At 61.4% G+C, this 55,112-nt stretch carries 56 protein-coding genes; 29 read left to right on the forward strand and 27 right to left on the reverse strand.

Features of this window, described 5'->3' with window-relative positions; genetic code table 11:
• Window positions 1-98 precede the first annotated feature (98 nt).
• From RA19_RS07790 to miaA, 4 genes are all read right to left on the reverse strand, one after another.
• On the reverse strand, window positions 99-1,151 hold the full coding sequence (locus RA19_RS07790) for an ABC transporter permease (protein ID WP_039161255.1): 1,053 nt from the start codon (window positions 1,149-1,151) through the stop codon (window positions 99-101).
• A gap of 124 nt (window positions 1,152-1,275) precedes the next feature.
• Entirely contained in the window at window positions 1,276-2,940 is a 1,665-nt protein-coding gene (locus RA19_RS07795) for an ABC transporter substrate-binding protein (RefSeq protein WP_039161258.1), read from the reverse strand.
• 298 nt (window positions 2,941-3,238) lie between these two features.
• Complete coding sequence (locus tag RA19_RS07800; RefSeq protein WP_039161260.1) at window positions 3,239-4,051, reverse strand: helix-turn-helix transcriptional regulator; 813 nt, start codon at window positions 4,049-4,051, stop codon at window positions 3,239-3,241.
• Between the two features lie 123 nt (window positions 4,052-4,174).
• A complete protein-coding gene (gene miaA, locus RA19_RS07805) occupies window positions 4,175-5,035 on the reverse strand; it encodes a tRNA (adenosine(37)-N6)-dimethylallyltransferase MiaA (RefSeq protein WP_039161263.1) in 861 nt (286 codons plus the stop codon).
• A 128-nt stretch (window positions 5,036-5,163) separates the two neighbouring features.
• On the opposite strand from miaA, the gene pyrH reads away from it, so the two are divergent.
• Window positions 5,164-5,913 (forward strand): UMP kinase, encoded by a 750-nt coding sequence (pyrH, locus tag RA19_RS07810; RefSeq protein ID WP_039132999.1) that lies wholly within the window; start codon window positions 5,164-5,166, stop codon window positions 5,911-5,913.
• A 58-nt stretch (window positions 5,914-5,971) separates the two neighbouring features.
• On the opposite strand, the gene RA19_RS07815 is transcribed toward pyrH, so the two are convergent.
• Window positions 5,972-6,451, reverse strand: a complete 480-nt coding sequence (locus tag RA19_RS07815; RefSeq protein WP_039161264.1) for a GNAT family N-acetyltransferase — start codon at window positions 6,449-6,451, stop codon at window positions 5,972-5,974.
• Between the two features lie 402 nt (window positions 6,452-6,853).
• On the opposite strand from RA19_RS07815, the gene frr reads away from it, so the two are divergent.
• From frr to lpxB, 12 genes are all read left to right on the forward strand, one after another.
• Window positions 6,854-7,417 (forward strand): ribosome recycling factor, encoded by a 564-nt coding sequence (gene frr, locus RA19_RS07820; RefSeq protein ID WP_039161267.1) that lies wholly within the window; start codon window positions 6,854-6,856, stop codon window positions 7,415-7,417.
• Between the two features lie 9 nt (window positions 7,418-7,426).
• Complete coding sequence (locus tag RA19_RS07825; RefSeq protein ID WP_039161268.1) at window positions 7,427-8,185, forward strand: isoprenyl transferase; 759 nt, start codon at window positions 7,427-7,429, stop codon at window positions 8,183-8,185.
• Window positions 8,182-8,958 carry a phosphatidate cytidylyltransferase gene (locus RA19_RS07830; protein ID WP_039161270.1) on the forward strand — a complete coding sequence of 259 codons (777 nt, stop codon included), beginning with the start codon at window positions 8,182-8,184 and terminating at the stop codon, window positions 8,956-8,958. Before RA19_RS07825 ends, RA19_RS07830 begins: the two co-directional genes overlap by 4 nt.
• Window positions 8,959-8,974: 16 nt before the next feature.
• Entirely contained in the window at window positions 8,975-10,147 is a 1,173-nt protein-coding gene (gene dxr, locus RA19_RS07835; protein WP_039161271.1) for a 1-deoxy-D-xylulose-5-phosphate reductoisomerase, read from the forward strand.
• Between the two features lie 4 nt (window positions 10,148-10,151).
• Window positions 10,152-11,501: an RIP metalloprotease RseP gene (gene rseP / locus RA19_RS07840; protein ID WP_039161275.1), complete on the forward strand. Its 1,350-nt coding sequence runs from the start codon at window positions 10,152-10,154 to the stop codon at window positions 11,499-11,501.
• Between the two features lie 141 nt (window positions 11,502-11,642).
• Window positions 11,643-11,768: a hypothetical protein gene (locus RA19_RS27640; protein ID WP_275041717.1), complete on the forward strand. Its 126-nt coding sequence runs from the start codon at window positions 11,643-11,645 to the stop codon at window positions 11,766-11,768.
• 126 nt (window positions 11,769-11,894) lie between these two features.
• A complete protein-coding gene (bamA, locus tag RA19_RS07845; protein ID WP_039161277.1) occupies window positions 11,895-14,333 on the forward strand; it encodes an outer membrane protein assembly factor BamA in 2,439 nt (812 codons plus the stop codon).
• A 79-nt stretch (window positions 14,334-14,412) separates the two neighbouring features.
• Window positions 14,413-14,952: an OmpH family outer membrane protein gene (locus RA19_RS07850; RefSeq protein WP_039161670.1), complete on the forward strand. Its 540-nt coding sequence runs from the start codon at window positions 14,413-14,415 to the stop codon at window positions 14,950-14,952.
• 76 nt (window positions 14,953-15,028) lie between these two features.
• Window positions 15,029-15,499, forward strand: a complete 471-nt coding sequence (gene fabZ, locus RA19_RS07855; RefSeq protein ID WP_039161279.1) for a 3-hydroxyacyl-ACP dehydratase FabZ — start codon at window positions 15,029-15,031, stop codon at window positions 15,497-15,499.
• A gap of 1 nt (window position 15,500) precedes the next feature.
• Window positions 15,501-16,286 (forward strand): acyl-ACP--UDP-N-acetylglucosamine O-acyltransferase, encoded by a 786-nt coding sequence (lpxA, locus tag RA19_RS07860; RefSeq protein ID WP_039161281.1) that lies wholly within the window; start codon window positions 15,501-15,503, stop codon window positions 16,284-16,286.
• 4 nt (window positions 16,287-16,290) lie between these two features.
• Window positions 16,291-17,079, forward strand: a complete 789-nt coding sequence (locus tag RA19_RS07865) for an LpxI family protein (RefSeq protein ID WP_039161284.1) — start codon at window positions 16,291-16,293, stop codon at window positions 17,077-17,079.
• Window positions 17,076-18,242, forward strand: a complete 1,167-nt coding sequence (lpxB, locus tag RA19_RS07870) for a lipid-A-disaccharide synthase (protein WP_039161286.1) — start codon at window positions 17,076-17,078, stop codon at window positions 18,240-18,242. The genes RA19_RS07865 and lpxB overlap by 4 nt, the downstream gene beginning before the upstream one ends.
• Window positions 18,243-18,515: 273 nt before the next feature.
• Here lpxB and mnmA read toward each other — a convergent pair whose 3' ends face one another.
• Window positions 18,516-19,661 (reverse strand): tRNA 2-thiouridine(34) synthase MnmA, encoded by a 1,146-nt coding sequence (mnmA, locus tag RA19_RS07875; RefSeq protein WP_039161288.1) that lies wholly within the window; start codon window positions 19,659-19,661, stop codon window positions 18,516-18,518.
• A gap of 148 nt (window positions 19,662-19,809) precedes the next feature.
• Between mnmA and sciP the strand changes: the two genes are divergently transcribed.
• The 5 genes from sciP to RA19_RS27645 all read left to right on the forward strand — a co-directional run bounded on the left by sciP (window position 19,810) and on the right by RA19_RS27645 (window position 25,719).
• A complete protein-coding gene (gene sciP, locus RA19_RS07880; RefSeq protein ID WP_039161291.1) occupies window positions 19,810-20,097 on the forward strand; it encodes a CtrA inhibitor SciP in 288 nt (95 codons plus the stop codon).
• 117 nt (window positions 20,098-20,214) lie between these two features.
• On the forward strand, window positions 20,215-20,934 hold the full coding sequence (ctrA, locus tag RA19_RS07885) for a response regulator transcription factor CtrA (protein WP_039161294.1): 720 nt from the start codon (window positions 20,215-20,217) through the stop codon (window positions 20,932-20,934).
• Window positions 20,935-21,105: 171 nt separating this feature from the next.
• Window positions 21,106-23,361 carry an NAD-dependent DNA ligase LigA gene (ligA, locus tag RA19_RS07890; RefSeq protein ID WP_052261711.1) on the forward strand — a complete coding sequence of 752 codons (2,256 nt, stop codon included), beginning with the start codon at window positions 21,106-21,108 and terminating at the stop codon, window positions 23,359-23,361.
• Window positions 23,358-25,448 (forward strand): ATP-dependent DNA helicase RecG, encoded by a 2,091-nt coding sequence (gene recG, locus RA19_RS07895; protein ID WP_039161296.1) that lies wholly within the window; start codon window positions 23,358-23,360, stop codon window positions 25,446-25,448. The genes ligA and recG overlap by 4 nt, the downstream gene beginning before the upstream one ends.
• A 148-nt stretch (window positions 25,449-25,596) precedes the next feature.
• On the forward strand, window positions 25,597-25,719 hold the full coding sequence (locus RA19_RS27645) for a hypothetical protein (RefSeq protein WP_275041719.1): 123 nt from the start codon (window positions 25,597-25,599) through the stop codon (window positions 25,717-25,719).
• Window positions 25,720-26,008: 289 nt separating this feature from the next.
• Here RA19_RS27645 and RA19_RS07900 read toward each other — a convergent pair whose 3' ends face one another.
• Window positions 26,009-26,461: an iron-sulfur cluster assembly scaffold protein gene (locus RA19_RS07900; RefSeq protein ID WP_039161297.1), complete on the reverse strand. Its 453-nt coding sequence runs from the start codon at window positions 26,459-26,461 to the stop codon at window positions 26,009-26,011.
• Window positions 26,462-26,550: 89 nt separating this feature from the next.
• On the opposite strand from RA19_RS07900, the gene hisI reads away from it, so the two are divergent.
• A complete protein-coding gene (gene hisI / locus RA19_RS07905) occupies window positions 26,551-26,910 on the forward strand; it encodes a phosphoribosyl-AMP cyclohydrolase (protein ID WP_039161298.1) in 360 nt (119 codons plus the stop codon).
• A 37-nt stretch (window positions 26,911-26,947) separates the two neighbouring features.
• Here the strand turns inward: hisI and gluQRS are convergent, their stop codons facing one another.
• From gluQRS to RA19_RS07925, 4 genes are all read right to left on the reverse strand, one after another.
• Window positions 26,948-27,808 carry a tRNA glutamyl-Q(34) synthetase GluQRS gene (gene gluQRS, locus RA19_RS07910; RefSeq protein WP_039161299.1) on the reverse strand — a complete coding sequence of 287 codons (861 nt, stop codon included), beginning with the start codon at window positions 27,806-27,808 and terminating at the stop codon, window positions 26,948-26,950.
• Window positions 27,805-28,419: a class I SAM-dependent DNA methyltransferase gene (locus tag RA19_RS07915; protein ID WP_039161300.1), complete on the reverse strand. Its 615-nt coding sequence runs from the start codon at window positions 28,417-28,419 to the stop codon at window positions 27,805-27,807. Before RA19_RS07915 ends, gluQRS begins: the two co-directional genes overlap by 4 nt.
• A 34-nt stretch (window positions 28,420-28,453) precedes the next feature.
• The gene (gene trmFO, locus RA19_RS07920; RefSeq protein WP_039161674.1) at window positions 28,454-29,797 is read right to left on the reverse strand and encodes a methylenetetrahydrofolate--tRNA-(uracil(54)-C(5))-methyltransferase (FADH(2)-oxidizing) TrmFO; all 1,344 of its coding nucleotides are present in this window, start codon (window positions 29,795-29,797) and stop codon (window positions 28,454-28,456) included.
• Between the two features lie 374 nt (window positions 29,798-30,171).
• Entirely contained in the window at window positions 30,172-30,960 is a 789-nt protein-coding gene (locus RA19_RS07925) for an enoyl-CoA hydratase (RefSeq protein WP_039161301.1), read from the reverse strand.
• Between the two features lie 58 nt (window positions 30,961-31,018).
• Between RA19_RS07925 and RA19_RS07930 the strand changes: the two genes are divergently transcribed.
• Entirely contained in the window at window positions 31,019-31,441 is a 423-nt protein-coding gene (locus tag RA19_RS07930; RefSeq protein ID WP_039161303.1) for a PaaI family thioesterase, read from the forward strand.
• A gap of 10 nt (window positions 31,442-31,451) precedes the next feature.
• Here RA19_RS07930 and asd read toward each other — a convergent pair whose 3' ends face one another.
• From asd to RA19_RS07955, 5 genes are all read right to left on the reverse strand, one after another.
• On the reverse strand, window positions 31,452-32,342 hold the full coding sequence (gene asd / locus RA19_RS07935) for an archaetidylserine decarboxylase (RefSeq protein WP_039161306.1): 891 nt from the start codon (window positions 32,340-32,342) through the stop codon (window positions 31,452-31,454).
• A gap of 194 nt (window positions 32,343-32,536) precedes the next feature.
• On the reverse strand, window positions 32,537-32,773 hold the full coding sequence (locus RA19_RS07940; protein WP_039161308.1) for a hypothetical protein: 237 nt from the start codon (window positions 32,771-32,773) through the stop codon (window positions 32,537-32,539).
• 119 nt (window positions 32,774-32,892) lie between these two features.
• A complete protein-coding gene (speE, locus tag RA19_RS07945; RefSeq protein ID WP_039161310.1) occupies window positions 32,893-33,756 on the reverse strand; it encodes a polyamine aminopropyltransferase in 864 nt (287 codons plus the stop codon).
• Window positions 33,753-34,259 (reverse strand): adenosylmethionine decarboxylase, encoded by a 507-nt coding sequence (gene speD, locus RA19_RS07950; RefSeq protein WP_039161312.1) that lies wholly within the window; start codon window positions 34,257-34,259, stop codon window positions 33,753-33,755. Before speD ends, speE begins: the two co-directional genes overlap by 4 nt.
• A 246-nt stretch (window positions 34,260-34,505) precedes the next feature.
• Window positions 34,506-34,739 carry a DUF1127 domain-containing protein gene (locus RA19_RS07955; RefSeq protein ID WP_039161314.1) on the reverse strand — a complete coding sequence of 78 codons (234 nt, stop codon included), beginning with the start codon at window positions 34,737-34,739 and terminating at the stop codon, window positions 34,506-34,508.
• Window positions 34,740-34,833: 94 nt separating this feature from the next.
• Between RA19_RS07955 and RA19_RS07960 the strand changes: the two genes are divergently transcribed.
• The 7 genes from RA19_RS07960 to RA19_RS07990 all read left to right on the forward strand — a co-directional run bounded on the left by RA19_RS07960 (window position 34,834) and on the right by RA19_RS07990 (window position 40,622).
• The gene (locus RA19_RS07960; protein ID WP_039161316.1) at window positions 34,834-36,237 is read left to right on the forward strand and encodes an aminotransferase-like domain-containing protein; all 1,404 of its coding nucleotides are present in this window, start codon (window positions 34,834-34,836) and stop codon (window positions 36,235-36,237) included.
• 166 nt (window positions 36,238-36,403) lie between these two features.
• Window positions 36,404-36,862: a 50S ribosomal protein L13 gene (rplM, locus tag RA19_RS07965; RefSeq protein WP_039161319.1), complete on the forward strand. Its 459-nt coding sequence runs from the start codon at window positions 36,404-36,406 to the stop codon at window positions 36,860-36,862.
• Window positions 36,863-36,867: 5 nt separating this feature from the next.
• Window positions 36,868-37,353, forward strand: coding sequence for a 30S ribosomal protein S9 (gene rpsI / locus RA19_RS07970; protein ID WP_039161321.1), 486 nt, complete (start codon window positions 36,868-36,870; stop codon window positions 37,351-37,353).
• A 176-nt stretch (window positions 37,354-37,529) separates the two neighbouring features.
• Window positions 37,530-38,306, forward strand: coding sequence for a class I SAM-dependent methyltransferase (locus tag RA19_RS07975; RefSeq protein WP_206540265.1), 777 nt, complete (start codon window positions 37,530-37,532; stop codon window positions 38,304-38,306).
• Window positions 38,307-38,467: 161 nt separating this feature from the next.
• Window positions 38,468-39,079: a CatB-related O-acetyltransferase gene (locus tag RA19_RS07980; protein WP_052261697.1), complete on the forward strand. Its 612-nt coding sequence runs from the start codon at window positions 38,468-38,470 to the stop codon at window positions 39,077-39,079.
• A 119-nt stretch (window positions 39,080-39,198) separates the two neighbouring features.
• On the forward strand, window positions 39,199-39,567 hold the full coding sequence (locus RA19_RS07985; protein ID WP_039161324.1) for a group I truncated hemoglobin: 369 nt from the start codon (window positions 39,199-39,201) through the stop codon (window positions 39,565-39,567).
• Window positions 39,564-40,622, forward strand: a complete 1,059-nt coding sequence (locus RA19_RS07990) for an adenylate/guanylate cyclase domain-containing protein (protein ID WP_039161326.1) — start codon at window positions 39,564-39,566, stop codon at window positions 40,620-40,622. The genes RA19_RS07985 and RA19_RS07990 overlap by 4 nt, the downstream gene beginning before the upstream one ends.
• Here RA19_RS07990 and RA19_RS07995 read toward each other — a convergent pair.
• From RA19_RS07995 to guaA, 10 genes are all read right to left on the reverse strand, one after another.
• Complete coding sequence (locus RA19_RS07995) at window positions 40,619-41,236, reverse strand: TetR/AcrR family transcriptional regulator (protein ID WP_039161328.1); 618 nt, start codon at window positions 41,234-41,236, stop codon at window positions 40,619-40,621. The two genes, RA19_RS07990 and RA19_RS07995, sit on opposite strands and share 4 nt — an antisense overlap.
• Window positions 41,229-42,098: a polyphosphate kinase 2 gene (gene ppk2 / locus RA19_RS08000; protein WP_039161331.1), complete on the reverse strand. Its 870-nt coding sequence runs from the start codon at window positions 42,096-42,098 to the stop codon at window positions 41,229-41,231. The genes RA19_RS07995 and ppk2 overlap by 8 nt, the downstream gene beginning before the upstream one ends.
• Before the next feature lie 61 nt (window positions 42,099-42,159).
• Window positions 42,160-43,113 carry an alpha/beta fold hydrolase gene (locus tag RA19_RS08005; protein WP_152615717.1) on the reverse strand — a complete coding sequence of 318 codons (954 nt, stop codon included), beginning with the start codon at window positions 43,111-43,113 and terminating at the stop codon, window positions 42,160-42,162.
• Window positions 43,114-43,127: 14 nt separating this feature from the next.
• Window positions 43,128-44,066: a homoserine O-acetyltransferase MetA gene (gene metA, locus RA19_RS08010; RefSeq protein ID WP_039161336.1), complete on the reverse strand. Its 939-nt coding sequence runs from the start codon at window positions 44,064-44,066 to the stop codon at window positions 43,128-43,130.
• Window positions 44,067-44,125: 59 nt separating this feature from the next.
• The gene (locus RA19_RS08015; protein WP_039161338.1) at window positions 44,126-44,989 is read right to left on the reverse strand and encodes a hypothetical protein; all 864 of its coding nucleotides are present in this window, start codon (window positions 44,987-44,989) and stop codon (window positions 44,126-44,128) included.
• A 57-nt stretch (window positions 44,990-45,046) separates the two neighbouring features.
• Entirely contained in the window at window positions 45,047-45,961 is a 915-nt protein-coding gene (locus tag RA19_RS08020; RefSeq protein WP_039161340.1) for a DMT family transporter, read from the reverse strand.
• Window positions 45,962-46,067: 106 nt separating this feature from the next.
• Entirely contained in the window at window positions 46,068-47,192 is a 1,125-nt protein-coding gene (locus tag RA19_RS08025) for an OmpP1/FadL family transporter (RefSeq protein WP_039161343.1), read from the reverse strand.
• Window positions 47,193-47,297: 105 nt separating this feature from the next.
• A complete protein-coding gene (locus RA19_RS08030) occupies window positions 47,298-48,182 on the reverse strand; it encodes a DMT family transporter (RefSeq protein WP_039161345.1) in 885 nt (294 codons plus the stop codon).
• Window positions 48,183-48,300: 118 nt separating this feature from the next.
• A complete protein-coding gene (locus RA19_RS26505; RefSeq protein WP_039161347.1) occupies window positions 48,301-49,812 on the reverse strand; it encodes a hypothetical protein in 1,512 nt (503 codons plus the stop codon).
• Between the two features lie 153 nt (window positions 49,813-49,965).
• The gene (guaA, locus tag RA19_RS08040) at window positions 49,966-51,534 is read right to left on the reverse strand and encodes a glutamine-hydrolyzing GMP synthase (RefSeq protein ID WP_039161350.1); all 1,569 of its coding nucleotides are present in this window, start codon (window positions 51,532-51,534) and stop codon (window positions 49,966-49,968) included.
• A gap of 292 nt (window positions 51,535-51,826) precedes the next feature.
• On the opposite strand from guaA, the gene RA19_RS08045 reads away from it, so the two are divergent.
• Window positions 51,827-53,371 (forward strand): trimethylamine methyltransferase family protein, encoded by a 1,545-nt coding sequence (locus RA19_RS08045; protein ID WP_039161352.1) that lies wholly within the window; start codon window positions 51,827-51,829, stop codon window positions 53,369-53,371.
• A 30-nt stretch (window positions 53,372-53,401) separates the two neighbouring features.
• On the opposite strand, the gene RA19_RS08050 is transcribed toward RA19_RS08045, so the two are convergent.
• A complete protein-coding gene (locus RA19_RS08050; RefSeq protein ID WP_039161355.1) occupies window positions 53,402-53,746 on the reverse strand; it encodes a DUF6477 family protein in 345 nt (114 codons plus the stop codon).
• 233 nt (window positions 53,747-53,979) lie between these two features.
• On the opposite strand from RA19_RS08050, the gene RA19_RS08055 reads away from it, so the two are divergent.
• A complete protein-coding gene (locus RA19_RS08055; RefSeq protein WP_039161357.1) occupies window positions 53,980-55,044 on the forward strand; it encodes a DUF6456 domain-containing protein in 1,065 nt (354 codons plus the stop codon).
• The last annotated feature ends 68 nt before the right edge of the window (window positions 55,045-55,112 follow it).

Here is a 55,112-nt window from a genome sequence, read left to right on the forward strand (position 1 = left end):
TAGAGGATCACCAGCGAAATCCAGACCGGAGACAGCTGGTAAATGATACGCCCAGCAATTTCGAGTGTGCTAAGAGGTTCCATACTCTGCTGCCTTCCTTAAGAGATCCGGATACGCGGGTTCAGGTACACATAGCCGATATCGGAGATCAGCTGAGTGACCAGCACCACGACAACTGAGACCACGGAGACGGCCAGCAGCAGTTCGATGTCATTATTGCCGGCAGCTTCCACCAGCACCCAGCCGAAGCCCTTGTAGTTGAACAGGGTCTCGACGATCACCACGCCGTTCAGCAGCCAGGGGAACTGCAGCATGATGACGGTGAAGGGGGCGATCAGCGCGTTGCGCAGGGCATGCTTGATCACGATGTTGTGGAAGCTGACGCCTTTCAGACGCGCGGTACGGATGTATTGCGCGGTCATCACCTCGGTCATCGAGGCGCGGGTCATGCGGGCGATATAGCCCATGCCGTAGAGAGCAATTGTCAGCACCGGCAGGAAGAAGTTTTCAAAGGTCGGGTTGTCCATCGCCGAGGTGGCGGTGCCTTTGAACCATTTCAGGCCGACAGTGGAGGATGTGAAAACGGCGATGAAGATCACGCCGGACACGTATTCCGGGGTTGCTGTGGTCAGGATCGAGGCGGTCGACAGGCTGCGGTCGGTGGCAGAGCCTTCGCGCATGCCGGCCAGAACGCCGATGAGCAGCGCCGACGGCACCATGATCAGGAGCACGCAAAGCATCAGGAAGCCGGTGTTGCCCAGGCGTTCCGAAACGATCACGGAGACTTCGTCCTTGAAGCGGGTCGAATAGCCCCAGTCGCCTTGCAGGATGCCGCAGAAAGTCGACGCGTTTGCGGCTTCTTCCGCGGTCACGGTGCCGGTGATGCAGCGCCCTGTAAAGCCCTCCTCGGTCTCCCGGGTCCAGCCCGGCAGAACACCCAGCCACTGGCCGTATTTCGAGACCATGGGGCCGCCATAGCCGTTGGCATCCAGCCAACTGGCCACAGCCTCGTCCGACATACGGAAGTTGCCCTGGGTTTTGGCGAGTTTCTCAAGGTTCGGGTATAGGTTCGTCAGAAAGAACACGATGAACGTCAGGCACAAGGCCGTCAGCAGCATCACGCCCGATCGGCGGAGAATAAATAGTCCCATGGGGTCCCCTGTCAGTCTGGCGGATCGGACCCGCCTGTAATTGCGGGTCTCTTATCATCTATGCTGGAAGGCACCGCCCCGGGGATGGGGCGGTGCTGATGTCAGAAGCCTTGCTCAGGAACGCTTACGCGGCCCAGCCCCACTTGTAGTGGTGATGCTCGAAGGAGATGTGCATGCCGGCACCGGCCACACCTTCGCGCGAATGGCGGTACAGCGAACGCCAGTAGGGCTGGATGGTCACGCCTTCTTCCTGGATCAGGGCCTGGCCCTTGGCCGAGATTTCGCGGCGCTTGTCCGCGTCGGCGATCGACAGAGCTTCGGCCAGCAGGGCGTCGAACTCCGCGTTTTCCCAGCCGAACTCGTTCCAGGCTTCGCCCGACTTATAGGCGAGCGCCCAGATCTGCACGCCCAGCGGGCGGTGGTTCCAGTTGGTCGAGGAGAACGGGTACTTGGCCCAGTCGTTCCAGAAGGTCGAGCCGGGCAGAACGGTCCGTTTCACCTTGAGCCCGGCATCGCGCATCTGCGCGGCAACCGCGTCGGTGGTGTTCCGGCGCCAGTCGTCGTCGATCGACAGCAGCTCGTGCTCATAGTCCAGCATGCCGGCTTCTTCCATCAGCGCCTTGGCGGCTGCGGGGTCTGCCTGCTGGGCCGGCAGTTCGGCATATTCCGGATGGATCGGGCCGACATGGTGGTTTTCCGCCGGAGCGCCGCGGCCGCCATAGCCGAGTTCGAGGCAGACCGCATTGTCGACGCACATCTGAATCGCCTTGCGGACCCGCTTGTCGGCATAGACTTTCTTGCCGTCGATTTCCGCCAGCTGGTTCGGGCGGATAACCATGGTCGCCATGGTGACAACTTCGGACTTCTGGTAGCCGAGGCCGTCCAGAACGTCGATGAATTCACCCACGGATTCGTGCAGCATGTCGACTTCGTCGGATTCCAGCGCTGCCATCCAGGAGGACGGGTCGGTGCCGAAATCGATGTATTCGATGCGGTCCAGCGCCGGCTTGCCGAACACGGCCTCGCCCCACCAGGTGTGCTCGGTGTTGCGCTCCAGCGCTGCCTTCACGCCGACTTCCAGCTCGGTCAGCAGGTAGGGGCCGGTGCCCACGTTGCTGAGGAAGTCGTTGGTCTGGTAGCTGGAGTGCACGATGGCGGCCGGGTAGTCAGCCATGCCGGCGACCAGCGAGATGTCGGAAGACGGCAGGTTCAGCTTGACGGTGTGGCTGTCGACCACTTCGATGCCGCCGTCGATGGCCTGGCCGGAGTCCGCGTCCACCAGGGTGCCGAAACGGCCCGCCATGGAATTGCCTTCGAGCGACTTGTCGCACCAGCCGGCGATGTTGCGGGCCACGTCATCCGCGGTGAAGTCGTCGCCATTGCTCCACTTCACGCCCTTGCGGACGTTCAGGGTATAGACGGTGGCGTCTTCGTTGATTTCCCAGCTTTCCAGCAGCATCGGGCTGAAGGAGCCGTCATTGTTGTATTCAACGAGATATTCCAAGGTGCCGCGGGTCTGGTTGCCCATTTCCGACCAGTCATAGGTGCGCGGGTCTTTGAGCGGGCGCACGCTGGCCTGTACGCGCAGGGTGCCGCCTTCTTTCATGCCTTCAGCGGCCTTGGCCGGTGCGGCCATGCCGATCATGCCATAGGCTGCGGTTGCAGTTACACCAAGTGCGGTCGCACGGGTCAGGAACTCCCGGCGGTCGAGCTTGCCATCCAGCACTTCTTTGGCGTGCATCTTGGCTGCCCAATGGATCGGGGCTCCGTTGATGGTGTCTTTGGTCATTTAGGTCTCCCTGTTGTACCGTTTGGTTTTTGTCTTTCGAAACGGATATTGGCCCGGCGGCTGCCAGGCGTCAGTGTTAGGTGTTGTGGATTAAAGTTTCCCCATACCCGCATTCGGGCAGAGATATGTCGTTTCGTCAATGCACAGTTTCGGCGTTTCGAGGTAAAATTGCGACATTTGTGGCGTCGTTTTTCTGTTTTGATTTGGGATGCCGATGCATACTGTTCAAAACTGCCCAGTAATTAGGCGGATCTGGAGGGAATCCGGGTAAGCGGCCGGAATCTTCTGCCTGATCAAACTATTGCGATCTTGAGCGGGCTGTTTTGCGCAGCGTACTTGGGGTCTTCCCGGTGTGCTGCGAGATGAAGCGGGTGAAATAGGCCGCGCTGCCGAACCCCAGCTGGGCGGCAATATCGCGGATCGGCAGGTCGGAGGTGATCAGCAGGGTGCGGGCAGCATGCAGCTGGCGCTCTGTCAGCAAAGCGGCGGCAGTCTTGCCGGTTTCCGCTTTGCAGACCCGGGTCAAATGGGTCGGAGTCACCTGCAGCGCGGCCGCATGGGCCGCCATGCTGTCCTGGGTGCCTTGCAAATCGGCCACCCGGGCGCAGTAAGCCTGGCACAAACGCCGCGCCGCGCTGGGGCGGGCGGGCGCGGAGGCAGGGCCCGGATGCCGGCGCAGGGTAATGGCGGCAAGCTCGCAATAGGAGTGTACCGCACGCCGCCACAAAGGCTGCTGTGCGGCCTGCTCCCGGGAAACCGCTTCGAACAGCGTGGTCAGGCGGGTTTGCTCCTCGAGCACGGTAAAACGCTTGTGGACCGGGGTTTCCGGGAACGGCTGCATCAGCGGGCCGGTGATGGACAGGAACTGGCCCAGGCACTGGCGGGAGAATTCGGCCGACCACAGGGGGCCCGCCGGGATGAAGATTGCGCTGTGCGGCCCGAACCCGCGCTGTTCGCCGTTCAGGCAGACGCGCCCCTGGCCGCGGGTGATCCAGATCAGCAGATGTTCGCGGCGGGTATGGGCCAAGCTGGTTTGCCAGGCACCGTCGGGCGCCAGACGGGACAGCGGGGCGGCGATGATCTCCCCGGCGAGATTCGGATCAAAAGGCATCGGTTATCTTGGGTCACAGGAACAAAATTGATCGGCTGCAAAAGGCCATGAATCACTGATTCTGGCAAGTTGCTGCCGAACAAAATGAACCGGCCCTGAAACAGGGCGGCATCGTGCCTGGATTCAGCCCAGAGCCACTTGGTGCCAATCTTTCATCCGGGCGCGGAACCAGCTGCGCTGGCGCTTGGCGAAGCGCCGGGTGGCGATGGCCGCCCGCTCCTCAGCTTCGGCCAGAGAGATTTCGCCCGTGGCATAGTCCATCAGCTCCGGCACGCCGATTGCCCTGCAGGAAGGGAGGGCAGGATCGTAGCGGTCCTGCATCGCCTCGATCTCGGCCATTGCGCCCTGGTCCAGCATCAGGCCAAAGCGCTTGCGGATGCGGGCCTCCAGCCACGCCTTGTCCGAGTTCAGAACCAGCGGGGTGCAGTTTGACAGCGGCAGCTCCGGGGCCGGGGTGTCATCCTGCCAGCTGGCCAAGGGGCGGCCGGTGGCCTTCAAGACCTCCCAGGCGCGCTGCACGCGGGCGCGGTTCTGCAAATCAATCCGGCTGGCGGTTTCCGGATCCAATTCCGCCCGCAATGCTTCCAGGGACAAGGTGTCGCCTTCTGCCCGGACTGCGGGAGGAGTGGGCGGGATTTCAGCCATGCCCTCGGTCAATGCGGTGAAATAGAGCCCGGTGCCGCCAACGATGATCACCCGGTCAGGGCCGTTCAGCATTGGCAGCACCTCGCGCAGCCAATGACCGGCGGAGTATTCGGCGTCATAGGGCTGATGACCATAAAGCGCGTGCGGCGCTTGCGCCTCTTCCACGGTTGAGGGGCGCGCGGTGATCACCCGCCAGCAGTCATAAACCTGACTGGCATCAGCATTGACGATGACACCGCCCTGGCGTGCGGCGATCTCCAGCGCCAGTGCGGATTTGCCCGAGGCGGTGGGGCCTGCGATCAGAACGGGCAGGTCCGGGTCGATATCGGGCAGGTTCATCAGGGCAGGGTCCGTCCTTAAGTCCAGTTCCGCAAATCTGTGCGGAAACCGCGCCGCGCGGATTGAAACCGGCGGCGATTTACTCCATTTTGCGCGCAAAATAACCCTCACATCTTCTGGAGCGCAACATGCCTCAACCGCAAGACAAGCCGGAACTGGATCCGGCCGCCGCCTATAAACGCGTCATGCTGAAAATTTCGGGCGAGGCATTGATGGGCGATCAGGGGTTCGGCCTGCATCCGCCGACCGTGCAACGCATCGCAAAAGAAGTGAAATCGGTGCAGGAGATGGGCGTCGAGATCTGCATGGTGATCGGCGGCGGCAATATCTTCCGCGGCCTGTCGGGCTCGGCGCAAGGCATGGAGCGCACCACCGCCGATTACATGGGCATGATGGCCACCGTGATGAATGCGCTGGCGATGCAGTCGGCGCTGGAAGGGCTTGGCGTCTTCACCCGGGTGATCTCGGCGATCCGCATGGATGAGGTGGCAGAACCCTATATCCGCCGCCGCGCTGTGCGGCACCTGGAGAAGAAACGGGTCTGCATTTTTGCGGCCGGCACCGGCAACCCCTATTTCACCACTGACACCGCCGCGACCCTGCGCGCCAACGAGATGGCCTGCGAGGCGATCTTTATGGGCAAGAACGGTGTCGATGGCGTCTATGATAAGGACCCGGCGCTGCATGACGACGCGGTGCGCTATGACGAGATCAGCTATGACGAGGTTTTTGCAAAGCGCCTGAAGGTGATGGATGCCTCGGCAATCGCGCTGGCCCGTGACAACAATCTGCCGCTGATCGTGTTCCCGCTGGACGAGCCCGGCGGCTTCCGCGGCATCCTGGCGGGTGAGGGGACTTACACCAAGATTCAGGGGTAACCTTCCGGTTTATCTTCGAAAATTAAGAGCGCGGGTCTTGGAACGGGGCCCGTGTTTCCTATTCTGCGCCGGGAATCGGGCGAAACATTATCGGTTCATCCGCAATAAGGGCCGCGCCGAGCTTTTCATAGAAACTGATTGCGGGCGTGTTCCGGTCCCAGACATTCCACATCACCCGGCCGCAGCCGGCGTCGCGCCCGATCTGGTCGAGCCTGGCCATAAAGCGCTCGCCCCAGCCCAGGCCGCGGGCGCCGGGACGGATAAACAGGGAGGTCAGGTACACGCTGCCTTCCAGGGTGTCGGTCCAGAAGCTGAAATTATAAAGCGCATAGCCCGCAGGTGCGCCGTCCTGTTCCGCGATCAGCGCATGGATCAGCGGCTGCGGGCCGAAACAGAGGCGGTTCAGGCTGTGCTCCATCTTGGCGCGATCCAGCGGCGGGCTGTCCGGATCGATTTCCTGGAAGTAATGGCCGAACTCTTCGGCCATCAGGAGAATCGTAGGCAGGTCGCCGGGATTGGCAGTGCGGATTTTTTGCATATGCAGTTCTTGAGCCCCTGGCTGTGCGGTGGTTTCCGGTTCCGCCCTGTATCCGGATAATTGTACCGGATGTCACGTAGCTGTCATCCGGCGGGGGTATCGCATCAGCGGCGGCAGGGTGTTTATGTCTTGTGAGTGCGGGCAATTGTATGGCCTGCCTGCTGCCGGGCTTATTGCGGCCAAAGTTTGCGCGTGGCGCCCCATCGCCGCGCGCTTTCTTCTTTCTGAGGTATCGGGACATTCCCAGCCGACGGGCTATTTGTTTGCCTGATGGAGGAAGCTGTTTTCCGGTGCAAATTGCCGGGCGTGCCGCGGCAAATCCTCCGCAAGATCGCTATACATCGGCCCGCCAATGGCTTATGAGCCAATGGAAGACCGCCTCAGATAAGGGGAGAGAGCAGCATGTCTGATGATTTCGAACTGGATACCGACGACCTGAAACGCCGCATGGAAGGCGCGATGGCCAACCTGCGCACCGAGTTTGCCTCGCTGCGGACGGGCCGTGCCTCGGCCTCGATGCTGGAGCCGGTGATGGTCGATGCCTACGGCTCGATGACGCCGATCAACCAGGTCGGCACCGTGAACGTGCCGGAGCCGCGGATGGTCACCATCAACGTCTGGGACAAGTCGCTGGTCGGCAAGGTGGAAAAGGCGATCCGCGAGTCCGGCCTGGGTATCAATCCGCAGCTCAACGGCACCATCATCATGCTGCCGATCCCGGAGCTGAACGAAGAGCGCCGCCGCGAGCTGGGCAAGGTCGCCGGCCAGTATGCCGAGCACGCCCGCGTGTCGATCCGCAACGTGCGCCGCGACGGCATGGATCAGATCAAGAAGGCCAAGGCCGATGGCATGTCGGAAGACGACCAGAAATTCTGGGAATCCGAGGTGCAGGACCTTACCGACGCAATGATCAAGCATGTGGACGAGGCGCTTGAGACCAAGCAAGCCGAAATCATGCAGGTCTGACGGCGCAGCATGCCGGGAGATGTTCATCCGCTAGAAGGCGCTGCCGGTACCGAGCCGGCGGCCCGTTCCGGCCCGCGTCATGTGGCCATCATCATGGACGGCAACGGCCGCTGGGCGCAGGCCCGGGGACGGCCGCGGCTGTTCGGCCATCATGCCGGCGCGCGCCGGGTGCGGGAAATTGTCGAGTGCTGCCCTGGTCTGGGCGTGAAATATCTGACCATCTTTGCCTTTTCGACCGAGAACTGGAAGCGGACGCAGACCGAGGTTGCCGGTTTGATGAGCCTGTTCCGCCGCTATATTTCCAAGGAAATGAATGCCTTGGCCGAACGTAATGTTCGGGTGCGCTTTATCGGCGACCGGGTGCGGTTGGATGAGAAACTGAAGGCCTTGATGGACAAGCTGGAGCGCAAGACCGAAGGCAACGACGGCACCCAGCTGACCATTGCGCTGAATTACGGCGGCCGCGACGAGGTTGCCCGCGCCACCAAGCGGCTGGCCCGCGATGTGGCCGAAGGCCGCCTGAACCCCGAGGACGTCGATCAGGAAACGCTGCCGCGTTATCTGGACACCCATGTGCTGCCGGACCCGGACCTTGTGATCCGCACCAGCGGCGAGGCGCGGATTTCGAACTTCCTGCTGTGGCAGTCGGCTTACGCTGAGTACGAATTCATCGACACGCTGTGGCCGGACTTCACCAGTGAAGAGATGGCGCGGCTGTGCAACAGCTTCGGCCGCCGCGACCGCCGCTTCGGGGCTATTAAGACATGAGCGCTGCCAAAGGCCGCTGGGCCGATCTGATGCCGCGGGTCCTGTCCGCAATCGTAATGGTGGCCGCGGGCGGCTATGCCGTTTGGGCGGGTGGACTGATCTTTGACGTGCTGATTGCGCTGTGCTGCGGCGGCATGGTCTGGGAGCTGGTGCGGATGCTGCAGCCGTCGCGCAGCGGCACCGCGCTGCAGCTGGGGGCGGTCTCGGCTGCGGCGGTGCTGCTGGCCTCGCTGCTGCCGGTTCTGTGGGTGCTGCCCATGCTGGCGGCACCGGTTGCCGCAGGTTTCAATCAGATCCGCGAGCAGCGGCAGTATTTCACCAGCTTTGCCCTGTGGGTGATGCTGGCAGGTTTCGGCTTTATCTGGCTGCGCGGCCAGATGGGCGTGGATTGGATGCTGTGGCTGATCGGCATCGTCGTCGCCACGGATGTGGCCGGCTATTTTGCGGGCAAGGCGATCGGCGGGCCGAAGTTCTGGCCGCGGGTCAGCCCCAAGAAGACCTGGAGCGGCACTTTGGCGGGCTGGCTGGCGGCAGCCATCGTGGGGGCCGTCTTTGCGGCGCAGGCCGGTTTGGGCTATGGCATTGTGGTGCTGTCAGTGCTGCTGTCGATGGCCAGCCAGGCTGGCGATGTGGCCGAAAGCACCTTGAAGCGGAAGATGGGCGTCAAGGATTCCAGCGCGCTGATTCCCGGCCATGGCGGTCTGTTCGACCGCTTTGACGGGATGCTGGGCGCGGCGGCCATGTTCCTGGCCGTGACCTTCATCTGGGGCTAACCAGACAGGAAAGAACATGCGGAAAGTCTCGATTTTCGGCGCCACAGGGTCGATTGGCCAGAACACCATCGACCTGATCCGCCGCGCGCCTGAGGCCTATAAGGTGGTGGCACTGACCGGCGGTGCCAATATTGCGCGGCTGGCGGAGGATGCCATTGCGCTGCGGGCAGAGATCGCTGTCACCGCCTATGAAGACCGTTTGCCGGATCTGCGCGCGGCGCTGGAAGGCTCGGGCGTTGAGGCGGCTGCGGGACAGGCGGCGCTGATTGAGGCCGCAGCGCGGCCCGCGGATTGGATCATGTCGGCGATTGTCGGCGCCGCTGGGCTGGCCCCGGGGATGGAGGCGCTGAAGCACGGCACCACGCTGGCGCTGGCCAACAAGGAATCACTGGTTTGCGCTGGCAAGCTGCTTCTGGAAACCGCTGAGATACACGGCGCCAGGCTGCTGCCGGTCGACAGTGAGCATTCGGCGGTGTTCCAGGGGCTGGTTGGCGAAGATATCAGCGCGGTTGAGCGGATCATCATCACCGCCTCTGGGGGAGCCTTCCGGGACTGGCCGATCGAGGATCTGGCGAACGCCACATTGGCTCAGGCCTCGTCGCATCCCAATTGGGACATGGGGCAGCGGATCACCATCGACAGTGCCTCGATGTTCAACAAGGCGCTGGAAGTCATTGAGACAAGGGAGTATTTCGGCGTGCGCCCCGACCAGATCGAGGTGCTGGTGCACCCCGAGTCCCTGGTCCATGCGCTGGTCGGATTCAACGACGGGGCGATCATGGCGCATCTGGGTGCAGCGGACATGCGGCATGCCATCGGCTATGCGCTGCATTGGCCCGAACGGCAGCATCTGCCGGTCGAGCGGCTGGACCTGGCCCGCATTGGCCAGCTGAACTTCCGCGCCCCGGACCTGGCCCGTTACCCGGCGCTGCGCCTGGCCTATGAGGTCATGGAGCGCGGCGGTATGATGGGGGCGGTGTTCAACGCCGCCAAGGAACAGGCGCTGGATGACTTCATCGCCGGCCGCATCCGGTTCACCGAGATGGCGGCGGTCGTCGAACGGGTGCTTGAACGTTTTGCGGCGGAAAGCAGCCTCATAGATGACGCAATGACACTTGATAACGTGACCCGGGTTGACCATCTCGCCCGTAAACAGGCGGCTCAGGCCGCAGAAGAACGCGTAGGGTAGATTCTTGGACGCACTTTCCTTTGTGCCGCAGTTCGGCGGTTTTCTGTATACCATTGCCAGCTTCGTTATCGCCCTGTCGGTGATCGTGGCAGTGCATGAATACGGCCATTACATCGTCGGCCGCTGGTCGGGCATTCACGCAGAAGTGTTTTCGATCGGCTTCGGCCCGGTTTTGTGGAGCAGGGTCGACAAGCATGGCACTCGCTGGCAGATCGCAGCGCTGCCTTTTGGCGGCTACGTGAAGTTCCTGGGCGATGCCGACGCAGCTTCAGGCAAGGATGCGGCTGCAATAGAGGCTGTGGCTGCGGATCCGGCGGCGTTACGGCGGACCATGCATGGCGCACCGCTATGGGCCAGGGCTGCGACTGTGGCGGCCGGCCCGGTGTTCAACTTTGTTATGTCGGCGGCGATCTTTACAGCGGTTGCCTTTTCGCAAGGGGTGATGCGCGATCCTTTGACCATTGGCGGTCTGGCACCGCTACCCGGGATCCAAAACGGGTTGCAGGAGGGCGATGAGCTGATCATTGCGGGCGGTGCGGCGGTTCCCAGTTTCCTGGACAGGGATGCCTGGGAAGCGTTCCGCGAATCTGTGCCGCAGCAGCAGCCGCTTGAATATGTGGTGCGCCGGGACGGGACCGAGCAGAGCGTCTCCGGCCCTTACCTCTATCCGCCTCTGGTCCGCGGCGTTGCCCCCCGCAGCGCAGCCTCGGACGCTGGGCTGAAGCCAGATGATGTCATCGTTGCTGTGGACGGCGCGCCAATTGTGTCCTTTGACCAGCTCAAGGCGCATGTCGAAGCGGCGGATGGCAAGGTTCTGGTACTGGATGTCTGGCGCGATGGCCGGGAAGTGGAGATGGCGCTGGCGCCGCGGCGCACCGACGAGCCGCAGCCGGACGGCAGTTTTGCAACGCATTGGCGGATCGGCATCGTTGGCGGGCTGGCTTTTGAACCGGCCACTGAGGCAGCCGGGATCGGCGAATCCCTGGCAGCCGGCAGCTATCAGGTCTGGGCCGTGGTGGAAACGTCGCTGTCGGGGTTGAAGCACATGATCACCGGCGCCATCAGCACCTGCAACCTGTCCGGCCCCATCGGGATCGCGGAGACCTCGGGGGCAATGGCCAGCCAGGGAGCCGAGAGCTTTATCCGGTTTATTGCGGTACTGTCGACGGCCGTGGGCCTGTTGAACCTGTTCCCGGTGCCGGCATTGGATGGCGGCCATCTGATGTTTTATGCCTATGAGGCGGTCGCAGGCCGCCCGCCCAGCGACCGGGCGGTGCGCGTGCTGATGTCGCTGGGCATCGCCATTGTTCTGTCACTGATGGTGTTCGCGCTTGGCAACGACCTGTTCTGCTGAGGCGCACGCGCAGACGTGAGCAAAGCGGGGCGGCCACAGTGCCGCCCTACTGCTGCCACAATCCCTTGTTAACGTTTTATCAACGCCCGGGGCAGGCCATGCCTGCCGGCCTGGCAAAACGGTGGAAACTGGGGAAGGCACATGCAAACACTTTCGCAAACCTACAATGGTCTCGGCCTTTTGGTGCGTCTGAACTGGGACCGGGCGTTGACCGGATTCGCCATTCTGGGTGCTCTGACGGCCGGGACCTGGCTCGCCACATTGTGATTCCTTCAACCGGCGCGCAAGCCCGCCGCGCCGGTTGCTTCCAGAATGCGCTTTGTTGGTTTTGACAAGCGCTTTCAAACCCGATACGCACGTCCCAAAGCTGCTATAAAAATCGGGTTCTGAAAAATGGTTTGGGGGAAAGTCGCAGGCAAGTCCTGTGGTGAGCGTAAGTCGGGCATCAACATCTTGTACCGGAAAGTTTCTGCCATTTCTCTGGCAGTTGCGCTGGGATACGCGCTGGCACCGCTGCCGGCAGAAGCGCAAAGCTTCCGCTTCAATTCGGTCCAGGTTGAGGGCAACCAGCGGATCCAAACCTCCACTGTTGTCGCTTATACCGGCATCGAGCGCGGTCAGACCGTCAGCGCAGGCGAGTTGAATGACGCCTATCAGCGCATTCTTGACAGTGGCGTATTTGAAACAGTGGAACTGGTGCCGAGCGGCAATACGCTGGTGATCAAGGTCACCGAGTTTCCGACCATCAATCAGATCAGCTTCGAGGGCAACCGCCGTCTCAAGGACGACGCGCTGGAACAGATCGTCGAATCTGCGCCGCGCCGTGTCTTCAGCCCTTCGCAGGCAGAGCGCGATGCGGCCTTGATTGCCGAGGCCTACAGTGTCCAAGGCCGCCTTGCGTCAAAAGTAACGCCGCGGATCATCCGCCGCAGCAACAACCGCGTTGATCTGGTGTTTGAGATCTCCGAAGGCGACACTATCGAGGTGGAGCGGGTCTCCTTTACGGGCAACCGGGTCTATTCCGACCGCCGACTGCGGCGGGTTCTGGAAACCAAACAGGCGGGGTTGCTGCGGGCGTTTATCCGCTCTGACACGCTGATCGAAGACCGGCTGGAGTTCGACAAGCAGGTTCTGCGCGATTTTTACCTGTCGCGCGGCTATGTGGATTTCCGGGTCAACAGCACCAACGCTGAAGTCACCCGCGAGCGGGACGCGGTGTTCCTGGTGGTCGATGTGACCGAGGGCCAGCAATTCCGGTTCGGGGACATCACAGTGACCAGCGAAATGCCGGAAGCTGATGCGGACCTGTTCGCGTCGACGCTGAAGATCAAGCCAGGCGTCGTCTACACGCCCTCGCTGGTCGAAAATGCTATCGACCGGATGGAAGGTCTGGCGGTGCGCAGCGAGATTGATTTCCTGCGGGTGGTGCCGCGGGTGACCCGCAATGACCGGGATCTGACACTTGATATCGAATTTGTTCTGCAGCGCGGCCCGCGGGTGTTTGTCGAGCGGATCGATATCGAAGGCAACACCACCACGCTGGACCGGGTCATCCGTCAGCAGTTCCGCTCGGTGGAAGGCGACCCGTTCAACCCGCGCTCCATCCGCAACAGTGCGGAGCGGATCCGGGCGCTTGGCTTCTTCGCCAATGCGGACGTGGAAACCCGGGAGGGCAGTTCGTCCGACCAGGTGATCGTTGACGTCGATGTCGAGGAGCAGCCGACAGGCTCGCTGAACCTAGGCGGTGCTTACTCGGTCACTGACGGCTTTGGTGTGAGCGTCGGTCTGACTGAGAACAACTTCCTCGGCCGCGGCCAGCGGCTGTCGCTGCAGGTTGCGACAGCAACCGAGTCGGACTCTTATGTTCTGGGGTTCACGGAACCGTTCCTGCTGGGGCGGGAACTGAAGTTTGACTTGGATCTGGGGCTCAGTGAGACTGATTCCAGTTTCTCCGAGTACCAGACAAAACGCGTTTTCTTCCAGCCCGGTCTTACATTCCGCACCGGTGAGGATTCTTCGCTCCAGGTCCGCTACACTTGGGACCAGGATGAGATGCAATTCGAAGAGGCGGATCAGGCGTTGTTCGATGACAACATCGCGGATGATACTCAGAGCTTCCTGGCCGGCCCCATCGTGCGCAGCGAGATTGCGCAGGGTGAGCGAAGCGCCAGCGCGATTGGATTCACGTATCGTTATGACAGCCGTTTGACCGGGCTGGACCCGAACGCAGGTTTCCTGGTGGAGGTCAGCGCGGATTACGCAGGCATCGGCGGTGATTCTGAGTACATCAAAGCAACCACCCGCCTTGTTGCGCAGAGGACTATCCTGAATGAGGAAGTGACTTTGCGTGCGACGCTGGAAGCAGGCGGGTTCCAGTGGCAAGGCGATGGATTTAGCCGGTCTATCGACCGTTTCGTTCTGACACCGTCTATTCTGCGCGGTTTCGAGCCAGGCGGCATTGGCCCCCGGGACCAATCCGCAGTCGGTGGAGGTGCGGGCAATACGTATGATGACTTCCTTGGCGGGAATTATTACGCTGTGGCCCGTTTTGATGCGGAGTTCCCGCTTGGGTTGCCGGAAGAGCTGGGGATGCGAGGAGGCTTGTTCTATGATGTCGGCAGTCTTTGGGGCTTGCAGAACGTGAACACGGCTGGCGTTAACACCGGTAACGGGGTTGTTGGGCGCGACCGTTCATTCCGCCATGTTGTCGGTGTCTCGCTCCTGTGGACCACAGGGTTTGGCCCGCTGCGGTTCAACTTCTCCAAGGCGCTTCAGAAAGAAGACTTCGATGAAGAGCAGACCTTTGACCTGACTCTGCAGGCGAGGTTCTGATCTGGTGCCGTTGAAGGCACTGCGCACACTGGCTGCCTGCGGTTTCTCGTTTGCAGCAGCGTTTTTCGGGGCTGTCCCGGTGTCTTCACAGGAGACTGGGACAAGCCCGTCGGGCAGTGACGCCGGCTTTCAATTGGGGCTGCCGCAAAGCGGCATCCTCACTGTTCAGCCGGACCGGCTGTTCTCCGAAAGCGCCTTTGGCAAGCGGGTTGAACGCGAGATCGAGGCCGAAGGCGCCGTGCTGACAGCGGAAAACCGCCGTATCGAAGCAGAGTTGCGCGCCGAGGAATTGGAACTGACGGAACGCCGCAGCGAAATGGAGCCGGATGCATTCCGCACTCTTGCGGATGCTTTTGACCAGAAGGTTCAGGAAACCCGCCGCCGCCAAGAGCAGAAGCTGCGCGAAATCAGCCAGATGGGCGAGCAGGCCAAGCGCGAGTTTATCGCAGCTTCGTTGCCTGTGCTGCAGCAGATCATGCGCGAAACCGGGGCTGGTGCGATTCTGGATCACTCATCGGTGTTCCTGAGTGCGGAAGCGGCCGACATCACCAGCCTGGCGATCACCCGGATCGACGAGGTGCTGGGCGACGGCGTGCAGGATGAGGGCGGCGAGCCCTGAGCGCGGTGAACTTGCCCAAAGGCCGCCCGCTTGCTAGGGACGGCGCAGCACAATTGATGAATATGGGAAACCAAGCATGACCACCGAGCTGCAAAGCGCTGATATTCAACTGATCCAGCGGATCCTGCCGCACCGCTACCCGTTCCTGCTGGTCGACAAGGTGGTCGATATCGACAGCTACAAGTCGGCGCGCGGCATCAAAAATGTCACCATGAACGAGCCGCATTTCCAGGGCCACTTCCCGGGCACGCCGATCATGCCGGGCGTCACCATCGTCGAGGCGATGGCGCAGACTGCCGGCGTGATGCTGGGGGTTGGCATGGATATGGTCGACACCGACCTGCTGATCTATTTCATGAATATCGACAAATGCAAATTCCGCCGCAAGGTGGTGCCCGGCGATGTGCTGGAAATGCATGTGGAAACCCTGCGCGGCAAGCCGGGCGGCAAGATCTTCAAGTTCCTGGGCCGCGCCACCGTGGACGGCGAAGTGGCGGCCGAGGCCGAGTTCACTGCCATGGTCGACCGCCAAAGCGAGGACGCCTGACATGAGCAGCATCCACCCCAGTGCGATCATCGAAGAAGGGGCCAAGATTGGCGAGGGCTGCGAGATCGGCCCGTTCTGCCTGGTTGGCTCCGATGTTGTGCTGGGGGACAGGGTTGTTCTGAAGTCCCACGTTGTTGTCACCGGTGATACCGAGATTGGCGACGAGACGGTTGTCTTCCCCTTTGCTGTTCTGGGTGAAATTCCGCAGGACCTGAAGTTCAAAGGCGAGAAGTGCAAGACCGTGATCGGCAAGCGCAACCGCATCCGCGAGCATGTGACAGTGAATGCCGGCACCGAAGGCGGCGGCGGCGTGACCAAGATCGGTGATGACGGTTTGTTCATGGCCGGCTGCCACATTGCCCATGACGCTCAGGTCGGCGACCGGGTGATCGTGGTGAACTCCGCTGCGGTGGCAGGCCATTGCGTGCTGGAGGATGATGTCATCATTGGCGGCCTTTCTGGCATCCACCAATGGGTGCGGATCGGCAAGGGCGCGATCATCGGCGCGGTCACCATGGTGACCAACGATGTGATCCCTTATGGCCTGGTGCAGGCGCAGCGCGGCGAGCTGGACGGGCTGAACCTGGTCGGCCTCAAGCGCCGCGGCGTGGCTCGCAGCGACATCACCGCCTTGCGGGCTGCCTTCCAGATGCTTGCGCAGGGCGAGGGCACCTTCCAGGAGCGCGCCAAACGGCTGGGCGATGAGGCCGACAGCGAATATGTTCAGCGGATTGTAGCTTTCATCACCGGTGAAACCGACCGGTCCTTCCTGACTCCTGGAGGCTGAAGCGATGCTGGCAGTAATTGCAGGCACCGGCGCTCTGCCGGCAGAAGTCGCGGCCCGGGCTCCGGGCCGTCCACTGATCTGTGCGATGGCGGGCTCAGAACCGGACATGGTGGATCCCGAGATCACTTTCCGCTTTGAGCAGCTTGGCAGCTTCCTTGAACGGCTGAAGGCAGCGGAGGTCTCGGAGATCTGCATGGCAGGCGCGGTGCGCCGTCCGAATATTGATCCTTCCGAGATTGATGCAGCCACTCTGCCGCTGGTTCCGGTTCTGCAGGGGGCCTTGGCAGCCGGTGATGATGGCGCCTTGCGGGCCATCATCGGTATCTTCGAGCAGGCAGGTCTGGCCGTCCGTGCCGCCCATGAAGTGGCGCCTGATCTGCTGATGGAAGAAGGCGTGCCGACCAAAGTGCAGCCGGGCGAGCTGGATAAGGCGGATGCCCTGCGCGGTGCGGAAATTGTCGCGGCCATGTCGGCCGCTGATGTCGGCCAATCCTGCGCAGTGCGCGGGCGGCAGGCGATTGCTGTGGAGAATCTTTTCGGCACCGATTGGATGCTGAATGCGCTGCAGCAGCGCCCGGACGGGCAGGGCGGGCTCTTGTTCAAGGCCCCGAAGCCGGCGCAGGACCGCCGCGCCGATCTGCCGACGATCGGCGTCGGGACGGTTGAAGCCGCGGCGGCTGCCGGGCTTTCGGGCATTGTGCTGGAAGCCGGGGGCGTGATTGTGCTGGACCAGGAGGCGGTGATCGAGGCCTGCGACCGGCTCGGCCTGTTCCTGTGGCTGCGCCAAGCATGAGCCTTCGGGTTTTTATCCTGGCCGGAGAACCTTCGGGCGACCGGCTGGGCGGGGCTTTGATGGCGGGGCTTAAGCTACTTGAACCCGGCGTCAGATTTGACGGCATCGGCGGGGCGCTGATGTCGGAACAGGGGCTGGTCTCGCGCTTTCCGATGGATGAGCTGTCTGTTATGGGGCTGGCCGAGGTGCTGCCCAAATACCGCCATCTGAAGCGCCGGATCCGGGAAACCGCGCAAGCCGTGCTTGAAACCAAGCCGGATGTGCTGATCACCATCGACAGTCCGGACTTCAGCTTGCGGGTGGCGCGGCTGGTCAAAGAGCAAAGCGATATCCGTACCGTGCATTACGTGGCGCCGTCGGTTTGGGCCTGGCGGCCCAAGCGGGCGGGCAAGATGGCGGAAGTCATCGACCAAGTGCTGGCTCTGCTGCCGTTTGAGCCGCCATATATGCAAGCGGCCGGCATGGATTGCGATTTTGTCGGCCACCCGGTGGTGGCGGAAGCTCAGGCCTCGGATGCGGAAGTTGCAGCATTCCGGGAGGCGTTCGGGCTGGGGGATGCACCTTATGTGCTGGCGCTGCCTGGGTCGCGGCGTTCGGAGGTGTCGCGTCTGGCACCTGAATTTGGCGGCGCATTGGTTCGGTTTGCCAAGGATCATCCGCAGTACAGGATTGTAGTGCCCGCTGCCGCACCTGTGGCCGGCTTGGTTCAGGAGGCACTGAAAGAATGGCCTAAAGGGACGGTCCTTGTTGATCCGAGCCTGTTTGAGCCTGCCACAGCCAAGGCGCATAAACGCGCGGCCTTTGCCGGCGCGGAATTGGCGCTGGCGGCCTCCGGTACTGTGTCGCTGGAATTGGCAGCGTCTTCGACGCCCATGGTGATTGCCTACAAGTTTCAATGGCTGACCTGGCAGATCATGAAGCGTATGGCACTGATCGATACGGTGACCCTGGTCAATCTGGTGAGCGATACCCGGGTGGTTCCTGAGTGTTTGGGGCCGGATTGCACGCCACAGGCCATTGCGGCTGAGCTGAAGAAGCTGGCGGCTGAGCCGTATGCGCAGCGCGAAGCGATGGCGCTGACCATGGAGCGTTTGGGGCTCGGCGGTGAAGCGCCGGGGCTGCGTGCGGCCCGCGCGGTTCTCGAGAGGCTGCCCGCTAAGTAGTGCAGGGGCGCAGCAAAAGCGGAGCTTTCACTGCGCAGAGTCTGGTGGCGCGGGCGCTTCGCACCCGCGCGGGCCCGCCGCAACGGCTGCGCAGGACATGGCTGTCAGGACAAGATGATCCGGGAGAAAGTGTTCTGCTGAGAAGCGCCTAAGGGCAGGTCTGCCCTTAGGCGCTTTTTCAATTTTGAGTTTGTTTTCCGCGTCAAGGGCAAGCCGCGCGTGCCGCGCGGAGGCTGCGCCTCCCTTGACCCGGTGCCGCGGATGTACTGCGCCTCAGTAGCCGCGCCAGATCCAGCCGCCGCCGAAGATGCGGCTGCCCTCAGGCGCGTAGAACACGCAGGCCTGACCGGGGGAGACGCCTTCCTCCGGTGTCAGCAGCTCAACCTCGGCTGTGGTATCCGTCAGCGGCCGGATGATGGCCTCGCGCGGGGGGCGGGTGGAGCGGACCTTGACCTTCAGGTGCCACTCTTTGCGGCTAGTGAAGGGCTCATCCCCCAGCCAATTGATCTCGCGCACCGGGATGGTTCGGGTGGCCAGCAGCTCCTTGGGGCCGACAACAACCTGTTTCTTGTCCACGTCGAGTTTCACCACATAAAGCGGCTCGCTGAGGCCGCCGATGCCCAGGCCGCGGCGCTGGCCGATGGTGTAGTGGATGACGCCCTCGTGGCTGCCCAGAACCCGGCCGTCGGCATGCACGATCTCCCCCGGCTCTGCCGCGCCGGGGCGCAGCTTCTCGATCACCGAGGCATAATTGCCGTTGGGCACAAAGCAGATGTCCTGGCTGTCGGGTTTATCTGCCACCGCCAGGCCATACTGGGCTGCCATCTCCCGCGTCGCGTCCTTGGAGGGCAGATGCCCCAGCGGGAAGCGCAGGTAGTCCAGCTGCTCGGGCGTGGTGGAGAACAGGAAATAGCTCTGGTCGCGGTTGGCATCTTCGGCTGAGTGCAGCTCGGGGCCGTGCGCGCCCATCTTGCGCTGGATGTAATGGCCGGTGGCCATGCAGTCAGCTTCCAGATCCTTGGCGGTTTCCAAGAGGTCCTTAAACTTCACCCGCTCGTTGCAGCGGATGCAGGGCACCGGGGTGGCGCCCGCCAGATAGCTGTCGGCGAACTCGTCAATCACTGCATCCTTAAAAATGTTCTCATAATCCAGGACGTAATGCGGGAAGCCGCGCTCCTCGGCAACGCGCCGTGCATCGTGAATATCAATGCCCGCGCAGCAGGCGCCTTTTTTCGCCAGCGCCGCCCCGTGATCGTAAAGCTGCAGCGTTACACCGACCACGTCATAGCCTTGATCAGCCAAATATGCAGCAACAACAGAGCTGTCGACGCCGCCGGACATGGCCACCACCACCCGGGTTTCCGAGGGTGGCTTGGCAAAGCCGAGCGAGTTCAGTTCGGTGTCGTGGTCCAGCGCCATGGGGCAGCTCCTGAAGGCAAGGGGGCAGGCGCCGCAGAATATAGGAAAATCCTACAGACTCTCAAGGGGCGTGGTTCACGTGCCGTTAAGCCTGATCGGAAATTCTTTTGGCGACCCCAACGAAAAAGATCTTCGAGAGGGAAACGGGATGTTTCTGAAGAAAGTCGACGGGCCGCGCGCGGTCACCCTGCCGGACGGCACCATCATGACCCGGGCGGATCTGCCGCCGGAAACCACCAAGCGCTGGGTCGCCTCGCGCAAGGCGGCGGTGGTGCGCGGCGTGCTCTACGGGCTGTTGCCGCAGACCGAGGCAATGCGCCGTTACGGCCTCAGCGAAGAAGAGTTCCGCAGCTGGGTGGCAGCGGTTGCCGACCATGGCGAAGAGGCGTTGAAAACCACCCGTCTCAAGAAATTCCGCAATAGCGACGGAAAATAAATTTGGCCGCCCTTGAGTTGCAATCGTAAATTAACCATCATGGTAACGAGGCATTAACTTTTTTCCACCAAGGTTAACGCGACCTGAGGGAAACAGTGTACAGGCGGAGAAAATAATATGCGCATTCTTCTGGTTGAGGATGACCCGACCACAGCGAAGAGCATCGAGCTGATGCTGACCCATGCCAACCTGAACGTCTATTCGACGGATCTGGGCGAGGAAGGCATTGATCTGGCAAAACTGTATGATTACGACCTGATCCTGCTGGATCTGGGGCTGCCGGATATGAACGGCCATGAGGTGCTGCGCCAGCTGCGCATGTCCCGTATTGAAACGCCGATTCTGATCCTGTCCGGTGCCGATGATACCGACAATAAAATCAAGGGCTTCGGTTTCGGCGCGGATGATTATCTGACCAAGCCGTTCCACCGTGAGGAACTGGTGGCGCGGATCCACGCGATCATTCGCCGTTCCAAGGGGCACTCGCAGTCGATCATCAAGACCGGCAAGATCTCGGTTAACCTGGATGCCAAAACGGTTGAGGCCGATGGCAAGGCGGTGCATCTGACCGGTAAGGAATACCAGATGCTGGAGCTGCTGTCCCTTCGCAAGGGCACCACGCTGACCAAGGAGATGTTCCTGAACCATCTCTATGGCGGCATGGATGAGCCGGAACTGAAGATCATTGACGTTTTCATCTGCAAGTTGCGTAAGAAGCTGAGCAATGCAACGGGCGGCGAGAACTACATCGAAACCGTCTGGGGCCGCGGCTATGTTCTTCGTGATCCGCAAGAGGACCACATGGCGGGTGATCACCGGATGGCCGTCGGCGCCTGAAAGAATGAGGACCAGGGCGGTGCATGATGCATGTGCCGCCGGTTGCAAGGACCTGCCGGACGGCGGGTCTTTTTGCTTTCAGCCGTTCCTGGGTTCGCGGCCTGCGGGATGCGCTGGACGCCGCGCGCGCAGCACCTTATCACCAAGGGTGAGAACGAAGAGGGACCGCGCGTGGCAAACAATTCAGAACAACAAGACGTGGCCAGCCTGACGGCGGAGCAAGCCAAGGCGGAATTTCTGACCCTGGAGGCCCGGCTGCAGGCCGCGGACCTGGCCTATCACCAGGCCGATGCGCCAGAGATCAGCGACGCGGAATATGATTCGCTGAAACGGCGTTATCGGGCGCTGGCGCAAGCGCATCCTGAGCTGGAGGCCGTTGCAACTCAGCTTGATTCTGTTGGCGCGCCCGCGGCCTCGGGTTTCGGCAAGATCAGCCACGCGATCCGCATGCTTTCTTTGGGCAATGCGTTTGAAGACGAAGACGTGGCGGATTTCGACCGCAGCATCCGCAAGTATCTTGGTTTCGGCAGTGGCGACAGCCTCGCCTTCACCGCGGAACCAAAGATCGACGGCCTGTCCCTGTCGCTGCGGTATGAGCACGGAAAACTGATTCAGGCTGCGACTCGCGGTGATGGCTCGATCGGGGAAAATGTCACCGCCAACGCCATGACCATTGCAGATATCCCGCATCAGCTCGACGGCGCGCCGGACGTGCTGGAAGTGCGCGGCGAGGTCTACATGAGCCATGAGGACTTCGAAGCGCTTAATGCCAGGCATACAGAACGCGGCGGCAAGACATTTGCCAACCCGCGAAATGCCGCCGCCGGATCGCTGCGGCAGCTGGATGCGGAGATCACCCGCGCGCGGCCATTGCGGTTCTTCGCTTACAGCTGGGGCGAATTGAGCGAAGCGCTGGCAGAAACTCAAATGGACGCAATTGAACGCCTGCGCGGACTGGGGTTCCAGACCAATCCGCTAACCCGGCTCTGCGCCTCGGTGGCAGAGATAATCAGCCATTACCGCAGCATCGAAGAACAGCGCGCAACGCTGGGCTATGACATTGACGGCGTGGTCTACAAGGTCAATGACCTGGCGCTGCAAGGGCGCCTGGGGTTCCGCTCCACAACGCCCCGCTGGGCCATTGCGCATAAGTTCCCGGCAGAACTCGCCTGGACCCGGCTGGAGGCCATCGACATCCAGGTCGGCCGCACCGGCGCGCTGAGCCCGGTTGCAAGGCTCACTCCGGTGACGGTGGGCGGTGTGGTGGTGTCAAACGCGACGCTGCACAATGAGGACTACATCCTGGGCCGGGACTCGAAGGGCGAGGAAATCCGCGGCGGCAAGGATATCCGAATTGGCGATTGGGTGCAGATCTACCGCGCCGGGGATGTGATTCCGAAAGTGGCGGATGTGGACCTGTCCAAGCGGCCGGATGGAGCAGAACCCTTTGCCTTCCCGCATACCTGCCCGGAATGCAGCAGCCCTGCGGTCCGGGAAGAAGGCGACGCCATCCGACGCTGTTCTGGCGGGATGATCTGCCCGGCGCAGGCTGTGGAGAGGCTCAAGCATTTTGTCTCCCGCGCCGCCTTTGATATCGAAGGGCTGGGGGCCAAGCAGGTGGAGCAGTTCCACACTGATGGCTGGATCAAGGAGCCTGCGGATATCTTTGATTTGCAATCAAATTACGGTTCCGGCCTGCAACAGCTGAAGAACCGCGAGGGCTGGGGCGAGAAATCCGCCGACAACCTCTTTGCTGCCATCGAAGAGAAACGCACCATCCCGCTGGCCAAGCTGATCTTTGCCTTGGGTATGCGGCACGCCGGCGAAGTGGCCGGCCGCGATCTGGCGCTGCATTACCGCGACTGGACGGCTATGGCGGATGCCATCGACACGGCGCGGCCTGCGGCGCTGGCACACCGGGCCGCGGACGAAGCGGAGGAGGCGGAACGCCTGAAAGCTGCTGATGAGGGCCGCCGGGCCAAGATTTCGGACACCCGCGCTGCAGCGGTTGCCGTCTGCGAGGTTCCGGCAGATGCCGCCGCTGCGTGGTCTGACCTTGTCGGGGTTGATGGGATCGGTGCGGTGCTGGGGCTGTCCTTGTCCGACGCCTTTTCCAACCCGGAAGAACGTGCAGCCATCGACCGGCTGATTGGCAAGCTGACCATCGTCGCACCGGATGCGCCAGCGGCGGACAGCCCTGTGGCTGGCAAAACCGTGGTTTTCACCGGGACTCTGGAAAAAATGACCAGGGCCGAAGCCAAGGCCCGCGCCGAGGCATTGGGGGCCAAGGTCTCAGGCTCCGTCTCCAAGAAAACCGATATTCTTGTCGCCGGGCCAGGGGCCGGTTCCAAGGCCAAGAAGGCAGCAGAACTGGGTATTCAGACCTTGGATGAAGATGGCTGGCTGGAGCTGATTGCAGAGGCATGAGCGGGCGTCCAGAGATCCTGTTCCCGCTGTTTGCCGGGGCCGAGACCTTGCAGGGTGTCGGACCGAAAACCGCGCAGTCTCTCAGTCAGATTGATATAGAAACGCCGCGCGACCTGTTGTTTTCGCAACCCTATTCCGTGGTGGACCGGCGGCGTCGTGCATCTATCCAAGGTGCAGATCTACCCGCGACGCTCACGGTGGAGGTTACCATCGGCCGTCACCGTCCGGCGCGCAACAGAGGCGGTGCCTACCGCATCCATGTGGAAGATGCGGAAACTGAATTCCAACTGGTCTTTTTCCACGGCCGCAGCCGCTATTTGGAGGCGCAACTGCCTGAGGGCTCCCGCCGGGTTGTTTCGGGAAAGGTGGAATTGTTCGACGGCGTCGCCAATATGGTGCACCCGGACCACATGCTGCCGTTGGCCGAAGCCGATGACATCCCGTCATTTGAGCCCGTTTACCGGCTGACCCATGGGGTGACCCAGAAGACCATGTTCAAGGCGGCGCAAAGTGCCTTGGACCGGGTGCCGGAGTTGGCGGAGTGGATTGATCCGGGGCAGGCCTTGAAGGAGAACTGGCCGGCCTGGCACGACGCTATTGCAGCCGCACATGAGCCTCAGGGCGCGGATGATTTGGTGCCTGAGGTGCCTGCGCGGGCGCGGCTGGCTTATGATGAGCTGTTTGCCCATCAGCTGACGCTGGCTTTGGCGCGGCAGACCGAGCGCAAGGCGCGCGGTATCCAAAGCGTGGCAACCGGCCGCCTGCAGTCCCGCGTTCTGAAAGCGCTGCCGTACCGGCCCACAGGCGCGCAGGCCCGGGCAATCGAGGAAATCTCGGGGGACATGGCCGCGGACAAGCGCATGAACCGGCTGCTGCAGGGTGACGTGGGGGCCGGGAAAACCCTGGTTGCGTTCATGGCCTTGCTTGTCGCTGTTGAAGCGGGCGGGCAGGGCGTGATGATGGCGCCGACGGGCATTCTTGCGCAGCAGCATATGGAAGGCCTCGCACCGCTGGCCGAGGACGCAGGCGTGGTGCTCGAGATCCTGACCGGCCGCGACAAGGGCTCGGAGCGTAAGGCCAAATTGGCCGCGCTGAAGCGGGGTGACATCCATATTCTGGTCGGCACGCATGCGGTGTTCCAGCAGGATGTTGAATTCAGTGACCTGCGGCTGGCGATTGTCGATGAACAGCACCGGTTCGGCGTGCGCCAGCGGATGGAGCTGGCGGAAAAAGGCAAGGGCGCAGATGTGCTGGTGATGACCGCAACGCCGATACCGCGCTCGCTGGCCCTGGCGCAATACGGCGACATGGATGTCTCGGTGCTGGATGAGAAACCGCCGGGGCGCAAGCCGGTTAAAACCGCGGTGATCAGCACCGAGCGGATGCAGGAAGTGGTGGACCATCTGCGCAAGGCAATTGCTGAAGGGCGGCAGTGCTACTGGGTGTGCCCGCTGGTCGACGAATCCGAGCTGAGCGACCTGACCGCGTCGGAGGAGCGTTTCAAACATCTGCGCGCGGTGCTGGGCGAAGGCACGGTTGGCCTGGTTCACGGCCAGATGCCGCCCGCCGAGAAGGATGCCGCGATGGCAGCGTTCCAGGAGGGGAAGACAAAGGTTCTGGTCGCTACCACCGTGATTGAGGTTGGTGTGAACGTGCCCAATGCCTCGATCATGGTGATCGAGAGAGCTGAGATTTTTGGCCTCGCTCAGCTGCACCAGCTGCGTGGCCGGGTGGGGCGGGGCAGTGCGGAATCAACCTGCCTCTTGATGTATCAGCCGCCCTTGACCGAAGGCGGGCGCAAGCGACTGGAAGTGCTGCGCGAGACCGAGGACGGTTTCAGGATCTCTGAAACCGACCTGCAAATGCGCGGTGCCGGCGACATGATCGGCACGGCGCAATCCGGCCTGCCGAGATTCCACATTGCAGACCTGGAGCGCCAAGCGGGGCTGATGGCGGTAGCGCAAAGCGACGCCCGTGCGCTGCTGGCTGCCGACCCCAAGCTGGAGAGCCCGCGTGGACAGGCGGCGCGTGTTCTTTTGTGGCTGATGAAACAGGACCAGGCAATACGTTTGATTACAGTGGGTTAGCCTGCGTTCTAGCACGTGTTCCGGCAGGGCGTTCCACTGTGTTCGCAAATGTTCTCAAAAAGTTCTTTACAGGTGTTCTCAAAAATGAGAACAAAGGGGCAACAAGGTTGCCAGAGAGCAGCGAGACAGACTGGAGGAGGCCCGAGCCATGATTGCACAGATCAAAAGCACTATTCAGAATGCCCACTCGACCCTGCTGCAGGACGCCATTGGTGCGGCCTCGCTGATGGTGATGCTGGTGGCTGCGCTGCATTTGCCGGGCCTGTTCTGACCCCTTTACCGAATTTCTGATTGCATCTGCTGTGCCGGGCCGGCCCTTTCCTGTCCCGGACTGCATCAAGAGATCATCCGCCTGTTTCGATCTCTATTTGGATTGCCTCAAGATCCTGCCTGGCCTGCCCGGGTCCCGCATAGCAGAGCATAACTGCCGCCGCCATCTGCCCGGATGCGCGGCGGTTTTTTGTTGCGCTCTGTCAGACGGGCACAGAGGCCTGCAAAGGTGCAAAGGCCAGGGTATTTTGCAGATAGGACAAAGCGGGGAGCGCTGCGGTCCGCAAGCCTTAGGCGCATTGCTCCTTGGCGGCGGTCTGCATGGCTTCCAGCGTGGCTTCAAGCGCCAGCATGATCGAAGCGTGGCGGTTCTTGAATTCCTTGGCGGGCTGCAGCACTTCCAGGCCGCCAAAGGGCGCGTCCGGCACTGGGCCGCCCTGGGTCAGCATTGCCTTGAGCTGGTTGCGGGCGGTCTCAACCTCTTCCAGCGAGCGGCCGATCACATTGGCGCCAACCACCGCTGCGGAGGCTTGTCCCAGGGCACAGGCCTTTACGTCCTGGCCGAAATCCGAGATCCGCCCCTCTTCGACCATGATGTCGACGGTCACGGCGGAGCCGCAAAGCGGCGAGCGCTTCTTGACCGTGGCGTCCGGGGCTTCCAGCCGCTCCAGTTGCGGAATATCCGCGGCCAGCGCCAGAATGCGCGAGGAATAGAGCTTGATCAGATCGGAGTCGCCAGACATGTGCTTCCCGGGGTTTCCCTGTTTCACCGTTCCCCATACATAGGGGGCCAAACAGCAGATGCAAAAGGTTTTTGCCCATGTCTTCGTCCATGTCTTTCGATCCCGCGAGCCTGACCTATAACGAGGCTGGTCTGATCCCCTGCATTGCCCAGGACGAAACCTCGGGCGAGGTGCTGATGATGGCCTGGATGAACGCCGATGCGGTGATGCAAACACTGGAAACCGGCCGGGTCACCTATTGGTCGCGCTCGCGCCAGTCGTTCTGGATTAAGGGCGAAACATCGGGGCACGTGCAGGAACTGGTCGATCTGCGTGTGGATTGCGACCGCGACTGTCTGCTGGCAGTGGTGCGCCAGACCGGAGCGGCCTGCCACACCAACCGCCGGACCTGTTTCTATACCGCGGTGCGGGATGGGGACGAAGTGGAGCTGATGAAGCCGATGGAATAATCGGCCCTGGCGGGCCGTGCCTCCGGCGGGGATATTTTCAGCCAGAAGAAGCGGGCAAGCCGACCATTTCGCGGATGTCCTGCGGGGTGGCGCCCTCGGCGCGGTACTTGGCGATGGCGCGGGCGTCGTCGCGTTTGGCGAGACGTTTGCCCTGATCATCGCGGATCAGGCGGTGGTGGTGGTAGATGGGTACGGGCAGGCCCAGCAGGCATTTCAGCAGCACGTGGATTTGAGTGGCCTCAAACAAATCCGCCCCGCGCACCGCATGGGTGATGCCTTGGTCCGCATCATCGGTGACAACCGAGAGATGGTACGAGCTGCCCATATTGCGGCGCACCAGAATGATGTCGCCGACCGTTGAGGTGAGCTGGTCCGGGTCCAGCTGGTGCTGGCCCTCGAATTCCGGTCCGGTCTCGGTGAAGCTGCGCAGATCAGTGGCGCGCACGGCCTTTTTCATATTCAGACGGATCACGTCCTGACCGGTGGCTTCAACTGCCGGGCGGTTGCGGCAGGTGCCGGGGTAAATGCGGCCATCGGGGCCAAATTGCGGAACGCCTTCCTGCGGCGCGCCGGCGGCGGCCTCAATGTCAGCACGGTTGCAGCGGCAGGGATAAGTGAGACCCATGGCAGTCAGCTGTTCCAGCGCGGTGCGGTAACGCAGCAGCCGGTCCGACTGGCGCATCACTGGCTGCGGCCAGGAGAGGCCGAGCCATGCCAGATCCTCGTATATCTGCGTCTCCCAGGCGGGGCGGGCGCGGGATTGGTCGATATCTTCGATGCGCAAAAGGAACGTGCCGCCCTCTGCCTGCGCCATATCATGCGCCAGAATGGCGGAATAGGCGTGGCCCAGGTGCAGCGGTCCGGTTGGCGAAGGCGCAAAACGGGTGGTGAATGTCACGCTTTCTCAATCACATAGACGGTGGATTTCAGGTCGATTTTAGGGAGATGCTCCCCGTGTTCCTGAAATAGCAGCCTTGCGGCGCCAACGTCGACCCATTCGATGAGCTTTCCGGTATAAGCGCGGTCCGCCAGGGCGTGGTCATTGTAGGAGAATGTGAACAGCCCGCCCTTGGGCAGCGCGTGCAGGATCATGTCGAAGACGTCCGGCGGCGCCGCGCCGGTGCCCAGAACACCGCAGCCGGTGATCAGCCGGTAGGCACCGCGGCGGATCGGCTTGCGGTTGGCGACGTCTATCTGGGTGATCTCGCGGTAGGCGCCTTTTGCCTGCGCCTGGGCCAGCATTTCTGCCGAGGGTTCCATGCCGTCGACGGTTTCAAATCCCTGCCGCCGGAGCGCGAGGCCCGACAGGCCGGTGCCGCAGCCGAAGTCCAGTACTGGTTCGCTCAAGTCGGTTTGGAACTGCGCCAGCGCCTCGGCAATCCGCCCGGGTGTTGCGTAGCCGTTTTCTGCGATCTCAGCATCATAGGAAGCGGCCCACTGGTTGTAATGCTCCAGGGTCGCTTCCGGTGTTTCAAGGGAGTAGGCCTTGTCCAGAAACTTTTCGCTCATGCTTTGAAGCTTAGGCGCGGCATGAGCAATCCGTCTAGGAAAAGTTACCAAGCCATTGCTGCCAGACATCCTTGGCGCGGTCTGTATAGGCCTTGTAGCGGTCCTTGCGGCCGCGGCGGCCGCCTTTGAGGCCGTCGACCGGGCGGAACAGGCCGAAGTTCACGTTCATCGGCTGGAAGGTCTTGGCCTCGGCGCCGCCGGTGATGTGGTGGATCAGAGCGCCCATGGCACTGTCCTGCGGTACTTCCGGCAGATCCTGGCCCAGGATCTCGGCGGCGGCCATGCGGCCTGCGAGAAGTCCCATGGCTGCGCTTTCCACATAGCCTTCAACCCCGGTGATCTGGCCCGCAAAACGGATGTGGGGCTTGGACTTCAGCCGCATCTGGCTGTCCAGCAGGGTGGGCGAGTTCAGGAAGGTATTGCGGTGGATACCGCCAAGACGGGCAAAGCTGGCGTTTTCCAGACCCGGGATCATCTTGAAGACCTCCGTCTGGGCGCCGTACTTCATCTTGGTCTGGAAGCCGACGATGTTGAACAGCGTCCCCAGCGCATTGTCGCGGCGCAGCTGCACTACGGCGTGGGCCTTGACGTCCGGCTGATGCGGGTTGGTCAGGCCCACCGGTTTCATCGGCCCGTGGCGCAGGGTCTCGCGGCCGCGTTCGGCCATCACCTCGATCGGCAGGCAGCCGTCGAAATAGCCTGCGGTCTCGCCCTCGTGGAACTCGGTCTTGTCGGCGGCCAGCAGTGCGTCGATGAACGCCTCGTACTGGTCCTTGGTCATCGGGCAGTTGAGATAGGCGGTGCGCTCTTCTTCGGTCTCGCCCTTGTCATAGCGCGACTGCATCCAGGCCTGGGACATGTCGATGCTTTCGGCATAGACAATCGGGGCGATGGCATCAAAGAAGGCGAGCGCCTCGGCCCCGGTCTCTGCCTGGATGGCCTTGCCCAGTTCCGGCGAGGTCAGCGGGCCGGTTGCAAAGATCCAGTGGCCTTCCTCAGGCAGATCGGTGACTTCTTCATAAGACACCGAGACATTCGGATGCGTCTTCAGCTTGGCTGTCACCGTTTCGGCAAAGGGGTCGCGGTCCACGGCCAGGGCGCCGCCGGCAGGCAGGCGGTGTTCATCCGCAGTGGTCATGATCAGACCGTTTGCGGCACGCATCTCCCAGTGCAGCAGGCCCACAGCGTTCTGCTCGTCATCATCCGAGCGGAAGGAGTTGGAGCAGACCATCTCACCCAGATTGCCGGTCTGGTGGGCAAAGGTTTCGACTTTGGGGCGCATCTCGTGGATTACCACCTGTACACCCATGTTTGCCGCCTGCCAGGCCGCTTCCGAGCCGGCCATGCCGCCGCCCACGATATGCAATGTCTGTGTCATGCCCCGCGACATAGGGCAGGGGGAAGGCCGGTGCAACAGATATGCAGGCCCAAGGCAGGCCGCAGTGCTGCCACATTTCCCATATGACTGCAGTGCAGCGTTGAACCTGATTGCCGGAGAGGGAAATTTGGGGCCGCCGCTGCGGGAATGGTACACCGGTGAGAGAGATCCGGCTGGAGGGACCCTTCCGCAGCAGCAGCCCAAATTGTGCCAGCCAGTGATTGCTCGTCGGCTGTGCCCAATCTTTGCCATCTTTCCGCCCGAATTGAAAGGCGGTTGATTGGCTTGTTAGGGAAACAATATGTGCGGAATAGTAAACAAAGACTAAAATTTTCGGAGAATTCCGGATTTTCCGCCGAAATTCTCCGCTGTCCTCAGCTGTCCTGCCAATCGGGCGCGCGTTTTTCGATAAAGGCAGCCATGCCTTCAATGGTGTCGCGGTACATAAGGTTTTCGACAATCACGCCGCTTGTATAGGCGTAGGCCTGATCAATCGGCATCTGCAGCTGTTCATAGAACGCCTGTTTGCCGATCTTCACCGCGGCGCCGAGCTTGGAGGTGATGGTTTCGGCGAGCTTGGTGGTCTCTGCTTCCAAATCCTCCAGCGGCACGGCGCGGTTGGCCAGGCCAAGGTCGACGGCGCGGGCGGCATCGACGAACTCGCCAGTAGTCAGCAGTTCAAATGCCTGCTTGCGCGGGATGTTGCGGGACAGGGCCACCATCGGAGTGGAACAGAACAGGCCGATGTTGACGCCGTTGACGCCAAACCTGGTGCCTTCTGCCGCCACTGCCAGATCGCAGGAAGCCACCAGCTGGCAGCCCGCCGCCGTGGCGATGCCGTGGACCTGGGCAATTACCGGCTGGGGCAGGGACTGCAGCCCGGTCATCACGCTGGTGCAGCGGGCAAAGAGATCCTGAAAATAGGCCTTGCCGCCGTCTTCCGCGGCGCGGCCTGCGGTCATCTGCTTGATGTCGTGGCCGGCGCAGAACCCTTTGCCGGTGCCGGACAGGATCACCACCTTGATGCTGCTGTCTTCGCGCAAGGCATCAATCTGTTCCTGCAGCGCGGCCAGCATCTCGTCCGACAAGGCGTTCAGCTTCTCCGGCGTATTCATTGTCAGCCGGGCTATGCTCCCGGTGTCGCAACGTTCCAGAATTGCCATCTTGCTCTCCTATTAAAGGTTGCGGCAACTCTAGGCGGGGTTAGCGGAAAGGAAAAGCATGGCGCTGGCATTTGATGTCGCAGGGCTGACAGAGTACCTGCACGAGATCTTCCCGCAGGTGCGCGAGGATTTTTCCATCGACGCGATGGATGAGGGCGGCTTGCGGATGCGGCTGCTGACGGCGGAGCGGCATTTGCGGCCCGGCGGCACGGTGTCCGGCCCGTCGATGTTTGCGCTGGCCGATTGCGCGATCTATGCGCTGATCCTGTCGCGGCTGGGGCGCGAGGCGCTGGCGGTGACCACGAATTGTTCTCTGGATTTCATGCGCAAGCCGGTGGCGGGCGCAGATGTGATCGCCGAGGCACGGCTGCTGAAACTGGGCCGGGTTCTGGCAGTGGCCGATGTGCTGTTGTATTCCGAAGGCCAGCCGGAGCCGGTGGCGCGTGCCTCGATGACCTATTCGATCCCGCCCAAGCGTTAGAGTGCAGGTTTTAAATTACGGTGGCGAAGGGCTGGCCGACCTTGACCAGGGTTTCCCGGCCCTTGGTGCTGTTGGCCACCAGATCGTCCGAGAAGCGGATCTTGCCGGGCTCAAACACCACCACCACGGTGGAGCCGCCGAACTTGAAATAGCCCTTTTCATCCATCTTCTGCACGTCGCCGGAGGTGCGGGTGTTGACGATGGAGCCGACACCGAAGGCGCCGACCTCGACAAAGCAGTAGCTGCCGAAGGTCTCGGTCTCGATCAGTGTCCAGGTCCGTTTGTTTTCGCCGAACACGTCCGGGCCAGCCCCCAGCGCAATCGGGTTCACGGAATGCAGGGCGCCGCCGATGTCCTGGGAAGCAGTGATCCTGCCAGCGGCGGGGAAATGGTAGCGGTGGTAATCCGCCGGGCACAGCCGCACGATGGCCAGCGCGCCGCCGATAAAGCGCTCGGAAATGCCGGGCAGCATGGTGTTCACCGACATCGGATAGCCTTTGACAGGAACAAAGACATCTTCGGCCAGTTCCGGAAACACCAGAACCCGGCCGTCCGCCGGGGAGACAATGTCGCGCGGGTCTTCGCTGTAGGGGCGGGCCTCAGGCTTCAGGTTCCGCACGAAGAAGTCGTTGAAACAGGTGTAGCTCTCCGAGGGCGCGGTGGCCTCATCCATGTCGATGGATAGCTCGTCAATTACTGCGCTGATCTTGCCCTTGGAAAACCGCGAGCCGAACCAGGCGCCCATCAAGCGGCTGATGAACGCAGAGCGGAACAGCAGCTTTTCCACCGGCTTTGCACTGGCGTTCTGATAGGCCCAGCGGATCCATTTCTCGCCCAGCACCACCTCTTCAAAGGTCTCGCCGGTGTCCCGGTCAACAACAAGGATCGGATCGTGCTGCATGGGGCCTGCCAGGTCTGATGAAACTCCCGCCGCGCCTAGCAAGAAGCGGGGCGCTGGCCAAGGGGGAAATACGCGGCAATCGGGGATGAGGGGCGCTGCCCCTCTTGGCCTATGGCCAATTCACCCCGGGGTATTTGAGACCAGAAAGAAGCGGGAGCCGGCAGCATTGAGGCGGGCTCTGCGGGTAAGGAGCGTTAGCGGAGCTTGCTGGCGAGCCAGTGGATCTGCGCCTTGGCCGCTGCAATTGCAGCCTCGGTATCTGCAAAGACCTGACCGCCGTAATGGCCGATGCTGTACCAGCCGCGCCCGTCTTCGGGGTCGCGGCGGAATTCGTCAAAGCCATAAGTGCCATCGGGACGTTGGAAAATATCGGTGCAGACCAGTTCACCGTCCAGATTGACCGATTTGATGACCTTGTTGATATGTGCCATGCGCCGCTCCCTGTGCTGCGTGTACTGTCAGCCGGGCAGGATGCTGCCGCAAGCGTTAAGGTCGCGCAAAACCAGCGGGGCAAAGAAAAAGGGGGCCGGAGCCCCCTTTGTGCACGCCCTTACGGGAACAGCTTTTTCACGTAGTTGGGCAAGGCGAAGGCAGCCTTGTGGATCTCCGGGTTGTAGTAGCCGGTTTCGATCCCTGCTGCAGCATAACGCGCCTCGACATCGGCCAGGCTCACGTTGCGGGCCTTGTCCGAGTGGCTGCCCCAGCCAAAGGCCATCGGCCCGCCGGCGTAGGTTGGCACTGAGGCCAGATAGCACGATGCATCGGCAAACAGTGCCTGGAACGCGCGCAGGGTGCCGGTCAGCTCGTCGCCCTGCATGAAGGGCACGCCGTTCTGGGTGACGATGATGCCGTCCTCGGTCAGCGAACGTGCCGCGTGGCCATAGAAGGTGTCGGTGAACAGCACCTCACCGGGGCCGATCGGGTCGGTCGAATCGACGATGATCACATCGAACTTCTCGGTGTTCTCTTTCATGAAGAGTGCACCGTCGTTGATCACCAGGTTGAGACGCGGGTCGTCAAAGGCGCCGTCGCTCAGCATCGGCAGATACTCTTTCGAGAAATCCACCACACCGGCGTCGATTTCCACCATGGTGACATGCTCGACCGATGTGTGGCGCAGGGCTTCGCGGGCCATGCCGCCGTCGCCGCCGCCGATGATCAGCACACGTTTCGCTGCACCGTGGGCCAGGATCGGCACATGGGTCAGCATCTCGTGGTAGATGAAGTTGTCGCCTTCGGTGGTCTGCACCACGTCGTCCAGGGTCAGAATGCGGCCGAACTGGCCGTTCTGGAACACTTTCAGGCGCTGATGCTCGGTGTTGCTGTCATAGAGCATCTCGTCCACGCGCAGACGCTGGGCGTAATGCGCGTGCAGGCTCTCGGTGACCCATTCCTGTTTGGTGGCGTCGCTCATGCCGCAACCTCTTTGGCGATCAGCTCTTCACCGCGCAGCAGTTCCTTGACGTCGACCAGATCGGTGCCAAAGGCCTCTTTCAGCACGTCGATGGCTTTCCAAGGCTGCGCGTCGCCGCACATGAAGACGTCAAAGGCGCCATAGCCGATTTCCGGCCAGGTGTGGACCGAGATGTGGCTTTCCGCCAGCACCGCGACGCCGGAGACGCCCTGGGGCGAAAACTTGTGGGTGTGGATGTGCAGCAGTGTGGCGCCGCAGACATCGACAATCTTGCGGAAGGCGTTCTGGATACGCTCTTCGCAGTCCAGGCCGCTGCCCTTCATCACTTCGATGATCAGATGGGTGCCTGCGAACACTTTTCCATCGCGGCGGATGAAATGGTCTTCGCGGTCGGAATCCACAACAGCATCGAGATTCGCAGCAGTTACACCGCGGGCGGTATCTTCCTCATGGGCGCCTGTCTCCAGACCGATCCCCAGTTGGAAGAGGTTGGCGTCTTTCATGACACTCCCCTTCGTTCCAGTAGATGACAATCCAGCCGGTTCCTTAGCGCCCCCCCGGATAAGGGTCCGGGGTTGGGATCGGTTCCGAAAGTGAGGGGCGTTTAGGCCGGGGGGGAGATTCGATCAACATTTATTTTTTGCATAGCCGGTAACACGCTGAGGCTTGCGTCCTGCGCACCATAAAGCCCGGCAAAAAAAAGGGCCGGGGCGAGCCCCGGCCGTCAGGTTGTTCTATTGCCCAGGGGATCATGGGCGCCAGAACGGAAGAGTGGCTTGATAGTGGGCGTCCGCGCGGGTGACCCCTATGTCCTTGAGCTGCGCCTCAGTTAGCTTTCGCAATTGTTTGCGGGTGCGGTGGCGCAGGCTCCACTTGGTCACCACCACGGCAAAGGAGACGGCCCACTGCGCCAGCACCGGCAGGGCCGGGCGGCTGATCAGGTAGGACATGTTCGAATGTGCCATATGCGTGTGGTGTACCATGGGAGGCTTCCTGTATTGTGTTGATACAATCCTGTTGATTTGTCGTAGTGTTCTGATACAAAGGGGCTGACTTAATGTCCAAGGATGGATTGTAATGGGTACAATTTGGCCGCAAAGCTTGGGTGAGGCAAAAGGCCCCAAGTATAAAAAAGTTGCCGATACAATCCGCTCTGCCGTGGAAATGGGCAGTTTAAAAATTGGTACAAAGCTGCCTCCGGTGCGTGATCTTGCCTATCAGTTGAGCATTACGCCCGGCACTGTCGCCCGCGCTTACAGCATTCTGACCGATGAGGGCGTTCTGGAAGCCGAGGTCGGGCGCGGCACCTTTGTAGCCGAAAAGAAAACCCCGGTGCCCGATGACGTATGGTCGCGGGAGCTGCATTTGCTGGAGGCGCGCGATCCGGGCCATGTCAGCCTGTTCAGCCCGCGGATTGCCGATATGGGGCAGGTGGCGGCGGTGCGCGAGGCGATGCGCAAGGCGGCAGAGAGCGAGGCTGCCAAATTCCTTAACTACCCGACGCGCAATGCCTATCAGCCGGTGCGGCAGGCCGCGGCGGACTGGCTGGCGCAGTCGCCGGTGGGTAAGATATCTGAAAAGGATATTGTGCTGACACACGGCGGCCAAAACGGGCTGATGGTGGTGCTGCAGGCGATCCTGCAGGGACCGCAGCCGGTGATCATGGTCGAGGATCTGTCATATGCCGGCTTCCGCCGCGCGGCCGAGCTGCTGCGCGCGCAGGTCGTCGAGGTGGCGATGGACGAGCACGGCATCCGTCCCGACTCGATTGAGCTGGCGATCCGCAAGACCGGCGCCACGGTGCTGTGCACCAGTCCGGAGGTGCACAATCCAACCGGCTATTACACCCCTTTGGAACGGCGCAAGCAGATTGTTGCCATTGCCCGGCGCCACGGGGTGCAGATCGTCGAGGATGACTGCTACCGCCTGGGCGAGGCGCGGGCGCCCAGCTACCGGGCGCTGGCGCCGGAACTGGCCTGGCATGTGTCCTCGATCTCCAAACTGCTGACGCCGGCCTTGCGGGTCGGCTTTGCACTGGCACCCGAAGGCCGGGCTGCGGACCTGCGGCGGGTTGCTGAATACGGCTATTTCGGCCTGTCCCAGCCTCTTGCCGAAACTGTGCGCATTCTGCTCAGCGATCCGCGGCTGCCGGACTTGATATTGGCGGTGCGCGCAGAGATGGCGCGTTATGTGCGGGTGGCGGTCAATGCGCTTGGCGGATTTGACCTGACCTGGAACCCGGATGTGCCCTTTGTCTGGCTTCGGCTGCCGTCGGGCTGGCGGGCGGCGGCCTTTACCCGTGCGGCCGAGGCCAACGGGGTGCAAATCCGCTCGGCTGACGAATTTGCCCTGCGCGACGGACGCGCACCTCATGCGGTGCGCATTGCCATCAATGCCCATGTATCCCTGAAACGCTTTGAAGAAGCGATGCTGCGGCTGCGGGCGCTTTTGGACAACCCGCCGGAACAGATCAGCGTTTGATATTGTGGGGTATTATAATACCTATTTTTTAAGTGATTGAAATTTCAGTTCTTTATCTTGTTTCGCCCTGTTGACGTGTCTCTGCGATCCCCGTAAACCCCCTCCATCGCATTCAGGCGCGTCCCGTCAGGGATTCTGCCTTCACGACAAACAGGATTGACCTGCCATGAAAACCTTCTCTGCTACTCCGGCAGACATCGAGAAGAAGTGGATCCTGATCGACGCCGAGGGCGTTGTTCTGGGCCGTCTTGCCTCGATCGTCGCCATGCGCCTGCGTGGCAAGCACAAAGCGTCCTTCACTCCGCATATGGACATGGGCGACAACGTTATCATCATCAACGCTGACAAGGTCCAGATGACCGGCAAGAAGCGTGATGAGAAATTCTACTGGCACACCGGCCACCCGGGCGGCATCAAGTCACGCACCAAGCAGGAGATCCTGGAAGGTGCACACCCGGAGCGCGTCGTGACCCAGGCCGTCAAGCGCATGCTGCCGGGCAACCGCCTGTCGCGTCAGCAGATGACCAACCTGCGCGTTTACGCCGGTGCCGAGCACCCGCATGAAGCCCAGGCCCCTGAAGTTCTGGACGTCAAGTCCATGAACAAGAAAAACACCCGGAGCTGATACCGATGGCTGATCAGATCAACACTCTTGAAGAGCTCGCAGCTGCAACCGGTGTGGAAGCAGTGGCCGAAGAAACCATCGCGCGTGAGCCGGTTCGTGACGAACTGGGCCGCTCCTACGCCACCGGCAAGCGTAAAGACGCTGTTGCCCGCGTCTGGATCAAGCCGGGCTCCGGCAAGGTCGAGGTGAACGGCAAGGAAATCAACAAGTACTTCGCCCGCCCGGTGCTGCAGATGATCCTGCGCCAGCCGTTCCAGGTTGCCGGCGTTGAAGACCAGTTCGACGTCTACGCCACCGTCAAAGGCGGCGGCCTGTCCGGTCAGGCCGGTGCGGTCAAGCATGGCATCTCCAAGGCGCTGCAGCTGTACGATCCGTCCCTGCGCGGCGCACTGAAAGCTGCCGGCTTCCTGACCCGCGACAGCCGCGTGGTGGAACGTAAGAAATACGGTAAGCGCAAAGCCCGCCGTTCGTTCCAGTTCTCGAAGCGTTAAGCCGGAACAAAAAGCTATTTGGAAAGGCCCGCCTGGAGCGGGCCTTTTTTTGTGCAGAATGCTATCGTTTTGCGGGAAAGTTGCGGCACATTTAATCGCATTTTAAAGCGACCCGGAGAGGTTGGCCTGAGGCGGTATTGTGGCCGCTGAAACAAAGTTTTCCAGGAGTGCGCAAGATGCAGGACCGCGAAGATTATTCCAATTGCCCATTGTGTGAAGGTGTTGAATTTACCGAGATTTACCGAGCGGATTGCTCCCAGCATCAATGCTACTCTCCGCAGTTCAGGCCTGAAATCATCTGGAAAAAATGCAAGGCCTGCATGCATGTTTTCACCAGTGGCTATTTCACGGATGCTGCGTTTGAAGTTCTGTTCTCGAAGACACCCGAGAGCCGCAGTGTCGGTTACAAAATAGAGGAGAAGCGCGCCCTTTCGGCAAAGATGATTGAGAAGATCCTACCCTATGCAAACAGCGGCCCTTGGCTGGACATCGGGTTCGGCAATGCTTCTCTTCTGTTCACGGCCCGCGAGTTCGGCTTTGAGCCAATTGGGGTTGACTTGCGCCGCGACAACGTGATGGCCCTCCAGCAGATTGGAGTGGAAGCCTACTGCGAAGACATCCAACAGTTGAACCTGGGAAGAAAATGCTCTGTCGTCAGTGTCATGGACGTGCTTGAACACGTCCCGCACCCGAAACCGTTTCTGCGTGCTGCGGCCGGTTTTCTGGAGACAGGCTCGCCGATGCTGATTTCGATGCCCAATTCGGAGAGTTTTGCGTGGGACTATGCAACCGGCACCAAACAGAATCCCTACTGGAGCGAGCTGGAGCATTTCCATAATTTCTCACGAAGCACTCTCTACAGGTTGCTGGAGGAGGTGGGAATGAAGCCCGTTCGTTTCGGTCTCAGCGAAAGATACCGTCTTTGCATGGAAGTCGTAGCCGTAAAGGGGTGACCCGATGGTTCTGAATTGGGAGGACGCTTGCCTGCAGGCGGACGGGATTAAGCGTTTTCCCGATTGCCGCGAGTTTTCTGCAACCTTTCAGAGTTCTTTTAGAAAGTTTTGCTATTTTGCTTGAGAATTTGAGTGATCAGTCAGCGAAGACAGGACAGAGAATGGCCACACCAGAGAATACCAAGAAAGCCCCGATTGGGAACGGGCAGCTGGAGATCGGCCGTTTTACTCATGGTTATGAGGAAATGGAGATCTTGGAGCAGGGCGGCGGCGCGAATGTCACCATAGGATCCTTCTGCTCCATCGCCAGTGGCGTCCGGGTGCTGCTGGATACCTCGCCGGCGCTGGACCGGATGACGGCCTTTCCGTTCGGCGAGATCTTCCCGGAGCATTTGGGCGACGCTGGGGTGCATATTCCGCGCCAGAGCGGCGGAGATGTAGTCATCGGCAACGATGTCTGGATCGGTGCCAATGTGACCCTGCTGAACGGGGTGACCATTGGCGATGGTGCGGTCATCAGCCCCAATGCCACCGTGGCCGGCGATGTGGGCGCTTATGAGGTCTGGGCTGGAAACCCGGCACAGCTGGTGCGCAAGCGGTTTGACGACAGTGTCTGCGAAAAGCTGCTGGAGCTGCAATGGTGGAACCTTCCGCTGCAGCTGATCCAGGAAATGGCGCCGCTGCTGACCACCCAGCCGACGGTGGAGCTGATCGAAGGCCTGCAAAGCATTGTCAATGATCTTGTCACATTTTCAGGCGAAAACGCAGCCTGAACCGGCGAGGGCGGTGCCCGGATAGGGGCGGTGCCGGCGCCTGTTCGGCGGCCCCGTTAACTTTTCAGCAAAATTAGCGTAACATGGGCGGCATTGCTTCCTGACCAAGGAATGCCGCCATGCCGCAAACCATTTATGAAAAATACGGCGGGTTCAGCGCCATCAGCCGCGTCGTGATGACCTTTTACGAGATGGCCCTCGATTCCGATCAGATCGGCGATTACTTCGCCGATGTCGACATGCCCCGGCTGATCGACCATCAGACCAAGTTCATTTCCTCGCTTCTGGGCGGGCCGGCTTCGTTCAGCGACGAGAGGCTGGAGGCAGTGCACCGGGCGCTTGGCATCACCCATGAGGATTTCGATGAGATGGGGGCGCTGCTGAAGCTGGCGCTGGAGCAGCACGGGCTGTCCGAGCCCGACATCCGCACCACGCTGGGCGCCATCGAAACCAAGCGCAACATCATCGTCACCCGGGACGCGGCATGAGCATTGCTGCCATCAACGAGCAGCTGCTGCGCGCGATTGGCGTCGGGGTTGCGGTGGTGCGCGCCTCGGACCTGGGGTTTGTCTTTCACAACCAGCCCTTTGCTGAATGGTTTGGCACGCCTGGCTCGGATGCAGCCCTGACCGATGCGATTGAGGGGCTGAGCGCAGAAGACCTGGGCCCGCTGTGCGAGGAGGGCTTGCGCTATTCCGCGGAGCTGAAGATCAAGCGCAAGCGCCGCACCCTGGTTTTTGCCATCAACATCTCGCAAGCCAGCCACAGGGACGAGGCGCTTCTAGTGGTGGAATGCCAGAACATCACCCGCATCCGCGAGCTGGAAAGCATGATTGACAGCTACTCCGCCATGGTCGAGCGCAACACCCGTGAGCTTGAGCGGGAAAAGGAGCGGGTGGAGCGGCTGCTGCTCAACCTGATGCCGCGCACGGTCTATGAGGAGTTCAAAACCTTCGGCGTGGTCACCCCGCAGCTTTATCCCAAGGTCTCGGTGGTGATGCTGGACTTCGTGAATTTCACCGATTTTGCCTCCCGCACCGACCCGACAGTGACCTTGGGGGAGCTGAACGACATCTTCACCGCCTTCGACCGCATCGTCGAGCAATACGGCTGCGAGCGGATCAAGACCATCGGCGATGCTTATCTGGCGGTCTCCGGCATGCCCGAGGCGGCGCCGGATCACGCTACCGCGGTGGCTCATTGCGCCACCCGCTTCCTGCGCTATCTGGACCGGCGCAACCAGAGCCACCAGCACAAATGGGAGGCCCGGATCGGTCTGGGCACCGGCTCCGCTGTGGGCTCGGTGGTGGGCATTCAGAAGTACGTCTATGACGTTTTCGGCCCGGCAGTGAATCTGGCGTCACGGCTGCAAGTCTTTGCTAACCCGATGAAAATCGTGGCACCCGAAGAGATGAAAGACGCTTTGTCAGAAGAGTTCCGCGTCACAGATATCGGCCCCGAGGACATTAAAGGTATTGGCGAGGTGCATCTGGTCAATGTCGGTGACGAGCTTAGCACGCCGCAACCGGCAACACGGTTCTAGCTATCAGGAGCGATCAGCCCCAGCCCGCGCAAGTAAATCCCGATGCCGCTTTCCAAAAGGTCCTCAGGCGGGAAGGGCGAGGCGGCGCCGGGGGAATTGCGCGCATACAGCTCCACCACACCGTGGCTCATCGCCAGCACATGGGCCGAGAACATCGAGGCCGGCGGCCGTTTATCCTCGGGGATATGCTGGCTGAGGTCCGCTGCAGCACGTTCCAGGATCGCCCGGGCGCGGGCGGCGGCATCGGCCAGCTCCGGCGTGCGGTTCACAGAGATGCCGCTCTCGAACATGGCGATGTAATGGCCGGGATGCTTGCGGGCAAAGGCCAGATAGGCCCGCCCCGTCGCCTCAAACGCCGCCAGCGCCGAGGGCTGGTATTTATCATAGGCGTGCTGCATCAGGTCGGCAAACATCACATAGCCTTGGCGCGAGGCCTCGGCGATCAGATCCTCGCGGCCTTCGAAATGGCGGTAGACCGCCGCCGGGGTGACGCCCGCCGTCTTGGCGGCCTCCGACAGGGTAAAGCCGGTCGGCCCCTTGGCTTCGATCAGCTGCAGGGCGGCCTCGACCAGCGCCTGGCGCAGATTGCCGTGATGATAACCGCGTTTAGGCATCCCAGATGTCCGGGCCTCCGCAAATTTCCGGATCCAGGGCGCCGATCGCCTTGGGATCCTTGTTTTCATACTCCACGGCACTCAGCACCGTGCGGATGGCCATCAGCCGCGCCCGCCTTTTGTCATCCGAGCGCACTACGGTCCAGGGGGCCTCAGGCGAATGGCTGCGGTCCAGCGTTTCGGAAATGGCGGCGGAATAGGCGTCCCATTTCTCCAGCCCCTTTACGTCAATGCTGCTCAGCTTCCACTGCTTCAGCGGATCGGATTCGCGGGCCAGGAACCGCCGCAGCTGCTCGGCCCGGCCGACGTTCAGCCAGAACTTGAACAGCTGCACACCGTCCTCCACCAGCGCCTGCTCAAACCCGGTGACCTGGTGGAAGAACCGCTCCCGCTGCTCATCGGTGCAGAAACCGAACACTTTTTCGACCACACCGCGGTTGTACCAGCTGCGGTCGAAGAACACGATTTCGCCGCCTGCGGGCAGATGCTGGATATAGCGCTGGAAATACCATTGGCTCTGCTCGGCTTCGGTCGGTTTTGACAATGCAACCACCCGGGCGCCGCGCGGGTTCAGATTCTCGCGGAACCGTTTGATGGTGCCGCCTTTGCCGGCTGCATCGCGGCCTTCGAAAACGATGGCAATGCGGGCTCCGCTGTTCTTGACCCAGGCCTGCAGCTTGACCAGTTCGACCTGCAGCGCCTCCAGCTCTTTTTCGTATTTCTTGCGCGCCATCCGTTCCCGGTGCGGATAGCTGGGTGAAAGGATTTCGTCCTTGTCCGCGCCTGTGATGGCCTCACGGATTTTCTCCGGTGCGCCGGTTTCGAAAAACCGACTGATGGCCCCGTCAAATGGCAGCGTCATGTGCAAAACCCTTCTGTCCTCAATCCCTTATATGGGTAAGGAGTATGGAATGTGAATCACCTTAACGCAAATTTGCACGGGCGGCGGCACGGTGCACAGCGGCTGCGACTGCATCAGTTGCCACGTGATGCGGCATATGGCCGATGCCCTCCAGCAGCGTGAGGCCGGCCCCGGGCACATCGCGGGCAAGCTGCCGGGCGTGCACCTCCGGGCTGACGGTATCATCCGCGGTGCCATGGATGATTTCGACAGGCACGGCGATCTGCGGATAGAGCGGTGCTTGCGCGTCCACTTCTTCCAGCAGATTGGCCCGCTGCAAGGCGTTGGCCCGCAGCGAGCCGCGCCGCAGTGTCAGGCCGATGCCGAAATGCTCGGCATATCCCTCGGGCACTGTCTGCGGTGCAAAGACGGCGTCCAGCGTTTCCATCACCGTGGAGCGGGGCACAAAGGCGGTGAGGGCCGGGACCGCAAGCGCGCTGCCGAGGCGCGAGGAGGTCACCCGGTAATACATGTCCAGCGGCGTGTCCCAGGGGTGCGAGACGCCGCCAACTGTCACCAGCGCCGAAAGCGCTTCGGGGTGGCCGGTGGCCCAGGCCAGCGCCACCGCACCGCCATAGCTTTGCCCCAGAACGATAGGTTTCTCCGCGCCCATCTGCGCGGCGGCCTGCCGCAGCACATCCGCCTGCTGCCGGATGCTGGCACCGTTGCCATTGAGACGGCTGGAATAGCCGAGGCCGGGGCGGTCAAAGATCAGAATGCGGTAGTCCCCGGCCAGCGCAGGCGCCAGCCGGAAAGTCATGTCGCGGGTATTGCCGCTGGAGCCGTGGATCAGCACCAGATCCGGCGCGCTGCCCTGCGGCTGGCCCATCTCGACCGCATGGACCTGGTGGCCGCCTACCTGAAGGAACCTGCCTTGCGGCGGATAGGCGGCCTCGGCCCGGGCCTCGTTGACAGATGCCTTCCAAAGGGTGCCGCCCCAGGCCAGAGCGGCCAGCACGAGCAGGGAAGTGCTTATCGCCACGGCCTTCTTCAGGCGCGCAGGTCCGTCATTTCGACGCCGATCCGGCTGATGTCATACGGCGTGGTTTCATAGATCTCGCTGATCCAGTTGGTGTACAGAAGATGCGCATGGCTGCGCCAGCGGTTCAGCGGCTGGCGGCTGGGATCGTCGTCCGGGTAGTAGTTGCCCGGCACGTTGATCGGGGTGCCATTGGCCACGTCGCGGTCGTATTCCTGCTTCAGCGTATCGTTGTCATACTCGAAGTGGTTGAAGATATAGAGCGCGCGGTGCGCCGGATCTTCAACCAGACAGGGGCCGACCTCGTCGCTGCCCAGCAGCGTCGTCAGCCCGGATGCTGCGTCAATCTCATCCTGTTTCATTTCAGTCCAGCGGCTGACCGGGATCACGAAATCATCCGAGAATCCGCGCAGATACGGTGACGCAGGCGCCAGGTTCTGATGCCGGAAACAGCCGAACGCCTTATGGTCCAGCATGTGTTTCTTGACGCCATGGAAATGGTTGATCATCGCCATACCGCCCCAGCAGACGCCAAAGGTGGAATGCACGTTGGTCTGGGTCCAGTCCATCACCTCGCGCAGTTCCTCCCAATAGGTCACATCGTCAAACTCAAGATGCTCGATCGGCGCGCCGGTGATGATCAGCCCGTCGAACTTCTCATGCTTCACCTCCTGGAAGGGGCGGTAGAACTCGGCCATATGCGCGGCCGCAGTGTTCTTGGTGCGGTGCTCGCTCATCCGGATCAGGTTCAGGTCGATCTGCAGCGGCGTTGCGCCGATCAGCCGGGCAAACTGGTTCTCCGTCTGGATCTTCTTGGGCATCAGATTGAGCAACCCGATGCGGATCGGCCGGATATCCTGACGTGCCGCCTGATCCGGCGACATGACCATCACGCCTTCGTTCTTCAGAACGTCATAGGCGGGCAGGTCTGCGGGGATCTTGATGGGCATGTCAGTATCCTGATTTGCGGAAGTGTGTACGATATAGCGGAGGCTGTCAGATAAGCCGGTTAGCCGCGGGCCTCAAGGGCTGTTGCGATCAAATCTACGAAACCGGCCTCATCCTTGACGGCATGGATCTGGTCGGCGGTGACGGTGACGCCCCAATTGTCCGCCATCGCCTGATAGCGCGGCTGGCGGTGCGCCAGCGCCTGGGCATAGGTCCAGCGGATAAAGGCATCAGGGTCGACATCCCCCTCGGATACCCCGTTTTCCTGAAGATACTCTTGCCAGACCCGGTCCAGGAACTCGGGCTGATAGGACATCGGCTTGGGGGCGCGGTCGAACCGGCGCACCAGCTCTTCAGTATGGGCGTCGCTGCCCTTGATCCAGACCATCAGCGTGTGCTTGCTGAGCTCGGTCAGGATCTGGTCGTTGGGATCGTTTGCATCGACCCATTCGCAGATCGACCCGCCGGTGTCGCAGATGAAATTCGGATAGCCATAAAGCTGCTGGGCGCGGCCCTCGAAATACTCGGTGTCCAGAAGCGCGCGGATCTCGGCGATCCGGAACTGCTCCTGGCGGTGCTTGTATTCCGTAATCGGCAGCCCGCCCTTGGCCTCGTCGCCCGGCTTGCCCAGGTAGGAGGCGACCGGTGTCAGGTTTTCAAAGGTGATGTTGGAGCCGATGTAGATCGAATCCGACAGCAGAAGCTCGCGCAGGAACGGCACTTTCATCGCCTCGGCCTTGGCATTGTCGGCGATGTATTCGCCCATGTAGCGGGTGCCGATGCGGTAATCGATCGAGTAGTGGAACCAGCTTCCCGCGCCGCGCAGGATGTTGCTGACATAGGTTTTGCCAAGCCCGGACATGCCAAAGAACAGCACCCGTTTATTGGGCGCATCGCGCCAGTCCTGTGCAGAAGAGTAAAGCATCGGCGATTTCAAGTCCCTGAAGGTTTCACGCCTTGCTAATCGCCTGCGCGGGCTTGGTCAATTCCGTGCGCGCTTGCGCCGCAACAGGGGCTTGCCATTGAGGATCACCAGCCCGGTCGCCAGCAGGGCAAAACCGGCATAGGCCTGCGGTTTCAGCTCTTCCCCCAACACCCAGGCGCCCAGCACGATGGCGACCGGCGGGATGATCAGCGTGACCAGCATCAGGTTGCCGCTGCCTGCCTGTGCCAGCACACGGTAATAGAGCAGGTAGGCGCCAGCCGTGGCAATGAGCGAGAAATAAGCAATGGAGACCCAGGTGCCGGTTTCCAAGGCAAAGGAAACCGGTCCGTCGATCAGCAGCGCGGCCGGCAGCAAACACACAGTCGAGCCCGTTAGCATCCCTGCCGCCGCCACTTGCGGCGCTAAGCCCGACAGCCTCAGCCGCGCCCAGGCGCTGGCAAAGGCATAAGACACCGTGCCTGCGAGAACCGCCAGCTGGGCGCCGCTGCGGACGTTGAAATTGGCGAATTGTTCCAGCCCGATGGCGGTGGCGACGCCCAGAAAGCCCAAGCCAACTCCCAGGGTCCTGCGCGCCGTCAGCCGCTCGTCGGCAAAAAACAGAGCGGCAACGATGACACCGAAGATGGCGGTGGTGGCATTCAGGATCGACGTTAGCCCGGTCTCGATATGAAGCTGCCCCCAGGCCATCAGCCCGAACGGGATCACGTTGTTCAGCAGTCCCATCACCAGAAACGCGCCCCAGGTGCGAAGGCTCTTGGGCACCGGCAACCGCATCATCCAGACAACTGCCCACAGGAACAGCGCCGCCCAGCCGCAGCGGTGCAGCACCAGGGTGGCAACGGGGATTTCATCCAGGGCGATGCGGATCGACAGGAACGATCCGCCCCAGATCACGCCGAGCAGGATCAGCTCGGCCCAGGCACGGGGGGATATGGTCTTTTGCGGGCTCATGGGGATCAGCTAGCGCGGTCCCCGCAGTCAAGCGACCCGTTTCTTGCGGCAAAAGGAAACCCCGCCCGGAAGGGGCGGGGTCTGAAGCTGCTTTAGGGGCAGGGTTTCAGTAGCGGAAGGCAAGTTTCAAGCCGAAACCGACCGAGTCGTTGTTACCAAACCTCGAGTCTCCGGCCAAAGTGCGTGTCTGGGCGCTGCCCACCCGGGTCACGTTCACACCGCCGGAAATGGACATATTGCCTTCCGTGTATTTGGCGCCGATTGACAGGCCAAGACGGCCATCCTTGGGGCTAAGGTTTGATTGAAAGCCTCCAAGTGTCTCCTCGTAGCTGACGGCAACAGATCCCGCCCAGTTTTCATTGAATTTTCGGCCCACGCCAAGCGTGTAGGTAAAGCGGTCATCCGCAAATGAAACCAAGGGACGGCCAACCAAGGGGTCTCCAGCAAACAGAGGTGTGGCATCCGGAGTGGCTGAAGTGTAGCTCAGCGGTGAGATGTTGAATTCCGACCAGTCCACCCAGCGCACGCCGCCAAACAAAAGTGTGTCCTTCGCGATGCCTGTCTGAAAGTCCAGGTTCACAGCTTGCGGTGTGTCAATGCTTGTGCTCGAGTCCACAGAAAATGGCAGGCCAACCGTGAACGTTTCATTGGTGTCCAGATCATGGTCGACTTTCGAGTAGTAGGTCAGCGCAATTCGGAGAGCGATATCGGGAATTTCATAAGCGGCACCGATCAGAAAACCGACACCGGTGTCGCGGCTTCCGCCTGCGGTATAGCCTGCTACAACAGGTATTGAGACATCTGCCTGCATCGTTTGCAGACGGATGCCGCCATGCATGCTGAAGTTCTGGTTGAACTTGTAGCGAAAAACACCGGAAATGGCGTTGGCTTCCAAGTCAGCTGTTGCGCCGGCAAAGACATAACCTGTGTCACCCGGGTAATTCACGTCGGCGCCAAAGGGCTGGTCGAAAATCAGCGCAAAGCTCCAGCGGTCGTTGATATCCCGCTTATAGGCCGCGCCGAACTGGGAATAGTTGCCCGCCATATCGCCGGAGCTGACGCCGCCGGCCGTGCCCGACAGGTCCGGGCGCACATGGCCAATGGAAAACTCCAGGTAAGTGCCTTCTTCAAACAACGGCGCCAGCGGCTGGCCGGAGCGGTCGACGCCACCCGCCGCGGCGACACCGGGCAGCAGCGCAAGCGCCAGGGGCGCTGCGTGGATCTTCTTCATCTGTTCCTCCCTGTACGAAAGCCTTTCCGGCTTTTTGTCCTGAGACCGTAACCGGCGAATTTCCGGCAAATCAATCTTAACGAAACGGAAACCAGTCAGAATCGGTCAATTCTGAGCAGTTTTCGCCGGTTTTCTTGCAACTATATTGAGATAATTAGCAATGCAAATGATTGCAGCACCGCTCAGCACCCAGACATCCAGCGCTTCGCCGTAAATCAGCATTCCAAGGATCGCAATGGCCGGCAGACGGGCGAAATCGACCGGCACAACGACGCTTGCAGGGGCTAGCGACAAGGCGGTGGTCAGGCAGAAATGCGCGGTCAGGCCGGCAATGCCGATCAGAACAAGCCAGGGCAGGGTGCGGGCATCGGGCAGGGCCATGTCCCCGTCCCATCCGGCGGCGATCAGCCCCATCGCCAATTGCATGGCGGTGAGCCAGAACAGGATCGAGCCAATCTCCTCGTGCCGGGTCAGGCGCTTGGTCAGGATAGCCGTGAGGGCAAAGAAGATCGCACAACTGGCAGCGGCATAAAGACCGGGAGACAAGGTGTCTGGGCTCGGACGGGCGACAATCAGGATGCCCGCAAAGCCAAGCCCGGCCGCCAGCATCTTGCGGCGGGTGAACGTTTCGCCAAGCAGAAACGGAGACAGGATGATCACCCACAGGGGCGAGGTGAACTCAAGCGCAAAAACCTGTGCCAGCGGGGCCAGAGTCACCGCCAGGAACCAAAGGTTCTGGCCGGTGAAGTGAAACAGGTTGCGCAGCAGATGCACCTGCAGCCGGCTGCGGTAGACCTGGTGCCAGCGCCCGGTTGCAGTCAGCAGCGCCAGAACGATGAGCAGCCCCACCAGGCTGCGGTAAGCCATAATTTCAAAGGTATCCAGTGTCAGCCCGGCTTCACGGCCGGCAATTGCCATTGCCGAAAACGAGACAATGGCACCCGTCATCCAAAGGGCCGCCAGCCCGGCACGCGCTTCGCTATGTTCCATGGCGGCCTCCGCTCCTTGCCTGAAGGGAACAGAGGGACAATCTTATGCCGTGGTCAAGGAAAAGCAGCCTGGGCTGCCTTCTTTGCGGCGCCGGAACCGGATTGCGCCGCCCTTTGCTTCAGGCTGCAATCTTCGGATGAGAAGGTGCAGACAGCGAGCGCATATTGCGAAGATAGGACTGGGCAAGGCGGACCGGATCAAAGTCCAGACGGTTCAGGAATGTCTGGATTTCACTGACCAGCGCTTCAGTTTCCTCAGTCTTGATCTTGGTATGGTTTTTCTTTTCCGGCAGGATCGGTTGTCCATGATGGCCCAGGGACGCAAGCAGTTTCGCTGCCCCCTCCGGTTTAGTGATTTCTTCCAGCTTGGCCTCCACGAAATTGACACGGTCGCCGTACCGCATCTTGTAGTAGGCATAGCGGGCTTCCATCTCTAGGGCGTACCAGATCGACCAGCCGATCTGTCCCAGTTTGACGAACTCCTCCGGGTTGACAATTCGATTGGAGTAAGACGCATCCAGATACCATTGCCAGACGATCGAAATTTTCTGGAAGTCATTGCGCCCGACATAGCTGGCGCACTGCTTTGCCAGGTCCCGGCGCAGGATGATGACAGTGCTTCGCTTGCAGATGCTGTTTTCGGCCAGGGCCTCGATCAGCCCGCATTTGCCGAGCGTATGATTGGATTCCGCGTAAGGCGCCTGCAGGCTTGCAAACTTCTTCTGCCAGAAATCCCATACCACGCCGTCCATGCCCCAGGTGTTGAAAGTCCGCATGTGACGGATTTCCGGCATAGCCTTGCCAAAATGATCCAGGCCAAGAGGTTCGTGGATGGAATTGATCTGCAGATTGTCGCCCAGGAACTGCGCCAGCCAGGCCGTGCCGGTCCTGCCGGCTGACAGAGTAAAGATAAAGTCAGCGGCGCTGGTCTGCGCATCAGAAGCCGGGGCAGGTACCAGCGGAGAGACAGGGCGCTGGTATCCGAACTTCCGGATTTCTGCGGCGCATTGCTCTTCCACGATGTCTGCGGCGTTGAGGTGCAGTTTGTAGAGTGTTTCAGGATCAGTACCGGTCTTTGGACGGAAATTGCCTTTGGATTTCAGGCTGGAAAACCGCTCCCAAAGGCCTTCGACCCCAAGTTTGGCAATGTCTTCCTCCAAATGCTCGTAGCGCAAGAAGACATCCGGGGAGTCGGGACCTTCCAGCGGCGCGATCCGGCGGTTTTCGCTGAGCAAGTTTCGATATATCTGAACAAAGTCCCCGAACGGAAGCCCCACGCGATCCATCTTGGCAAAGTAGTAGCGTGAGATCATGTAGTCGTAGGGGTCCCGCCAGATTGTCACCTTGGTGTAGCTGTTCCAAATCTCCGGCGGGATTTGGTCTTTGGCTTGAGCCAAGGGAATATGGTTGAAGAAGGTCTCATTGCTTTGCGACCCATCCGGCCAAGATTGCTGCTGATAATTCTGTGCTCCGGGGTAGCCCAGAGAGGCTCGGATCTCTTCATCTTCGGGAGAGATCGGAGTGATAACGCTGGTATCATCGCAGAAGCTGGACAGGGCGATCTCGAATGACGTGCCGCCAACCTTCTTGGTCTTGATGAAGATGAGTTTCAGAGGATGGCAAATGATCATTGGATTCTCCAATACCAGCTTAGTTGGATGAAAGATTTCAAAAATCTCTGAGGGATTGGTTAATTTGCCAGAAAAAACGTTGGATTTTTTATTGAAAAGTGCCGGGTAAAAGAAAGCCCCGGCTGCTGAGGCCGGGGCTTGGGGTGTTTCAGATCATTCCCACTCGATGGTTCCCGGAGGCTTCGAGGTGATGTCATAGGTGCAGCGGTTGATGCCTTTGACCTCATTGATGATCCGGGTGGCCGTCTCGCCCAGGAACTCATGGCTGAACGGGTAGTAATCCGCGGTCATGCCGTCGACTGAGGTCACCGCGCGCAGCGCACAGGCGTAGTCATAGGTGCGGCCGTCGCCCATCACGCCAACGGTGCGGACCGGGAGGATCGCCACGAAGGCCTGCCAGATGTCATCATACAGGCCGTGCTTGCGGATCTGGTCGATATAAATCGCATCCGCTTCGCGCAGGATCTCCAGCTTTTCGCGGGTGATCTCGCCGGGGCAGCGGATCGCCAGGCCCGGTCCCGGGAAGGGGTGGCGGCCGATAAAGCTTTGCGGCAGGCCGAGTTCGCGGCCCAGGGCGCGGACTTCGTCTTTGAACAGCTCGCGCAGCGGCTCGACAAGTTTCAGGCCCATCTTTTCCGGCAGGCCGCCCACGTTGTGATGCGACTTGATGGTGACCGAGGGGCCGCCCGAGAAGGACACGGATTCGATCACGTCGGGGTAGAGCGTGCCCTGCGCCAGGAACTCGGCGCCGTCGATGGTGTCAGCGTGTTTCTGGAACACGTCAATGAACAGCTTGCCGATGATCTTGCGCTTGGTTTCCGGGTCGGACTGGCCGTCCAGCTCACCCAGAAACAGATCGCTTTCATCTGCGTGGATCAGCTGGATGTTGTAGTTGTCGCGGAACATCGAGACGACTTCTTCCGCTTCGTTCTTGCGCAAGAGGCCATGGTCCACAAATACGCAGGTCAGTTGGTCGCCGATCGCCTCGTGGATCAGGATCGCCGCCACGGAGGAATCCACACCGCCGGACAGGCCGCAGATCACTTTCTTGTCGCCAACCTGCTCGCGGATCTTTTCAATCATCTGCTCGCGGTAGGCGCCCATGGTCCAGTCGCCTGCGAACCCTGCCAGTTTGACGAAGTTCTCATAGAGCTTGGCGCCATTCGGGGTGTGGTGCACTTCCGGGTGGAACTGCACCGCATAGAAGTTGCGCGACACATCGGCGGTGATGGCAAAAGGCGCGTTGGGGGAGGTGCCATAGACCTCGAAGCCCGGAGCGATTTCGCTGACGTGATCGCCATGCGACATCCAGACCTGCTCGCGGTCGGCGTCATCCGCGAACCAGCCGTCCAGCAGCTCCAGCCGGTCAACGGTAGGGGTCACATAAGCGCGGCCGAATTCGGCGGTGCCGTGGCCGGTTTCCACCTTGCCGCCAAGCTGATGCATCATCACCTGCTGGCCGTAGCAAATGCCCAGGATCGGAACGCCGAGATCAAAGATCTCCTGCGGTGCACGCGGGGAGCCTTCGCGGGTCACGCTGTCCGGCCCGCCCGAAAAGATCACTGCCTTGGGCGCCATTTTGCGCACAAAGTCCATGGTGACATTCTGATAGGGGTGGATTTCGCAATAGACGTTCAGCTCGCGCAGGCGGCGCGCAATCAGCTGCGTGACCTGGCTGCCAAAGTCGATGATGAGGAGGCGGTCATGAGATGTGTCTGTCATGCACGCGCCATAGGGCAGCCCGGCTGATTTCGCAAGGGGTCTTGGGGCGGTTGGCGGTGCCGGCCGCCGGAATTTGCGGGGCGCTGCGCTGTCCAGAAGCGGCAGCCGTGCCGCATTCAGAACTGTACATTAGTGTTTAGAAATCCTCTTTTCTTTCATGCAACTGCGCCGGCGGGGGAAATTGCACCGTGAATGTCGCTTTTTAACTTGAATGGCCGTAATCCTGCGGCGCGTTTGGGCAGGAGGGCGATAGAAACTCATGCCATGAATTGCCCTTGGTGAGGAAACAAGAATGACCGAAGCAGCACCGCGCCGTCGCGCACGGGGTGGCGGCGGCGCCGCCCGCCGCGCTGAACGCACCAGCGTCAAGATCGAGACCGCGAAGTACATCCAGCGCAACATTCCGAACTTCGAAATTCTGAATGAGGAAGCGCTCGAGATCATCGAATACAACGCGGACACGATCCTGGAAGAGGTCGGCGTCAACTTCGTGGACAACCCGGCGGCGCTGGAGCGCTGGCGTGAAGCGGGTGCCGACGTCCAGGGCGAGCGCGTGCGAATCCCCCGCGGCCTGGCCCGCAAGCTGTGCTCGACCGCGCCGGCCGAGTTCACCCAGCATGCCCGCAACCCCGAGAAATCGGTGGTCATCGGGGGCCGCAACCTGGTGCTGGCACCGGTCTATGGCCCTCCGTTCGTGCGCGACGCCAACGGCGGCCGCCGCTATGCGACCATGGACGACTTCAACAAGTTCGTGAAACTGGCCTATATGTCCAAGTGGCTGCACCACTCGGGCGGCACCGTTTGCGAACCCACTGACATCCCGGTGAACAAGCGCCACCTGGACATGCTGATGGCGCACATGACCCTCAGCGACAAGCCGTTCATGGGCTCGGTCACCGAACCCAGCCGCGCCCAGGACTCGGTCGACATGGCCGGCATCCTGTTCGGCAAGGAGTTCGTGCAGAACAACACCGTGATGACCTCGCTGACCAACATCAACTCGCCGATGACTTTCGACGATGTGATGATGGGCTCGCTGGAAGTCTATGCCAAGAACAACCAGGCCTGCATCATCTCGCCGTTCATCGTCGGCGGCGCCATGGCGCCGGTGTCGGTCGCGGGCACTCTGACGCAGGTTCTGGCCGAGGTTCTGGCCGGGATCGCCTACAACCAGCTGGTCCGCCCCGGCGCGCCAGCGATCTTCGGCGCCTTCGTGTCCTCGATCGACATGAACTCCGGCGCGCCGACCTTCGGCACCCCGGAGGCCTCGCTGGTCACCTACGGTGCAGGCCAGCTGGCGCGCCGCCTCGGCGTTCCGTTCCGTTCGGCAGGCTCCTTCTGCGGCTCCAAGCTGCCCGACGCGCAGGCGGCCTATGAAACCGCCAACTCGCTCAACATGGGCCTGATGTCCGGCGTGAACTTCATGCTGCACTCCTGCGGCTGGCTTGAGGGCGGCCTTGTTGCGGACTTCGAGAAGTTCGTGATGGACGCCGACCAGTTGGGTGCGCTGCATGGCCTCGCCAAAGGCGTCTCGGTCGACGAGAACGGCCAGGCGATGGAAGCCATCCGTGAAGTCGGACCCGGCGGCCATTACCTGGGCTGTGCCCACACCCAGGCCAACTTCAAATCCGCCTTCTGGAAGTCCGACCTGCTCGACTACAAGCCGTTCGAGCAGTGGGAAGAAGAAGGTGCGCGCGACACCTACGCTCTGGCGACCAACCGGGTCGAGCAGCTGCTGGCGACCTATGAACAGCCGGCGCTGGACCCGAACATCAAGATGGCGCTGGACGAATACGTGGCCGAAAAGAAAGCCTCGATGCCCGACGCGTTCATGTAAACGCAAGGGAATAGGTTCACCGGCGCGGGGTCATGCCCCGGCTGGAGCAGAACGGCGGTCCGCAGGGGCCGCCGTTTTTGTGTTTGGCCTGGGGATGGAGCCGCGCAGATAGTCCGCCTCGCCGGCCAGGGCGATCAGCACATCCACATGGCGGATCAGCGAATAGCCTGCCTCGCCGGTCTTGCGTGCCTCATTGAGGGCGCTCTCGATTTCCAGCAGCCGCATCGCTGCCGCCCCCGGCCGGGGCAGCGCGCCAAAGCCCAGAACCCGGCGCAGATCCCGCTGGCGGCAATAGTTCTGCGCCCCCAGACGGGCCGCGCGGGCCAGGATCCGCGGGCGCCGGAGTGCCGTAAGCCGGGTGAATACATCCTGCATCGTCCTCTCCTTTCCTATCTCTATGGGGGCTCTGCTATAACACAACCTATTGTGGTGTTGCGGATGGGGCGCAAACGGCGAACGGTGTGTTTTGTGATGATTATTTATTTTCGGGAAACAATGGTGCCTGATCTGATGTTCTGTTCAAAAACAGTCGGGTGGCCGCAAAGAGATCAACCGGGGGAGTGAGCGCTGCAGCGGGGTGGGACCGACTGACGACCGGGGTCAAAAACATGCAAAACATACCGCTCTCGCCCTTGCCGGGCTGGGTGCCGCCTGAAACTTGCCGCTATCTTCAGCACACCGAGGGTGGCCGCCCGATCCGGCAGCTTGCCCGCAAGGCTAAGTGCCACCCTTCCACCATCCTCCGCCAGGTTCGGCGGGTTGAAACTCTGCGGGATGATCCGCTGATCGACGAGGTGCTGACATATCTAGCAGGAACCTACCGGGCTGCTGCGGGCCCTGATGGCGCGGGGCCGGGCGGCGCTGTCAAGCGCGGTCTGTCTGCGGGGTTCGAGCGCGAAGCTGCCAGCGTCCTGACGCTGCTCAGCCGCGGCGGTGCGGTTCTGGCCGCGGCCCGGGACATGGAAATGGCAGTGGTGGTGCGCGAAGGCCAGGAGGCCGACCGTCAGAAGGTGGCGGTGTCGCGGCCGCTGGCCGGGGCCCTAGCGCTGTCTGGCTGGATCGCCTGTGCCCGCCAGGGCCGGATCAGCCGCTACGCCATCACCTCTGCCGGGCGCAGCGCCCTGAACCGCATCATCGCCGACCAGGAAAACCGCGCCCGGGCCCGGCTGGAGGGCGGCTTTGCCGAAGCACAGGCCCCTTTTGGCGCCGCCGAGGCCAAACCGGCCTATGGCCGCAAGCCGCGCTATGGCACTGCCGAGACCCCGCTGGAGGTACTGGCGCGGCTGTCAGACAAGGATGGCAATCCTTTTCTTACGCCGGCCATGATCGCTGCCGGCAAGCGCCTGCGCGAGGATTTCGAACTGGCGCAGATCAGCAGCCATTTGGTTCAGGAGGAAGCTTACTTTGCCGAGGGCAGCCATGCCCTGCGCAGCAACAGCCACGAGGCGGGAAAAGCGGCGCAAAATCGGATGACCGAGGCGCTCAGAACGCTTGGGGCAGGGCTCAGCGACATAGCGCTGCGCTGCTGCTGCCATCTGGAGGGGCTGGAGACGGCCGAGCGCAAGCTCGGCTGGCCGGCTCGCTCGGGCAAAGTCGTTCTGCGGATCGCCCTGCAGCACCTGGCAGAGCATTACGGAGAGTGCAGTGCAGGGGAGGCTGAGCTGATCGGCTGATCCTGGCAGGAGGAACAAAAACGGGCCCGCAATCGGCGGGCCCGTGAAAATGCCGTCGAGGGCGGTGC

This window comes from Leisingera sp. ANG-M1 (genome assembly GCF_000813745.1).
GTDB lineage: Bacteria > Pseudomonadota > Alphaproteobacteria > Rhodobacterales > Rhodobacteraceae > Leisingera.

What these genes read in the sequence shown, in the direction of transcription:
- hisI (WP_039161298.1), top strand. Translation starts at nt 26,551, where the DNA reads ATGTCTTTCGATCCCGCGAGCCTGACCTATAACGAGGCTGGTCTGATC.
- asd (WP_039161306.1), bottom strand. Translation starts at nt 32,342, where the DNA reads ATGCAGCACGATCCGATCCTTGTTGTTGACCGGGACACCGGCGAGACC.
- rpsI (WP_039161321.1), top strand. Translation starts at nt 36,868, where the DNA reads ATGGCTGATCAGATCAACACTCTTGAAGAGCTCGCAGCTGCAACCGGT.
- RA19_RS07800 (WP_039161260.1), bottom strand. Translation starts at nt 4,051, where the DNA reads ATGCCTTTTGATCCGAATCTCGCCGGGGAGATCATCGCCGCCCCGCTG.
- RA19_RS07990 (WP_039161326.1), top strand. Translation starts at nt 39,564, where the DNA reads ATGAGCATTGCTGCCATCAACGAGCAGCTGCTGCGCGCGATTGGCGTC.
- RA19_RS27640 (WP_275041717.1), top strand. Translation starts at nt 11,643, where the DNA reads ATGCAAACACTTTCGCAAACCTACAATGGTCTCGGCCTTTTGGTGCGT.
- RA19_RS07795 (WP_039161258.1), bottom strand. Translation starts at nt 2,940, where the DNA reads ATGACCAAAGACACCATCAACGGAGCCCCGATCCATTGGGCAGCCAAG.
- guaA (WP_039161350.1), bottom strand. Translation starts at nt 51,534, where the DNA reads ATGACAGACACATCTCATGACCGCCTCCTCATCATCGACTTTGGCAGC.
- RA19_RS07915 (WP_039161300.1), bottom strand. Translation starts at nt 28,419, where the DNA reads ATGAGCGAAAAGTTTCTGGACAAGGCCTACTCCCTTGAAACACCGGAA.
- ctrA (WP_039161294.1), top strand. Translation starts at nt 20,215, where the DNA reads ATGCGCATTCTTCTGGTTGAGGATGACCCGACCACAGCGAAGAGCATC.
- lpxA (WP_039161281.1), top strand. Translation starts at nt 15,501, where the DNA reads ATGAGCAGCATCCACCCCAGTGCGATCATCGAAGAAGGGGCCAAGATT.
- RA19_RS07830 (WP_039161270.1), top strand. Translation starts at nt 8,182, where the DNA reads ATGAGCGCTGCCAAAGGCCGCTGGGCCGATCTGATGCCGCGGGTCCTG.
- sciP (WP_039161291.1), top strand. Translation starts at nt 19,810, where the DNA reads ATGTTTCTGAAGAAAGTCGACGGGCCGCGCGCGGTCACCCTGCCGGAC.
- speD (WP_039161312.1), bottom strand. Translation starts at nt 34,259, where the DNA reads ATGAAAGACGCCAACCTCTTCCAACTGGGGATCGGTCTGGAGACAGGC.
- RA19_RS08020 (WP_039161340.1), bottom strand. Translation starts at nt 45,961, where the DNA reads ATGAGCCCGCAAAAGACCATATCCCCCCGTGCCTGGGCCGAGCTGATC.
- RA19_RS07900 (WP_039161297.1), bottom strand. Translation starts at nt 26,461, where the DNA reads ATGTCTGGCGACTCCGATCTGATCAAGCTCTATTCCTCGCGCATTCTG.
- RA19_RS07955 (WP_039161314.1), bottom strand. Translation starts at nt 34,739, where the DNA reads ATGGTACACCACACGCATATGGCACATTCGAACATGTCCTACCTGATC.
- RA19_RS08045 (WP_039161352.1), top strand. Translation starts at nt 51,827, where the DNA reads ATGACCGAAGCAGCACCGCGCCGTCGCGCACGGGGTGGCGGCGGCGCC.
- bamA (WP_039161277.1), top strand. Translation starts at nt 11,895, where the DNA reads ATGGTTTGGGGGAAAGTCGCAGGCAAGTCCTGTGGTGAGCGTAAGTCG.
- RA19_RS26505 (WP_039161347.1), bottom strand. Translation starts at nt 49,812, where the DNA reads ATGATCATTTGCCATCCTCTGAAACTCATCTTCATCAAGACCAAGAAG.
- RA19_RS07980 (WP_052261697.1), top strand. Translation starts at nt 38,468, where the DNA reads ATGGCCACACCAGAGAATACCAAGAAAGCCCCGATTGGGAACGGGCAG.
- ppk2 (WP_039161331.1), bottom strand. Translation starts at nt 42,098, where the DNA reads ATGACGCTGCCATTTGACGGGGCCATCAGTCGGTTTTTCGAAACCGGC.
- dxr (WP_039161271.1), top strand. Translation starts at nt 8,975, where the DNA reads ATGCGGAAAGTCTCGATTTTCGGCGCCACAGGGTCGATTGGCCAGAAC.
- RA19_RS07815 (WP_039161264.1), bottom strand. Translation starts at nt 6,451, where the DNA reads ATGCAAAAAATCCGCACTGCCAATCCCGGCGACCTGCCTACGATTCTC.
- RA19_RS07925 (WP_039161301.1), bottom strand. Translation starts at nt 30,960, where the DNA reads ATGGCAATTCTGGAACGTTGCGACACCGGGAGCATAGCCCGGCTGACA.
- recG (WP_039161296.1), top strand. Translation starts at nt 23,358, where the DNA reads ATGAGCGGGCGTCCAGAGATCCTGTTCCCGCTGTTTGCCGGGGCCGAG.
- RA19_RS07960 (WP_039161316.1), top strand. Translation starts at nt 34,834, where the DNA reads ATGGGTACAATTTGGCCGCAAAGCTTGGGTGAGGCAAAAGGCCCCAAG.
- metA (WP_039161336.1), bottom strand. Translation starts at nt 44,066, where the DNA reads ATGCCCATCAAGATCCCCGCAGACCTGCCCGCCTATGACGTTCTGAAG.
- rplM (WP_039161319.1), top strand. Translation starts at nt 36,404, where the DNA reads ATGAAAACCTTCTCTGCTACTCCGGCAGACATCGAGAAGAAGTGGATC.
- RA19_RS07865 (WP_039161284.1), top strand. Translation starts at nt 16,291, where the DNA reads ATGCTGGCAGTAATTGCAGGCACCGGCGCTCTGCCGGCAGAAGTCGCG.
- fabZ (WP_039161279.1), top strand. Translation starts at nt 15,029, where the DNA reads ATGACCACCGAGCTGCAAAGCGCTGATATTCAACTGATCCAGCGGATC.
- RA19_RS08030 (WP_039161345.1), bottom strand. Translation starts at nt 48,182, where the DNA reads ATGGAACATAGCGAAGCGCGTGCCGGGCTGGCGGCCCTTTGGATGACG.
- frr (WP_039161267.1), top strand. Translation starts at nt 6,854, where the DNA reads ATGTCTGATGATTTCGAACTGGATACCGACGACCTGAAACGCCGCATG.
- RA19_RS07975 (WP_206540265.1), top strand. Translation starts at nt 37,530, where the DNA reads ATGCAGGACCGCGAAGATTATTCCAATTGCCCATTGTGTGAAGGTGTT.
- RA19_RS07940 (WP_039161308.1), bottom strand. Translation starts at nt 32,773, where the DNA reads ATGGCACATATCAACAAGGTCATCAAATCGGTCAATCTGGACGGTGAA.
- RA19_RS08015 (WP_039161338.1), bottom strand. Translation starts at nt 44,989, where the DNA reads ATGCTTTACTCTTCTGCACAGGACTGGCGCGATGCGCCCAATAAACGG.
- lpxB (WP_039161286.1), top strand. Translation starts at nt 17,076, where the DNA reads ATGAGCCTTCGGGTTTTTATCCTGGCCGGAGAACCTTCGGGCGACCGG.
- RA19_RS07825 (WP_039161268.1), top strand. Translation starts at nt 7,427, where the DNA reads ATGCCGGGAGATGTTCATCCGCTAGAAGGCGCTGCCGGTACCGAGCCG.
- speE (WP_039161310.1), bottom strand. Translation starts at nt 33,756, where the DNA reads ATGAGCGACGCCACCAAACAGGAATGGGTCACCGAGAGCCTGCACGCG.
- RA19_RS07790 (WP_039161255.1), bottom strand. Translation starts at nt 1,151, where the DNA reads ATGGGACTATTTATTCTCCGCCGATCGGGCGTGATGCTGCTGACGGCC.
- mnmA (WP_039161288.1), bottom strand. Translation starts at nt 19,661, where the DNA reads ATGGCGCTGGACCACGACACCGAACTGAACTCGCTCGGCTTTGCCAAG.
- RA19_RS27645 (WP_275041719.1), top strand. Translation starts at nt 25,597, where the DNA reads ATGATTGCACAGATCAAAAGCACTATTCAGAATGCCCACTCGACCCTG.
- RA19_RS07995 (WP_039161328.1), bottom strand. Translation starts at nt 41,236, where the DNA reads ATGCCTAAACGCGGTTATCATCACGGCAATCTGCGCCAGGCGCTGGTC.
- RA19_RS08055 (WP_039161357.1), top strand. Translation starts at nt 53,980, where the DNA reads ATGCAAAACATACCGCTCTCGCCCTTGCCGGGCTGGGTGCCGCCTGAA.
- trmFO (WP_039161674.1), bottom strand. Translation starts at nt 29,797, where the DNA reads ATGACACAGACATTGCATATCGTGGGCGGCGGCATGGCCGGCTCGGAA.
- miaA (WP_039161263.1), bottom strand. Translation starts at nt 5,035, where the DNA reads ATGAACCTGCCCGATATCGACCCGGACCTGCCCGTTCTGATCGCAGGC.
- RA19_RS07985 (WP_039161324.1), top strand. Translation starts at nt 39,199, where the DNA reads ATGCCGCAAACCATTTATGAAAAATACGGCGGGTTCAGCGCCATCAGC.
- pyrH (WP_039132999.1), top strand. Translation starts at nt 5,164, where the DNA reads ATGCCTCAACCGCAAGACAAGCCGGAACTGGATCCGGCCGCCGCCTAT.
- RA19_RS08050 (WP_039161355.1), bottom strand. Translation starts at nt 53,746, where the DNA reads ATGCAGGATGTATTCACCCGGCTTACGGCACTCCGGCGCCCGCGGATC.
- RA19_RS07930 (WP_039161303.1), top strand. Translation starts at nt 31,019, where the DNA reads ATGGCGCTGGCATTTGATGTCGCAGGGCTGACAGAGTACCTGCACGAG.
- RA19_RS08025 (WP_039161343.1), bottom strand. Translation starts at nt 47,192, where the DNA reads ATGAAGAAGATCCACGCAGCGCCCCTGGCGCTTGCGCTGCTGCCCGGT.